Raw genomic sequence first — 55,860 nt, 5'->3', positions numbered from 1 at the left:
CTGCTCCATGAACTGCGGGCCGGTATCGGGGTGGCAGAACGCCATGGGGTCGATGTGCAGCTCGCCGTACGGGGCGCGTCCGCTCCGGTGCCCCGGCATCTGCGCCGCGCGCTGACCGAGCCCGTACTCGCCGCGCTCGCGACCGCCGAGCACAGCGCGCGGGCCACGGTCGTGCGCGGCGGCGGGCAGGTACGGGTCAGCGTGGTGACGGACGCGCCCGGGACGGACATCCCGGAACCGACCGAGCGCGGTGTCCGCGTACGTACGGTACACAGCGAGGGCCGGCTTCTCGTGGAGGCGTCGTACACCCTGCACACGCCGTCCCCGTCGGGCGACGTTCACGTCCCCGAAATCCGGAGCGCTCAGAGCTCGTCCAGCGAGGTCAGCCCGTCCTGAATGGCCCTCGCGACCAGATTCGCCTTGGTCGTCGCGGGCCGCCCCGCGTTGGCGTACTTGATCCGTACCCGCTCCAGATAGGTGTTCACCGTACGTACGGAGATGCCGAGGCTCTCCCCGACCATCGCCTTCGACTCCGACTGGAACCACTCCAGCAACACCTCCACCTCACGCGGGGTCAGCGCGGGGCGGCCCTTTCTGGCGTCGCTGCCGAAAGCACCGGCGAGAGCGGGCGGCGTGTAGGGCCGGCAGTCGGCGGCGGCCAGGGTGGCCGCCATGAGATGCCGCTCGCCCTCCGCCTTCGTCAGATACGTGAACGCGCCCAGATCCAGACAGGTCAGTGCCGTCTCCTGGCTTTCCTGCATGGTGTAGATGATCACCTGGCGCTCCCGCGCGACCAGTTGCTTCAGCTCGGGGTACGCGGGCACCCCGTGGGAGTGGGAGAGCTGGAGATCGAGCACCACCACATCCGCCGCCCGGCCGGGCCCGGTCATGGCGACGGAGAGGTCGGGGCCCTTGGCCGTGACGGTGATGGGCCGTTCCGACGCGGCGTACCAGGACTCGATCCCCGCGAGCACCACGGGATGGTCGTCGATCAGCGCCACGCTCACGGGCTCGTTTTCCGGCATGCCTCATCCTCCTCCCAACCGGCGCCGCCCCACCATGCCCCGCCGAACCCGTGTACGCCGTGAACACACGTCGTCTCGTACGCCTCCCAGGTCTGACCCGTCACCCGTCACGCCACCGCGCACCGCCCCCGCACCGGACCAACTCCGGCGCGGGGGCGGGGCGGGGGCGGGGGAGCGGGGATCAGCCCTTGGCGTACGGGGAGTCGGCCGCCAGGGTGCGGATCTCCGGGAGCGCGGAGTAGAGCGCCTTGCCCGGGCAGAGCGTCGCGTAGCCGTCGCGGTGTCCTGAGACCGTGTAGAGCGAGGCCTGCTGGCCCGTCTTGTACACGCCCGTGTCACCGGCGGCGGTGAGCGTCACCTTGGCCTTGGGGTCGACTCCGTCAAGTCCCAGCTTCCAGGCGGTGACGTCGGCGACGGCCTTCTTGGCGGCGGCGGTCGGGATGCCGCCGTTCTCGTAGTCGCCGAGCACGGAGACGCCCGAGGAGTCGCCGTTGAAGCCGTACGTGTGCGCGCCGCGCACGCGCTTGTCGGTGCCGCCCGCGCGGCCCTCGAAGACCGTGCCGCACTTGTCGACGAAGAAGTTGTAGCCGATGTCGTTCCAGCCGTTGGTCTTCACGTGGTACGTGAGGATCGCACGGATGATCGCGGGGGACTCGGCGCAGTCGTAGTCGTTGGTGCCGGCGGTGTGGTGTACGAAGACCGCGTCGACCTTGTCGATGTACTCGGCCGGGTCCTTCACCAGCGATTCGTCCGCGCCCCACTCGGCGCGGCTGACGATCGGCGGGGCTCCGGGGGCGGGGGAGCCGGTCGGGGACTGCGAGGCGGCCGGGTCCTCCTCGGTGGCGGTCGGGTCCGGCGCGGGGTCGGTGGACGGCTGCTCGGCCGGTTCGGTCGCAGGATCGGTGACGGGGTCGGTGGCCGGGGGTGTTTCCGGGTCGGTCGCCGGGTCGGTGGTCGGGGCCTGGGAGCCGCCGCTCGCGCCGCCGTCCGTGCCGCCGTCTACGCCGCCGTTCGCGCTGTCCGTGGGCGTGGCCGTCGGCTCTTCGGTGCCGCCGTCCCCGCCGTCCGTGGTTCCGCCGGAGCCGCCGTCCGTACCGCTGCCGCCGTCCGTACCACCGCTCGTGGAGTCCGAGGGGTCGGTGGTCGGTTCCTCGGCGGCCGGGGCCGAGGTGGTGCCGTCGCCCGGTTCGGCGGGGGCGGAGGGCTCCAGGCCCCCACCACCTCCGGTCGTACCGGTGCTCCCGGTCCCGCCCGTCGTACCGCCGTCAGTGGCGGCTCCGTCGCCCGGCGCGATGTCCGAGGGGGACGCGGCCGGCTCGCCCGACGGGGCGGGGTCGGTGGTCGCCGTCGTCTGCTTGCCCGGTGCCTTGGTGTGCGCGGGCTTCGCGCCGCCCTTGCCCTTGCCGTTCCCCTTGGCCGTCGTACCGGGGTCGATCATGTCGAGCCGTGCCCCGTCGGGCAGGGGCTTCTTCTTGCCGTTTGCGCCCCCGCGTACCTCGACCGCGTCCGAAGGGCCCACCCACAGCGGCTCGGAAGCACCGCGTACGCCCGCGCTGTCGCCTTCTGCCGTCTCGGGCGCCGAAACGCCGAAGTCGAGGTCACGCCAGTCCCGCCACTGACCGGACTCCGCGTCGCGGGTACGTATCTGGGCGGTGCCCTCGAAGTCGGACTTGCGGTCCTTCCATGAGACGCCGATCAGCGAGAAGGCCTCGGTGTTCGTGCGCGGCAGATCGATCGCGTACTTGTCGGCGCCGCCGAGCGCGAGGGTGTGCGCCGTGGCAGGCCGGGCCGAGCCGACGCTTTCCAGATCGTCGCCGCCCCCGCCGGTGCCAACAGCGACGACCGCCGCTCCCGTACCGCCGAGCACAACGGCGCCCACCGCCAGCCATACCGAACGCTTTCCGGCGATCTTTCTGGTGGATTCCGCGCGGGCTCTCTTCGAGCTCATATCCTTCTCCTGGTTTCGTCGCCGGCCGTGCCAGAAGGCGGGCGGTTCCGAATTCGGTGTCATGGGCCCGGCGGTTATACAACATTGGCCGGATCATGCACACGCGCGGCGACAAATCGGGCATTCATTGGGTTCGTTGAGATCGTCCGTAGGAGGATTCAGGGTGGAGCGCCGGTCGATGGATCTCACGGGGTACGAGGAACGGGCCAGGCGCGGCCCCTGCTTCGTCTGCGCGTTCCTCGCGGGGGACCCCGCGTTCCGGCACGAGACGGTGTACGAGGACGAGGAGCACGTGGCCTTCCTCGACCGCTATCCGACCCTGCCCGGCAAGCTCCTGGTCGCGCCGAAGGCCCATGTCGAGCAGGTCGTCGGGGACTTGGACGAGGCCGCGTACACCCGGATGATGCTGTTCGTACGGACGGTCGCGCTGGCGATGGAGGACGTACTGGCGCCCGAGCGCACGTACCTGCTCTCGCTGGGCAGTCAGCAGGGCAACGCGCATCTGCACTGGCACATCGCCGGGCTGCCGCCGGGGGTGCCGTACGAGCGGCAGCAGTATCACGCGCTCATGGCCGAGCACGGCGTACTGGCCGCGCCTCCCGAGGAGAACGCGGCCCTGGCCGAGAGGCTGCGCCGGACGGTGCGGGAAAGGCTGGGGCATGGACCTCGATGAACTCCAGCGCCGCGCCCTGCGCGTCCATGACCTCTATGACGAACTGAACCTGCGGGAGCGCGGCCGGGTCTGGACGCGCGAGGAGTTCATGCTCGGGTTCGTCGGGGACGTCGGCGATCTGGCGAAGCTCGTCATGGCGGAGGAGGGCGCACGCGAGATACCGGGCGGCGGGCGCGCCGCTCTGGAACACGAACTGGCCGACTGCCTCTGGTCGGTGCTGATCCTGGCGCACCGGTACGGCGTCGATCTGGACGCCGCGTTCCTGCGCACGATGGACGGACTCGACCGGTCGATCAGCGATCAACTGGTCGGCGATCAACTGGTCGGCGACCAGCCGGGAAGCGACCAGCCGGTCAGTGGCCAGCCGGTCACTGACCAGCCGGTCGGCGCGCCGGGAAAGCGCGGCGGCGGGCCAGTGTGACCGTGGCCAGGGCGCCCGCGATGAGTGGGAGCGCCGTCCAGGGCAGCGCGCCCGCGCCGGCTCCCGCCGACTCCAGGACCACCCCGCCCGCGAGCGACCCCGCCGCGATGCCCGCGTTGTAGACGGTGGTCTGCATGGCGGTCGCGACATCCGCCCTGTCGGGGCCCGAGATATGGACCAGCGCCGTCTGGATCAGCGTGGGCGCCCCGCCGAACGCGACGCCCCACGCGGCGACCGAGGCCAGCAGGACCACGGGGTGCCGCCCGGCCAGGCCCAGCGCGGCCATCGCGACCGCGATCAGCGCGAGCGCCCCGAGAAGGGCCGGGCGCGGGTGGCGGTCGATCAGGACACCCACCAGCCAGATCCCGCCGACCGTGGCGACGCCGAACACGAACAGGACCACTCCGGTACGGCCGAAGCCCGCGCGCTCGGTGAACGGCGCCAGATAGGTGTACAGCGCCTGGTGCCCGAGCAGCAGGAGCAGCGTGGTGGCCAGCACCGCGGGGATGCCGGGCACGGCCGCGATCCGGCGCACCGGCACGCGGTCGGCGGCCGGTTCGCCGGGGAAGTCGGGGACCTGCCGGTACACCCAGCCCACCAGGACGAGCGCCAGCACGGCCACCGTCGCGAAGGCCGCGCGCCAGCCGAGCTCGGCGGCCAGGGCCGTACCCGCCGGGATGCCCAGGGAGAGCGCGACGGTGATACCGGCCAGCACGATGGCGATGGCGCGGCCCCGGCGCTCGGCCGGGGCCATCCGGGCGGCGTACCCGGCGAGCATCGCCCACAGTGTGCCGCCCATGACCCCGGCCAGCAGCCGGGCCGCGAACGTCAGCGCGTATACGGACGAGAGCGCGGTGACGGCGTTGCAGAGCGCGAAACCGACGAGCGCGCCGATGAGCACCGGGCGGCGGCGCAGGCCGCGCAGCGCGGCGGTGAGAGGTATCGCGGCGAGGAAGGAGGCGGCGGCGTACCCGGTCACCAGGAACCCGACCCGTCCCTCGGACACCTGGAGGCTCCGGCTCATGCCCGGCAGCAGCCCGGCGGGCAGCAGTTCGGTCATCACGGCGGTGAACGCCGCCGTGAACAGCGCCAGCAGCCCCCACAGGGGCAGCTTCGCCGCCGTACCGGAAACGGGCACAGCTGTGCGCTTCGAAGTCGATGCGGTGGACATGCGACCATGGTGAAACCTTCACATCAGTGTGAAGGCAAGCGGCGGAGAAGCAGGCAGGCGGGGAGCGCCATGAAGATCGGTGAACTGTCCCGGCGCACCGGCGTCCCCACCCGGATGCTCCGCTACTACGAGGAGCAGGACCTGCTCCACCCCGAGCGCGCCGACAACGGCTACCGCTCCTACGACACCTCTGCTGTCCACCGCGTCCAGCAGATCCGCGGACTGCTCGACTCCGGGCTCACCACCGAGATCATCCGCCGGATCCTGCCCTTCCTCAGCGGGCCCGACCAGATCCATCTCCACCCGGAATGCCTGACCCCGGAGACCGCGGGGCTGCTGCGCGACGAGGCCGAGCGTATCCATCAGCGCGTCGAATGCCTGGCCCGCAACCGCGACGCCATCTACGCCTATCTCGCCGCCGTCCAGCCGTCGGAGGAGGCCGCCGACAACGCCCCCGCCGCTATACCGCGTCGTTCGGACGGGACATCCGCAGCGCCAGCTCGCGCAGCAGATCCTCCGAGGTGATGTCCGTACGGCCGCTGTCATGGACCTCGGCCAGCTGCGCGAAGACGTACGTGAACGCGCCGATCAGCTGCATCATCGGCGGCAGCGCGGCGGCGGTCACCGCGTGCGCCGCTTCGAGCGGGGTGGACTCCGGGGAGACCGTGAACGACGGGAAGACCTCGGCGAGCAGCGAGCCGATCTGCCCCTCGCCCGAGCCCCGCTCGCCGCCGACCGCGCCGCCCTCCACACCGATATCCCCGTCCGTGTCCCGGTTGGCGGTCCGGATCCACTCCGCGGACTGCGTGAGAATGCCGATGGCCCTGAGAACGACTTCGCTCTGCTCCATACACCAGAGCCTATGGGGGCGCGGCACAGAGGCGCCCGCTCGGGCACCGTGCCCGCGTCGCCCGCCCGAGGTGGAAGTGGGCAAAACCCGGACGCGGCACCGGGTTCGGACCTACTCTCAAGTGGTGTCGGGCGAGTCCGGCCGGGTGCTTGTTGTCGACGACAACAGGGTCATCAGGCAGCTGATCAGGGTCAATCTCGAACTTGAGGGGTTCGAGGTCGTGACCGCGGCCGATGGTGCCGAGTGCCTGGAAGTCGTCCACGACGTCATGCCCGATGCCATCACTCTCGATGTGGTGATGCCCCGCCTCGACGGTGTCCGTACCGCCCAGCGGCTGCGCGCCGATCCCCGTACCAGCGATCTGCCGGTCGCGATCATCAGCGCCTGTACGCAGTACGAGGTGGAGTCCGGCATAGCCGCCGGTGTGGACGCCTTTCTCGCCAAACCCTTCGAGCCGGCCGAGCTGATCCGTCTCGTACGTCGGCTGACGCTTCGGGAGGGCCCGCCGTCCCTGGATGGCAGACGGGACGGCAGACGCGGTGCCGGGCGGGCCGGAAGCGCCCGCGGCTGACCGCATCGCGAAACCGGTTCGCGAAGGGGCCCCCCTCCTCCCATACGCTTGTCCCGTGACCCCCGCCGAGCTCTCCCGAACCGTACGGCGCGCCGTGTGCCGCGCGGTCGAGGACGACGCCCTCCCGGGGCCCGTGCCCGAACGGGTCACGGTCGAGCGGCCCCGCCCCGGCGGCCGGGGGGACTACGCCAGCAATATCGCGCTGCGGCTGGCGGGCCCGGCCGGGCGCCCGCCCCGCGAGGTCGCCGAGATCGTGCGTGCGAGCATCCTGCGCTCCGCGGCCGACTCCCCGACGAGCCCCGGCGCGGCTCCCGGTATCGACCGCATCGAGATCACCGGCCCCGGCTTCCTGAACTTCACCCTGGCCCGCGACAGCCGCGCCGAGCTGGTCCGTACGGTCCTGCGCGCGGGGCCGCGCTACGGCTACGGCGACGCGCTCGCCGGTACGAGCGTGACCCTCGCCGCCTCCGACGAGCCCAGGGCCGCCCTCTGGACGGACACGGTCGTGGAGCTGCTCCGTAGCCAGGGCGCGCGGGCGGAGATCGTGCCCGGAGCCGGCGAGAGGCTGCGCCCGCTGCCCGCCTCCGTCGGCGACGCCCCCGCCGGCGACGACCTCTTCGCCCGGCTGGGCCCCGACGCGGCCCGCTGGGGGCTGCTGCGGCCCGCCGCCCACGACCGCCCGCAGACCGGCGCGGAGCTGCTCGTGCAGCGCGAGAGCAACCCGCTGTTCCAGGTGCGGTACGCGTACGCCCGTACGCGCGCCCTCGCGCGCAACGCGGCACAACTCGGCATCACCCCCGCTCCGACCCTCGACGAGACCCCCGAGGTCACCGGCCACGACAGCGCCACCGCGCTCCTCCTCACCGCCCTCGGCGACCACCCCGCCGTCCTCGAAGCCGCCGCCCGGCTGCGCGCGCCCGACCGGCTCGCCCGCCGGCTCGAACACACCGCGGACGCGTTCCTTCGCTTCCAGGAGACCTGCCGCCCGCTGCCCCTCGGCGACGAGAAACCCTCGGCCGCCCACCGCTCCCGGCTCGCGCTCGCCGACGCCGCCGGGGCCGTGCTGGCCGGCGGCCTGTCCCTGCTCGGCATCGATGCCCCCGCATACCTCTGAAGAGATCCAAGAGAGCCAAGAACATGAGCCGTTCCGCACACCCCGCAGGCCCCCGTCACGCGGATGTCCTCACCGAAGGCCACTACACCGCGCCCGCCGCCGACCTCAACGCCCTTGACGAGAAGGTCTGGTCGCGTACGGTCCGCAGGAACGAGGACGGGGTGGCGACCGTCGCGGGAATCGAAGTGACCAGGCTGGCCGAGGAGTTCGGCACCCCCGCGTACTTCCTCGACGAGGCGGACTTCCGCGCCCGCTGCCGCGCCTGGGCCGATGCCTTCGGCAAGGACGCCGATGTGTTCTACGCGGGCAAGGCGTTCCTGTCCCGGGCCGTCGTCCGCTGGCTCCACGAGGAGGGCCTCAACCTCGACGTCTGCTCCGGCGGTGAACTCGCCACCGCCCTGGCGGCCGGCATGCCCGCCGAGCGGATCGCCTTCCACGGCAACAACAAGTCCGCGCGGGAGATCGAGCGGGCGGTCTCCGCCGGCGTCGGCCGTATCGTCCTCGACTCCTTCCAGGAGATCGTCCAGGTCGCGCATATCGCGCAGCGCCTCGGCAGGCGCCAGCCGGTCCAGATCCGGGTGACGGTCGGCGTCGAGGCGCATACGCACGAGTTCATCGCCACCGCGCACGAGGACCAGAAGTTCGGGATCGCGCTTGCCGACGGGCAGGCCGCGGAGGCCGTCCGGCGGGCCCTCAAGCTCGACGGGATCGAACTGATCGGTATCCACTCGCACATCGGCTCGCAGATCTTCGACATGGCCGGCTTCGAGGTCTCCGCCCGCCGTGTCGTCCAGCTGCTCGCCGAGGTACGCGACGAGCACGGCGTGGAGCTGCCCGAGATCGACCTCGGTGGCGGCCTCGGTATCGCGTACACCTCCGAGGACGATCCTCGCGAGCCGCATGACATTGCGAAGGCCCTCAGCGACATCGTCACCCGCGAGTGCGAGTCCGCCGGGTTGCGCACCCCGCGGATCTCCGTCGAGCCGGGGCGCGCGATCGTGGGCCCCACGGCCTTCACCCTGTACGAGGTCGGCACGATCAAGCCGCTCGAAGGGCTGCGGACGTATGTCAGTGTGGACGGTGGCATGTCCGACAACATCCGTACGGCCCTGTACGACGCCGAGTACAGCGTGGCGCTCGTCTCCCGCCGCTCCGACGCCGAGGCGATGCTGACGCGCGTCGTCGGCAAGCACTGCGAGAGCGGCGACATCGTCGTACGTGACGCGTTCCTGCCCGCCGATCTGGCACCCGGTGATCTGATCGCCGTCCCCGCCACCGGCGCGTACTGCCGCTCGATGGCGAGCAACTACAACCACGCGCTCCGGCCGCCCGTCGTCGCCGTCAGGGACGGGGAGGCCCGGGTGCTCGTCCGGCGTGAGACGGAGGAAGATCTTCTGCGTCTCGATGTCGGTCACTGAAATACATGTCTCGCAATCTGGACGGGGCACAGAAACTCCCGTCCAGTGAGTGAGACTGGTTCGGATTCCTGCTTTGAACAGCTGTGATGGATGAAAGGCGTAGGTCGGATGATGCGTACGCGTCCGCTGAAGGTGGCGCTGCTGGGCTGTGGAGTGGTCGGCTCAGAGGTGGCGCGCATCATGACGACGCACGCCGGCGACCTCGCGGCGCGGATCGGGGCCCCGGTCGAGCTGGCCGGGGTGGCCGTCCGGCGCCCCTCCAAGGTGCGTGAGGGCATAGACCCCGCACTGATCACCACGGACGCGACCGCGCTGGTCAAGCGCGGCGACATCGATGTGGTCGTCGAGGTCATCGGCGGGATCGAGCCTGCCCGTACGCTGATCACCACCGCGTTCGAGCACGGCGCCTCGGTCGTCTCCGCGAACAAGGCGCTGCTCGCCGAGGACGGCGCGACGCTCTACGCGGCGGCCGAGCGGCACGGCCGGGATCTGTACTTCGAGGCGGCCGTCGCCGGCGCCATCCCGCTGATCAGGCCGCTGCGCGAGTCCCTCGCCGGGGACAAGGTGAACCGGGTCCTCGGCATCGTCAACGGCACCACCAACTTCATCCTCGACCGGATGGACACCGCCGGCGCCGGGTACTCCGAGGCGCTCGACGAGGCCACCGCCCTCGGCTACGCGGAGGCCGACCCGACCGCGGACGTCGAGGGCTTCGACGCCGCCGCGAAGGCCGCCATCCTCGCCGGGATCGCCTTCCACACCCGGGTGGGCCTCGACGACGTGCACCGCGAGGGCATCACGGAGGTCACCTCCGCCGATCTCGCCTCGGCGAAACGGATGGGCTGCACCGTCAAACTCCTCGCCATCTGCGAGCGCGCCGCCGACGGCCGGTCCGTCACCGCGCGGGTCCACCCGGCGATGATCCCGCTCAGCCATCCGCTCGCCTCCGTGCGCGAGGCGTACAACGCGGTCTTCGTCGAGGCCGAGGCGGCCGGACAGCTGATGTTCTACGGCCCCGGCGCGGGCGGCTCCCCGACGGCGTCCGCCGTGCTCGGCGATCTCGTCGCCGTCTGCCGCAACAAGCTCAACGAGGCCACGGGCCCCGGCGAGTCGGCGTACACCCAGCTGCCCGTGAGCCCCATGGGCGAGGTCGTGACGCGCTACCACATCAGCCTCGACGTGGCCGACAAACCGGGTGTACTCGCCCAGGTCGCCACGGTCTTCGCCGAGCATGGTGTATCGATCGATACGGTACGTCAGAAAGGCCGACAGGACGGCAACGGCGAGGCCGCCCTCGTCGTCGTCACCCACCGCGCGCCAGACGCCGCCCTCTCCGGGACCGTCGAAGCGCTGCGCAAGCTCGACACCGTGCGCGGTGTCGCCAGCATCATGCGTGTTGAAGGGGAGTAAGGGACCCATGACCAGCATTGGCGCCCGCGAGGGCACCCACCAGTGGCGCGGCATCATCGAGGAGTACCGGGACCGCCTCCCGGTGACGGACCGCACGCCGATCGTCACCCTCCGTGAGGGTGGTACGCCGCTCGTCCCCGCGCAGGTGTTGTCCGAGCGCACGGGGTGTGAGGTTCATCTCAAGGTCGAGGGCGCCAACCCCACCGGATCCTTCAAAGACCGTGGCATGACCATGGCCATCACCCGGGCCAAGGAGGAGGGCGCCCAGGCGGTCATCTGCGCCTCCACCGGCAACACCTCGGCCTCGGCCGCCGCCTACGCGGTACGCGCCGGAATGGTCTGCGCCGTGCTCGTACCCCAGGGGAAGATCGCGCTGGGCAAGATGGGCCAGGCGCTCGTCCACGGCGCGCGCATCCTCCAGGTCGAGGGCAACTTCGACGACTGTCTGACGCTGGCGCGCTCGCTGTCCGACAACTACCCGGTGGCGCTGGTCAATTCGGTCAATCCGGTCCGTATCGAGGGCCAGAAGACCGCCGCCTTCGAAATCGTGGACGCGCTGGGCGACGCCCCCGACATCCATGTGCTGCCCGTCGGGAACGCCGGCAACATCACGGCGTACTGGAAGGGCTACACCCAGTACGCCGCCGACGGCCCCGCCGCGAGCACCCCGCGCATGTGGGGCTACCAGGCGTCCGGCTCCGCGCCGATCGTGCGCGGCGAGATCGTCAAGGACCCGCACACCGTCGCGACCGCGATCCGGATCGGCAACCCGGCGTCATGGCAGTACGCGCTGGCCGCCCGTGACGAGTCCGGCGGCTTCATCGACGAGGTGACGGACCGGCAGATCCTGGCCGCCTACCGGCTGTTGGCCTCCCAGGAGGGCGTCTTCGTCGAGCCCGCCTCGGCCGCCTCCGTCGCCGGTCTGCTCAAGGCCGCGGAGGAGGGCAAGGTCGACCCCGGCCAGCGCATCGTCTGCACCGTCACCGGAAACGGTCTCAAGGACCCGGACTGGGCGGTCGCGGGGGCGCCGCAGCCGGTCACCGTACCGGTGGACGCGGTCGCGGCGGCCCAGCGCCTGGGCCTGGCGTAGGGCCGGTACGGGCACGGTCCGGCTCCTGCGCGCCGATGTCGGCGCACAGGAGCCATGCGACACGCATCGTGCGCCTCCTGTGCGCCCTATGTCGCCATGGAACCTTCCTTCGATAGGCTGTACTCAACCCGCCCCGCCGCATATGCCGCGGTGTTGCCCCTGTGGCCCTCGGGTGTTCCGTATGTCCATGGACATCTCGCAGCCGTCCCTGTCTCGCAGCCGAATCCCGTAGCCCCGCAGTCACCACCTCTGTAGTCCCGCAGTCACAAGGAGAGTCGTCAGAGCGATGGCCGGTCCCGCGTTCCGCGCCGCCGCCGTACGGGTGCGCACCCCCGCCACCAGCGCCAATCTCGGCCCGGGCTTCGATGCCTTCGGCCTGTCGCTGGGGCTCTACGACGACGTGGTCGTCCGCGTCGCCGACTCCGGCCTGCATGTCGACATCGCGGGCGAGGGCGCCGAGACGCTTCCCCGCGACGAGAACCACCTGCTCGTACGGTCCCTGCGCACGGCCTTCGAGCTGCTCGGCGGGCAGCCGCGCGGCCTGGAGCTCGTCTGCGCCAACCGCATCCCGCACGGCCGCGGTCTGGGCTCCTCGTCCGCCGCGATCTGCGCCGGGATCGTGGCGGCCCGCGCGGTGACCATAGGCGGCGACGCCCGGCTCGACGACGCGGCGCTGCTCGAACTGGCCACCGAGATCGAGGGCCACCCCGACAATGTCGCCGCCTGTCTGCTCGGCGGGTTCACGGTGGCCTGGATGGACGGCGGAGCGGCGCGCGCCATCAGGATGAAGCCCGCCGATTCCATCGTTCCGGTGGTTTTCGTGCCCGGCAGCCCGGTTCTCACCGAGACCGCGCGCGGCCTGCTGCCGCGCACCGTCCCCCATGTGGACGCGGCGGTCAACGCCGGTCGTGCGGCCCTGCTCGTCGAGGCCCTGACCAGGCGCCCTGAGCTGCTGCTGCCGGCCACCGAGGACCGGCTGCACCAGGATTACCGGACCCCGGCGATGCCGCAGAGCGTCGCGCTGGTCAACCGACTGCGCGCGGACGGCGTCCCCGCGGTCATCTCCGGCGCGGGCCCCACGGTCCTGGCGCTGGTCGAGGACGGTGCGGCCGACAAGGTCGCACGGCTGGCGGGCGAGGGGTGGGCGGCCAATCGGCTCTCCCTCGACGCCGCGGGGACGAGCGTTCTGCCGCTCGGCTCGTAGCCACAGGAGATTGCCGGTGAGTGAGAGGGGGAATGTTTGTTGGAGCCGGTAGTGTTAACCTCAAGTCTGCAACCGACGTCTTTGAGGCGCGGTGCTTCGTGTCCCGCTTCGGGACCACCCTTCTTCCGGGAGCCTCCCCAACTGCCTGAGCAGCCTGCCTGAGCAGTTTTGAGCACGCACCGGAACCGGCACGACACCCCCCGTTTTTCCCAGCGGTGGGCCGAGCAGGGGGACCTCGGGCCGGACCCATGGCACGTATGCACGTTTGCAGATCTCTCCGCCATACCCGGCGGGACCACCGCCCCGGCACGGTCCACAAGACAGGACCGCAGTCGGACAGCACAACCGGTCGCCGAGCCAGAAGGCCGACGTCCGCTCCAGGGAAGGACCCTTCGTGAGCGACACCACCGATCTGATGGGCGTGACTGCCGACAGCACTGTCGACACGACCGCGCCCGCCGAAGGTGCTGCCACTGGCACCACCGCACGGCGCCGCCGCTCCGGCACCGGCCTTGAGGGCATGGTCCTGGCCGAGCTGCAGCAGGTCGCGTCAGGCCTCGGCATCAGGGGCACCGCGCGGATGCGCAAGAGCCAGCTGATCGAGGTCATCAAGGAGGCGCAGGCCGGGGGCTCGTCCGCCGCCAAGAGCGCCGACTCCGGCAGCGCCGACGCCGAGACCAAGCCGAAGCGGCGCGCGACCTCCAAGGCCCGTACGGGCGAGGCCGCCGAGGAGAAGTCCGGCAAGGCCGAGAAGGCCGTGGCCCAGCAGCAGATCGACATCCCCGGCCAGCCCGCCAGTGACGATCAGCCGACGGGCGAGCGCCGCCGTCGCAGGGCCACCGCGCAGGCGGGCAGCCCCGAGACCGCCACGGCAGAGGCCCCGGCCGATGTCAAGGTCGAGGCCCAGCCCGACGCCAAGGCCGAGGCGGCCGTCTCCGCGTCCGCCACCGGCTCGGCGCAGGCCGAGGCCGACGGCCGGCGCGGCGAGCGCCAGGACCGCGGCCAGCGCGGCGACCGTGACCGCGGCGAGCGCGGCGAGCGCGGCGACCGCCGTGACCGCCAGCGCGACCGCCGGGGCAAGGGCGACGACCAGCAGGGCGGCCAGGGCGGTCAGCAGCAGGGCGGCGGCCGTCAGCAGCGCGACAACCGCGGCGGCGGCCAGAGCCAGGGCCAGAGCGGCGGCCAGAACGCCGGCCCGCAGGACGACTTCGACGACGAGGCGGGCGGCCGGCGCGGCCGGCGCGGGCGCTACCGCGACCGCCGTGGCCGTCGTGGCCGCGACGAGTTCGGGCCCGGCGAGCCGCAGGTCGCCGACGACGATGTGCTGATCCCCGTCGCGGGCATCCTCGACATCCTCGACAACTACGCGTTCATCAGGACCTCCGGCTACCTGCCCGGTCCGAACGACGTGTACGTCTCGCTCGCCCAGGTCCGCAAGAACGGTCTGCGCAAGGGTGACCATGTCACCGGCGCGGTCCGCCAGCCCAAGGAAGGCGAGCGCCGCGAGAAGTTCAACGCGCTGGTCCGCCTCGACTCCGTCAACGGCATGGCGCCCGAAACCGGCCGCGGCCGGCCGGAGTTCCAGAAGCTGACGCCGCTCTACCCGCAGGACCGGCTCCGGCTGGAGACCGACCCGGGTGTCCTGACGACGCGGATCATCGACCTGGTCGCCCCCATCGGCAAGGGCCAGCGCGGCCTGATCGTGGCCCCGCCGAAGACCGGTAAGACCATGATCCTCCAGGCCATCGCCAACGCGATCACGGTCAACAGCCCCGAGTGCCATCTGATGGTCGTCCTCGTCGACGAGCGTCCTGAAGAGGTCACCGACATGCAGCGGTCGGTCAAGGGCGAGGTCATCTCCTCGACCTTCGACCGCCCGGCCGAGGACCACACCACCGTCGCCGAGCTGGCCATCGAGCGAGCGAAGCGTCTGGTGGAGCTGGGGCACGACGTGGTCGTCCTGCTGGACTCGATCACCCGTCTGGGCCGTGCGTACAACCTCGCGGCTCCCGCCTCCGGACGCATCCTGTCCGGTGGTGTCGACTCGACCGCGCTCTACCCGCCGAAGCGCTTCTTCGGCGCGGCGCGCAACATCGAGGACGGCGGCTCGCTGACCATCCTGGCCACCGCGCTGGTCGAGACCGGCTCGCGCATGGACGAGGTGATCTTCGAGGAGTTCAAGGGCACCGGCAACATGGAGCTCAAGCTCGACCGGAAGCTCTCCGACAAGCGCATCTTCCCGGCGGTGGACGTGGACGCGTCCAGCACCCGTAAGGAAGAGATCCTGCTCGGCAGCGACGAGCTCGCCGTCGTCTGGAAGCTGCGCCGGGTGCTGCACGCGCTGGACCAGCAGCAGGCGATCGAGCTGCTGCTGGACAAGATGAAGCAGACGAAGTCGAACGCGGAGTTCCTGCTCCAGATCCAGAAGACGACGCCCGGCCCCGGAAACGGCAACGGCAACGACTGACGGAGACCGACTGACCTGGACCGACCAGGTCCGCCGGTCACGAAACCGCCCCTTCGCCACGGCGAGGGGGCGGTTTTCCGTGACCGGCCGCCCGGAGACCTTCGCCACACCCCCGGGACCGGCCCTGTCCGGCCCGTGGGCGGCTCCGTACGCCAAAGACGCAGGTGACCGCCGGTGCCCTCACCCGGGCGGCGCAGCGCCCCGGCAGGCTCCCTCGCCCTGTGAGCCCGGGGCGGCCACAGCGTGCTGTGCAACCCTTCTTGATGCTTCACTGTCTGTACAAGTGGTGATGAAACGTCCCACATCGCACGGCGGGAGGTAACGGAATCGGCGCGACGGACAGAGGGAAACCATGACCGACCGGAGCGACAGCCGAATACGTGGCGGCGGCAAGCGCCGCAAGACCTCGGGCAAGCGCCGGCGCGCGACCACCGTCGTGGCGTGGTCGGCCGCGGGTCTGGTTCTCCTCGGCGGATCCGGGATCGGTTACGTCTATTTCAAGCTCAACGGCAACCTCCTGGGCATCGACATCAACGCCCAGCTGGGCCGCGACCGCCCGGCCAACGCCGACAACGGCTCCGAGGACATCCTCGTCCTCGGCTCGGACTCCCGGTCCGGCGCGAACGCCGCGTACGGCAAGGACGGCGGCGGCGCCCGCTCCGACACTGCGGTGATCGTCCACGTCCACAAGGGCCACAAAACGGCCAGCGTCGTCTCGATACCGAGGGACACCCTGATCGACCGCCCCGAGTGCACCGACTCGAAGGGCGCCGCCGTGCCCGGCGCGCAGTTCGCCATGTTCAACACGGCGTACGAGGTCGGGGGGCCCGCCTGCGCCGTGAAGACCGTCGAGAAGATGTCCGGCATCCGCATGGATCACTACATCGAGGTCGACTTCACCGGTTTCAAGAAGCTCGTCGACCAGCTCGGAGGCGTGAAGATCACCACCACGCGGGCCATCGACGACCCCAAGAGCCATCTCACACTCGCGCCCGGCACCCACACCCTCGACGGTGAGCAGTCCCTCGGTCTCGTACGGACCCGCCACAGTGTCGGCGACGGCAGCGACCTGGGCCGGATAGAGCTCCAGCAGGCGTTCATCAAGGCGCTGATCGAGCAGGTCAAGAGCATCGGCGTGTTCAGCAACCCGAAGAAGCTGTACGACCTCGCCGACACCGCCACCCGCGCGATCACCCCGGATTCCCAGCTCGATTCGGTCGACAAACTGATCGGATTCGCCGGCGGACTCAAAGACCTCGGGGCCAAGGACGTCAAGATGATCACGCTCCCGGTCCGGTACGACCCCGCCGACCGGAACCGCGTGCTGCCCCTCCAGGCCCCCTCGCAGCAGGTCTGGAAGGCGCTCAGGGAGGACAAGCCCATCCCCGCCTCCGCGACCAAGGACTCCGCGGGCGACCGGGGCGACGCGAACGGCGTGGTCGAGAGCGGCTGACCGGCCCGCTTGCGGGCACCGGCTTTCCGTAGGTGTGGGGCGGAATCCGGAATACTTTCCGCCGCACCCCCGTTTTGGGAGATACGGCCGGTCCTGGCAGACTGGTACGTCGGTCCCGGTTCACGCACGCGCACTCCGTACGTGCGACCCGGTGCCCTCCCCGCCCCCGCGCGGGGATGTTCCCTAGGAGAACCCCTTGAAGCGCGACATCCACCCCGCGTACGTCGAGACCCAGGTCAGCTGCACCTGCGGTGCGTCGTTCACCACCCGGAGCACCATCGAGTCCGGCACCATCCGTGCCGACCTCTGCTCCGAGTGCCACCCGTTCTACACGGGCAAGCAGAAGATCCTCGACACCGGTGGCCGCGTGGCCCGCTTCGAGGCCCGCTTCGGCAAGGCCGCCGCCGCCAAGAAGTAGCGAGCACCCCGCGCCGGTTCTCGGTGCCCCGATGACCGGGGCGCCGAGACCGGCGCTTTGGCGTCCCGAAGCACCTTTCGTACGAAAACCAGGAGCCCCCGATGTTCGAGGCGGTCGAGGAACTGATCGGCGAGCACGCCGATCTGGAGAAGAAGCTCGCCGACCCGTCGGTCCACGCGGACCAGGCGAACGCGCGCAAGCTCAACAAGCGTTACGCCGAGCTCACCCCGATCATCGGCACCTACCGCTCCTGGAAGCAGACCGGCGAGGACATCGTGACCGCCCGCGAGTTCGCGGCCGACGATCCCGATTTCGCCGCCGAGGTCAAGGAGCTGGAGAAGCAGCGCGAAGAGCTGACCGAGAAGCTCCGCCTGCTGCTCGTACCGCGCGACCCCAGCGACGACAAGGACGTCATCCTGGAGGTCAAGGCCGGCGCGGGCGGCGACGAGTCCGCGCTCTTCGCCGGCGACCTGCTGCGCATGTATCTGCGGTACGCGGAGCGCGTCGGCTGGAAGACCGAGATCATCGACGCCACCGAATCCGAGCTGGGCGGCTACAAGGACGTCCAGGTCGCGGTGAAGACCAAGGGCGGCAACGGCGCCACCGAGCCCGGACAGGGCGTCTGGGCGCGGCTGAAGTACGAGGGCGGGGTGCACCGCGTACAGCGCGTGCCGTCCACCGAGTCGCAGGGCCGTATCCACACCTCCGCCGCCGGTGTGCTCGTCACGCCCGAGGCGGAGGAGGTCGACGTCGAGATCCACGCGAACGATCTGCGGATCGACGTCTACCGCTCCTCGGGACCCGGCGGCCAGTCCGTCAACACCACCGACTCCGCCGTACGGATCACCCATCTGCCGACCGGTGTCGTCGCCTCCTGCCAGAACGAGAAGAGCCAGCTCCAGAACAAGGAGCAGGCACTGCGTATCCTTCGCTCGCGGCTTCTCGCGGCCGCGCAGGAGGAGGCGGAGAAGAACGCGGCGGACGCCCGGCGCAGCCAGGTGCGGACGGTCGACAGGTCCGAGAAGATCCGGACGTACAACTTCCCGGAAAACCGGATCTCCGACCACCGCGTCGGTTTCAAGGCGTACAACTTGGACCAGGTGCTCGACGGAGACCTGGACGCGGTCATCCAGGCCTGTGTCGACGCCGACTCCGCAGCGAAGCTCGCCGCCGCCCAGTAACCACTCTCGCAGTCCGGAGGAACCAGCGTGCAGCCACTTTCCGGTGGGCACAGCGACCCTCAGCGGCTCCGTCGCGGGCCCGCCAGCCGCAGCAGCCTGCTGCTCGCCGAGGTGGCCCAGGCCACCCAGCGGCTGGCGGACGCGGGCGTGCCCTCGCCGCGCTTCGACGCGGAGGAGCTCGCCGCGTATGTGCACGGCGTCAAGCGGGGAGAGCTGCACAACGTCAAGGACTCGGACTTCGACGCCCGCTACTGGGAGGCCGTGGCCCGCCGCGAGGCCCGCGAGCCGCTCCAGCACATCACCGGACGCGCCTTCTTCCGCTATCTGGAACTCCAGGTGGGGCCCGGCGTGTTCGTGCCGCGCCCGGAGACCGAGTCGGTCGTCGGCTGGGCGATAGACGCCGTACGCGCCATGGACGTCGTGGAGCCGCTCATCGTCGACCTGTGCTCGGGCTCCGGCGCGATCGCGCTCGCCATGGCACAGGAGGTGCCGCGCTCGCGCGTACACGCCGTGGAGCTGTCCGAGCAGGCCCTCGCCTGGACGCGGAAGAACGCGGAGGGATCCAGGGTGACCGTCCACCAGGGAGACGCTCTGAGCGCCCTTCCCGAGTTCGACGGCCAGGTCGATCTGGTCATCTCCAACCCGCCGTACATCCCGCTGACCGAGTGGGAGTACGTGGCTCCCGAGGCCCGTGACCACGATCCGGAGATGGCCCTCTTCTCCGGCGAGGACGGCCTCGACACGATCCGCGGCATCGAACGCACCGCGCACCGGCTGCTGCGGCCCGGCGGTCTGGTCGTCGTCGAACACGCGGACACCCAGGGCGGTCAGGTGCCGTGGATCTTCAGTGAGGAATCCGGCTGGGCGGACGCCGCCGACCACCCCGATCTGAACAAGCGACCGCGCTTCGCGACGGCCCGTAAGGCCATGCCGTGACCGCGACGGCGCCAGTGACCGCGACGACCGCTACAGCCGCAGAGACCGCCGCACCGGCAGTGAACCGGGCATCAGACCACAGGAGGGCCGGCTAAATGGCACGGCGATACGACTGCAACGACGCGACCGACCGTACGACGGGTCTGCGCGAGGCCGCGTCGGCCGTCCGCCGTGGTGAGCTGGTCGTGCTGCCCACCGACACCGTCTACGGGATCGGTGCGGACGCCTTCAGCTCCGAGGCCGTCGCCGATCTGCTGGGGGCCAAGGGGCGCGGCCGCAATATGCCCACCCCTGTCCTGATCGGCTCCCCGAACACCCTGCACGGCCTCGTCACCGACTTCTCGGAGCAGGCCTGGGAGCTGGTCGACGCGTTCTGGCCCGGCGCGCTGACCCTCGTCGCCAAGCACCAGCCGTCCCTCCAGTGGGACCTCGGGGACACCCGAGGCACCGTCGCCATCCGGATGCCGCTGCACCCCGTCGCCATCGAACTGCTCACCGAGGTCGGCCCGATGGCCGTCTCCAGCGCCAACCTCACGGGACACCCGGCCCCCGAGGACTGCGACGCCGCGCAGGAGATGCTCGGGGACGCCGTCTCCGTCTATCTCGACGGCGGCCCGACGCCCGGCAACGTGCCCTCCTCGATCGTCGACGTCACCGGCAACGTTCCGGTGCTGCTGCGGGCCGGTGCCCTCGACGCGGAGGAGCTCCGCAAGGTGGTACCCGACCTTGAGGTGGCCAATTGACCGCCCCTGAGGGGCGTGGCATAGCGGAGACCGCATTCACCGGCAACACCTTCCGCATCCTCCACGTCAGCACCGGCAACGTCTGCCGCTCGCCCATCACCGAGCGGCTGAACCGGCATGCCCTGACCGTCCGCCTCGGCGAGCGGCTCACCGGCGGCCTGATCGTGGAGAGCGCGGGCACCTGGGGGCATGAGGGCGCGGCCATGGAGGCCAACGCGGAAGCCGTACTGGCCGACTTCGGCGCGGACGCCTCCGGCTTCGTCGGCCGCGAACTGCTCGACGAACACGTCATCCGCGCCGACCTGGTCCTCACCGCGACCCGCGACCACCGCGCCCAGGTGATCTCCATGGGCCACTCCGCAGGGCTGCGCACCTTCACGCTCAAGGAGTTCACCCGGCTGGTGCGGGCCATAGACCCGGCGACGCTGCCCGACCCCCTCGACGAGGGGGTGGTCGAGCGCGCCCGCGCCCTGGTCCGCGCGGCGGCGGCGCTGCGCGGCTGGCTGCTGGCGCCCACGGCGGAGGCGGACGAGGTCTACGACCCGTACGGCGCGCCCATCACGTTCTTCCGCTCCATCGGCGAGGAGATCCACCAGGCGCTGGACCCGGTTGTCACAGCGCTGACGGGGGTCCCGGCGCGGCCGGGGTTGCTTTAAAGCGGGCCGCCGGGGACAGGCGGCCTCGCCATCGCGCATCAGCGTTCCCACCGGCCTACATTGGAAGGCACGCAACCCCTCCGAGGTCCGGAGTCCGCCATGGCCGTCGTCACCGCCCCCCGAACGACCGCGCCGGACATCCTGCGCCGGCAGGATCCCGAGATGGCCGAGGTGATCCTCGGGGAGGCGCGTCGGCAGGCGGACAGTCTCCAGCTGATCGCCGCCGAGAACTTCACCTCGCCCGCCGTTCTCGCCGCGCTCGGCTCCCCGCTCGCCAACAAGTACGCCGAGGGCTATCCAGGCGCCCGCCACCACGGCGGGTGTGAGCTGGTCGACGCCGCCGAGCGGATCGCGATCGCGCGGGCGAAGGCGCTCTTCGGGGCCGAGCACGCCAACGTACAGCCGCACTCCGGGTCGTCCGCCGTCCTCGCCACGTACGCCGCCCTGCTGCGGCCAGGGGACACCGTGCTGGCCATGGGGCTGGCGTACGGGGGGCATCTCACCCATGGCGCGCCCGTCAACTTCTCCGGCCGCTGGTTCGACTTCGTCGGGTACGGGGTCGACGCCGAGAGCGGGATCATCGACTACGCGCAGGTGCACCAGCTGGCGCGGACGCACCGGCCCAAGGCCATCGTCTGCGGCTCGATCTCGTATCCCCGGCATATCGACTACGAGACGTTCCGCGAGATCGCCGACGACGTCGGCGCGTATCTGATCGCGGACGCAGCCCATCCGATCGGGCTCGTCGCCGGGGGAGCGGCGCCCAATCCCGTGCCGTACGCCGATGTCGTGTGCGCGACGACGCACAAGGTGCTGCGCGGGCCGCGCGGCGGGATGATCCTCTGCGGCGAGGAGTACGCGGAGCGCGTCGACCGGGCGGTGTTCCCGTTCACGCAGGGCGGCGCGCAGATGCACACGATCGCGGCCAAGGGGGTCGCCTTCGGGGAGGCGGCGGCGCCCGCGTTCACGGCGTACGCGCACCGGGTCGTGGCCAACGCCCGTGCGCTGGCCGAGGCGTTGGCCACGGAGGGTTTCCTCATCACTACGGGTGGTACCGACACGCATCTGATCACCGCCGACCCGTCGCCCCTGGGAGTGGAGGGCAGAACGGCCCGCGGCCGGCTGGCCGCCGCCGGGATGGTGCTGGACACCTGCGCGCTGCCCTACGCGGACGGGCGCGGCATCCGGCTGGGTACCGCCGCCGTGACCACCCAGGGCATGGGAGAGGCGGAAATGCGCCGGATCGCGGCCCTCTTCGCCGCGGCGCTGCGTGAGGATGTTGCGGAGGCGCGGGGGGTCCGCGGTGAAGTACGGAGCCTGACCGGGCGTTTTCCGCCGTATGGGACCCTTTCCTGAATGAAACATCCGGGGGCGGGAAGCCGTGCAACCATCTCGCTCATTGTGTAGTCCTCGCTCATAACGCGACTCGGTTTCCATCGGTGGATCCGGAGCGGGCTAGTGTGTGGGGCTGAGATGGCCAGCGATTCCTGTGGGGCAGCCCGTGCGTGATTACCTGCTGACGCTCTGTGTGACGGCTGCGGTGACCTATCTGCTGACCGGCCCGGTGCGGAAGTTCGCCATCGCGACCGGAGCGATGCCGGAGATCCGCGCCCGCGACGTGCACCGCGAACCGACGCCGAGGCTCGGCGGCATCGCCATGTTCTTCGGCCTGTGCGCCGGACTGCTCGTCGCCGACAACCTGCAGAACCTCAACGGGGTCTTCGAGCTCTCCAACGAACCGCGCGCGCTGCTCTCCGGCGCCGCGCTGATCTGGCTGATCGGTGTCCTCGACGACAAGTTCGAGATCGACGCGCTGATCAAGCTCGGCGCCCAGATGATCGCCGCGGGCGTGATGGTGATGCAGGGTCTGACGATCCTGTGGATCCCGGTGCCCGGTATCGGCATGGTCTCGCTGACCTCCTGGCAGGGCACACTGCTCACCGTCGCGCTGGTGGTGATCACCATCAACGCGGTCAACTTCGTGGACGGTCTCGACGGCCTCGCGGCCGGCATGGTCTGCATCGCCGCCACGGCCTTCTTCCTGTACACCTACCGGCTCTGGTACGGGTACGGCATCGAGGCCGCCGCCCCCGCCACGCTCTTCGCCGTCATCCTCATGGGCATGTGTGTGGGCTTCCTGCCGCACAACATGCATCCGGCGCGCATCTTCATGGGCGACTCGGGATCGATGCTGATCGGTCTGGTGCTCTCGGCGGGCGCGATCTCCGTGACGGGTCAGGTCGACCTGGACGTCCTGAAGGTCTTCGAGGGGTCAGGGCGCGCGGCCACACACGCCGCCCTGCCGGTCTTCATCCCGCTGCTGCTGCCGCTGACGATCATCGCGATCCCGTTCGCGGACCTGGTGCTGGCCGTCGTACGCCGCGCCTGGAACGGCCAGTCGCCGTTCGCCGCCGACCGGGGCCATCTCCACCACCGGCTGCTGGAGATCGGTCACTCGCACAGCAGGTCCGTCCTGATCATGTACTTCTGGTCGGCGCTGATCGCGTTCGGTGTGGTCCTGTACTCGGTGCACTCGGCGTCGATGTGGATCCTGCCGGTCGTCGTCGTCCTGAGCGCGGTGGGGCTGGTGCTCCTGCTGCTGCCGCGCTTCACACCGCGGGCCCCGCTCTGGGCCCAGGCCTTCGTACCGCCGCGCTACCGGCGCCGCAAGCGGGCGGCGGCCGAGCCGGACGGCTCGCACGAGGAGATCGTTCCCGAGCCGGTCCCCGAGCCGCTGGGGGCGCAGGGAATGGCGGCGGAGCGTACGCCTGTTCCCGCCGGCGTCAACGGGGCGACCGCCCTCGGCGCTCGTTCGCGTTTTTCCGACAGAAGAAAGGCCGATTCCAGGCGTTGAGCCTGGGGCCATTACACTCGTCGGAGCCCAATACCAGACACAACGCACCGCTGTCCTGCACACACGCGCGGGTTAACTCTCATGTGTGACAGTCAGCACACCACCATGGTAAAGACCTCATCAAATAGTTTGTGATACTGTTCACGAGACCCGGCGACAGAGCCGAAGGACCGTAGTGCGACGGTCCGTTGGCCCGAGAAACCCTCTCTCGGACCGGGCCTACGCTCGTCCATGACGACACCATCTGCCCCACCCATTCAGCGGAGCTGCCGCCATGCCGTCCAACGACGTCCGGAACCTCCTTCACGCCGCCGTGCCCACTGCTGCCGCCGGCGTTGTCGCCGCTGTGGTCAGCGGTGTGGTCGCGGGGGGCAAGGGAGCTCTGGGGGCCGCCGTCGGCGCGCTGTTGGTGATCTTCTTCATGGGGATGGGGCTCACGGTTCTCCAGCGCACGGCCAAGTCGCTGCCGCAGTTGTTCCAGGCGATGGGGCTGATGCTCTACACCGCCCAGCTGTTGCTCGTTTTCATTTTCGTGGCCGCCTTCAAGGACACCACGTTGTTCAACCCGAAGGCGTTCGCTCTCACGCTCGTTGTGACGACCCTCGTCTGGGTCGCCGCTCAGGCTCGCGCGCACATGAAGGCCAAGATCCTCTACGTCGACCCCGAACCCTCGTCCGCAGGAAAGGCCGAGAAGACGGGGTCGTCGGCGTGAGAGGTAGGGCCGGGATAAGTGCCCGTTCGGGATCCTGCTATCGTCCGGTGCCAACTGCGGCATTGCGGGCGCGGGCATCCGAGCTGACGCCTGTTCTCACGCGAGGCTCAACGCCCGACCGCCGTCCCCACATCCGTTACACCAGTCCAGTGCCGAACCGCGGCTGCGCGCCGCGCCGACACAACGAGGTTGCCGTACCTATGCGCCATGCTGAAGGAGCCCGCGGTGAGTGCTGACCCGACGCAGGTGCTCGCCTTCGAGACCGACTGCCACATCTTCGCTGACTGTGGCTTCCCGGCACCCGGCCTGCACTCGTTCCTGTTCAAGCCGATCTTCGGCAACGCGGACAGCAACCTGTACTTCAACAAGCCGATGCTGCTGGCGCTGCTCGGCTCCATCATCATCGTGGGCTTCTTCTGGGCCGCTTTCCGTAAGCCGAAAGTTGTCCCGGGCAAGCTTCAGATGGTGGCCGAGGCCGGCTACGACTTCGTTCGCCGCGGGGTCGTCTACGAGATCATCGGCAAGAAGGAGGGTGAGAAGTATGTACCGCTCATCGTCTCGCTCTTCTTCTTCGTCTGGATGATGAACCTCTGGTCGATCGTTCCGGTCGCCCAGTTCCCGGTGACATCGATCATCGCGTACCCGATCGGTCTCGCACTGATCGTTTACGTCCTCTGGGTGTCACTGACCTTCAAGCGGCACGGATTCGTCGGCGCCTTCAAGAACTTCACGGGCTACGACAAGTCGCTCGGCGCGGTGCTGCCGATGTCCATGACGATCGAGCTCTTCTCGAACCTGCTGGTCCGGCCGTTCACGCACGCGGTGCGACTCTTCGCCAACATGTTCGCGGGCCACACGCTGCTGCTGCTCTTCACCATCGCGAGCTGGTACCTGCTCAACGGCATCGGCATCGCGTACGCCGGCGTCTCGTTCGTGATGGTCATCGTGATGACCGCCTTCGAGCTCTTCATCCAGGCCCTTCAGGCGTATGTCTTCGTGCTCCTGACCTGCAGCTACATTCAGGGCGCGCTCGCCGAGCAACACTGAGCCCGTCCTCACTCCAGACCCCACAGCCGTCCGGTGGCCAACCCCCACCGGTCCGTGAAAGAGAAGGAAGAACTGGCATGTCCTCGACTCTTGCCGCCGTATCCGGTTCGCTCGGCTCCATCGGCTACGGCCTGGCCGCCATCGGCCCCGGCGTCGGCGTCGGCATCATCTTCGGTAACGGCACCCAGGCCCTCGCCCGTCAGCCCGAGGCCGCTGGTCTGATCCGTACCAACCAGATCCTCGGTTTCGCATTCTGTGAGGCGCTCGCCCTCATCGGTCTGGTCATGCCGTTCGTCTACGGCACGTGATCTCACCATCACGACCAGTCCACTAGACGAAAGGCACTGATATGAGCCCGCTGCTCACTATCGCGGCTGCGGAGGGTGAAAACCCCCTCGTTCCGCCGATTCCCGAGCTCGTCATCGGCCTGCTCGCCTTCGTCATCGTCTTCGGCCTCCTCGCCAAGAAGCTCCTTCCGAACATCAACAAGGTTCTGGAAGAGCGTCGCGAGGCCATCGAGGGCGGTATCGAGAAGGCCGACGCCGCCAAGACCGAGGCGGAGAGCGTCCTTGAGCAGTACAAGGCGCAGCTCGCCGAAGCCCGGCACGAGGCCGCCAGGCTCCGCCAGGAGGCGACCGAGCAGGGCACCGCGATCATCCAGGAGATGAGGGCGGAAGGTCAGCGGCAGCGTGAGGAGATCGTCGCCGCCGGTCACGCCCAGATCGAGGCCGACCGCAAGTCCGCGGCCAGCGCGCTGCGCCAGGACGTGGGCAAGCTCGCCACCGAACTGGCCGGCAAGCTCGTCGGGGAGTCCCTTGAGGACCACGCCCGGCAGAGCCGCACCATCGACCGCTTCCTCGATGAGCTTGAGGACGGCGCTTCGAAGGCCGAGGCCACGCGATGAACGGAGCGAGCCGCGAGGCGCTGGCCGCCGCGCGTGAGCGTCTCGACGCGCTGACCGACAGCACGTCGGTCGACGCGGCGAAGCTCGCCGAAGAGCTGGCCGCCGTGACCGCGCTGCTCGACCGTGAGGTCTCGCTGCGTCGGGTCCTGACCGACCCGGCGCAGGCCGGCGAGGCCAAGGCCGAGCTGGCCGGACGGCTGCTGAGCGGTCAGGTGGGCGGTCCGGCCGCCGATCTGGTCTCCGGCATGGTCCGCTCCCGCTGGTCGCAGCCGCGTGACCTGGTCGACTCGGTGGAGGAGCTCTCGGCGACCGCCGAGCTCACCGCCGCGCAGCAGGCCGGTTCGCTGGACAACGTGGAGGACGAGCTGTTCCGGTTCGGCCGGATCGTCGAGTCCAGCCCCGCGCTGCGGGCCGCGCTGACCGACCGGTCGGCGACGACCACCGCCAAGACCGGGCTCCTCAACGGTCTGCTGGGCGGCCGGGCCAATCCGGCCACCGAGCGTCTGGTAGTGCGTCTCGTGACCCGGCCCCGGGGACGTAGCCTGGAAGCGGGTCTCCAGACCCTGTCCCGGCTCGCCGCGGCGCGCCGGGACCGGTTGGTCGCCGTCGTCACCTCGGCCGTGCCGCTCAGCGACGGACAGAAGCAGCGTCTCGGCGCCGCTCTGGCCAGGCTGTACGGCCACCCGATGCATCTGAACCTGGACGTGGACCCCGAGGTCCTCGGCGGGATCTCGGTGCGGGTCGGCGACGAGGTCATCAACGGCACCGTCGCGGACCGTCTCGAAGAGGCGGAACGGCGACTCGCGGGCTGACGACGGACGGCGGAGCCGTCCGCGGACGCAGGCAGACGCAGGCAACAGAACAGAGCAACACCAGCGGCCCGGTTGGGCCGTGCAGAAATTGCAGAAGATTCCTGGGGGTCGCCCCCAGACCCGCAGACCCCCAAAGAAACTTCGGGCCCAACAAGGAGAGCAGGGAACCCAGATGGCGGAGCTCACGATCCGGCCGGAGGAGATCCGGGACGCGCTGGAGAACTTTGTCCAGTCGTACAAGCCGGACGCGGCCTCGCGCGAGGAGGTCGGTACGGTCAGCGTGGCCGGTGACGGCATCGCGAAGGTCGAGGGTCTTCCCTCGGCCATGGCGAACGAGCTGCTGAAGTTCGAGGACGGCACCCTTGGTCTCGCCCTCAACCTTGAGGAGCGCGAGATCGGTTCGATCATCCTCGGCGAGTTCAGCGGTATCGAGGAGGGTCAGTCGGTCACCCGTACCGGCGAGGTCCTCTCCGTCGCTGTCGGCGAGGGCTACCTGGGTCGCGTGGTCGACCCGCTCGGCAACCCGATCGACGGCCTCGGCGAGATCGAGACCGAAGGCCGCCGCGCCCTGGAGCTGCAGGCCCCGGGCGTCATGGTCCGTAAGTCGGTCCACGAGCCGATGCAGACCGGCTACAAGGCTGTCGACGCCATGGTGCCGATCGGCCGTGGCCAGCGTCAGCTGATCATCGGCGACCGGCAGACCGGCAAGACCGCTCTGGCCGTCGACACGATCATCAACCAGCGCGACAACTGGCGCTCGGGCGACACCAACAAGCAGGTCCGCTGCATCTACGTCGCCATCGGCCAGAAGGGCTCCACCATCGCGGGTGTCCGCGGTGCGCTGGAGGAGGCGGGCGCCCTTGAGTACACGACGATCGTCGCCGCCCCCGCGTCCGACCCGGCCGGCTTCAAGTACCTGGCGCCGTACACCGGTTCGGCCATCGGCCAGCACTGGATGTACCAGGGCAAGCACGTCCTGATCATCTTCGACGACCTCTCGAAGCAGGCCGACGCCTACCGCGCCGTGTCCCTGCTGCTGCGCCGTCCGCCGGGCCGTGAGGCCTACCCGGGCGACGTCTTCTACCTGCACTCGCGTCTGCTGGAGCGCTGCGCCAAGCTCTCCGACGACATGGGCGCCGGTTCGATGACGGGTCTCCCGATCGTCGAGACGAAGGCCAACGACGTGTCGGCGTTCATTCCGACCAACGTCATCTCCATCACCGACGGACAGTGCTTCCTGGAGTCCGACCTGTTCAACGCCGGCCAGCGGCCCGCGCTGAACGTCGGTATCTCGGTCTCCCGAGTCGGTGGCTCCGCCCAGCACAAGGCCATGCGGCAGGTCTCCGGCCGACTGCGTGTGGACCTCGCCCAGTACCGTGAGCTGGAGGCGTTCGCGTCCTTCGGTTCCGACCTGGACGCGGCGTCCAAGGCGTCCCTGGAGCGCGGTAAGCGCATGGTCGAGCTGCTGAAGCAGCCGCAGTACGCGCCGTTCCCGGTGGAGGAGCAGGTCGTCTCCGTCTGGGCCGGCACCAACGGCAAGATGGACGACGTACCGGTCGCCGACATCCGTCGCTTCGAGAGCGAGCTGCTGGAGTACCTGCGCCGTGAGCGCAAGGACCTGCTGACCAGCATCGCCGAGGGCGCCAAGATGTCCGACGACACGATCCAGTCGATCGCGGACGCCATCACCGCCTTCAAGCGGCAGTTCGAGACCTCGGACGGCAAGCTCCTCGGCGACGACGCGCCGGCCGTCAGCGTCTCCAAGTGACGACGGAAGGGACCTGACTCATGGGAGCCCAGCTCCGGGTCTACAAGCGTCGCATCAAATCCGTCACCGCGACCAAGAAGATCACCAAGGCGATGGAGATGATCGCCGCCTCGCGCATCGTCAAGGCGCAGCGCCAGGTGGCGGCCTCCACTCCGTACGCGACCGAGCTGACCCGCGCGGTCACCGCGGTGGCGACGGGGTCGACGACCAAGCACCCCCTGACCACCGAGGCGGAGACGCCGACCCGCGCCGCGATCCTGCTCATCACGAGCGACCGCGGACTGGCCGGCGGCTACTCCTCGAACGCCATCAAGGCGGCGGAGCGGCTCACCGAGCGGCTCCGCGGTGAGGGCAAGGAGGTCGACACGTACATCGTCGGCCGCAAGGGTGTCGCCTACTACGGCTTCCGTGAGCGCAAGGTCACGGACTCGTGGAGCGGCTTCACCGACAGCCCGACGTACGCGGACGCCAAGCAGGTCGCGGCTCCGCTGATCGCGGCCGTCCAGCAGGACACGGCCGAGGGCGGCGTGGACGAGCTCCACATCGTCTTCACCGAGTTCGTCTCGATGCTGACGCAGACGCCGGTGCAGCACCGGCTGCTGCCGCTCAGCCTGGACAAGGCGGCCGAGTCAGTAACATCAGCGGCTGCCGCCGCGGGGGTTACCAAGGGCGAGATCCGTCCGCTCTTCGACTTCGAGCCGTCGGCGGAGGACGTCCTCGACGCCCTGCTGCCGCGCTACGTCGAGAGCCGTATCTACAACGCGCTGCTCCAGGCCGCCGCTTCCAAGCACGCTGCCACCCGCCGCGCGATGAAGTCGGCGACCGACAACGCCGGGGACCTCATCAAGAGCCTCTCCCGGCTTGCCAACGCGGCCCGCCAGGCCGAAATCACCCAGGAAATCAGCGAGATCGTCGGTGGCGCGAGCGCACTGGCCGACGCGACCGCGGGGAGTGAAAATTAATGACGACCACTGTTGAGACGGCCGCACCCACGGGCCGCGTCGCCCGGGTCATCGGCCCGGTCGTCGACGTGGAGTTCCCCGTCGACGCGATGCCGGAGATCTACAACGCGCTGCACGTCGAGGTCGCGGACCCGGCCGAGGAGGGCAAGCTCAAGACGCTGACCCTCGAAGTAGCCCAGCACCTGGGCGACGGTGTGGTCCGCGCGGTCTCGATGCAGCCCACCGACGGTCTGGTTCGCCAGGCCCCGGTGACCGACACGGGCAACGGCATCACCGTCCCGGTCGGCGATGTGACCAAGGGCAAGGTGTTCAACACCCTCGGTCAGATCCTGAACGAGCCCGAGGCCGAGTCCCAGATCACGGAGCGCTGGCCGATCCACCGCAAGGCCCCGGCCTTCGACCAGCTTGAGTCCAAGACCGAGATGTTCGAGACCGGCCTGAAGGTCGTCGACCTGCTGACCCCGTACGTCAAGGGCGGCAAGATCGGTCTGTTCGGTGGTGCGGGCGTCGGCAAGACCGTCCTCATCCAGGAAATGATCATGCGTGTGGCCAAGCTGCACGACGGTGTTTCCGTGTTCGCCGGTGTCGGTGAGCGCACCCGTGAGGGCAACGACCTCATCGACGAGATGACCGACTCGGGCGTGCTGGACAAGACCGCGCTGGTCTTCGGCCAGATGGACGAGCCGCCGGGCACGCGTCTGCGGGTGGCGCTCTCCGCGCTGACCATGGCGGAGTACTTCCGCGATGTGCAGAAGCAGGACGTGCTGCTCTTCATCGACAACATCTTCCGCTTCACCCAGGCCGGTTCCGAGGTCTCCACGCTGCTCGGCCGTATGCCGTCCGCGGTGGGTTACCAGCCGACCCTGGCGGACGAGATGGGTGTGCTCCAGGAGCGCATCACGTCGACCCGCGGTCACTCGATCACCTCGATGCAGGCGATCTACGTCCCCGCGGACGACCTGACCGACCCGGCCCCGGCCACGACCTTCGCGCACCTCGACGCGACGACCGTGCTGTCGCGTCCGATCTCGGAGAAGGGCATCTACCCGGCGGTGGACCCGCTGGACTCGACGTCCCGCATCCTGGACCCGCGCTACATCTCGCAGGCGCACTACGACGCGGCCAGCCGCGTCAAGGGAATCCTGCAGAAGTACAAGGACCTCCAGGACATCATCGCGATCCTCGGTATCGACGAGCTGGGCGAGGAGGACAAGCTCGTTGTCCACCGGGCCCGTCGCGTCGAGCGCTTCCTGTCGCAGAACACCCACGCCGCCAAGCAGTTCACCGGCCTGGACGGTTCGGACGTGCCGCTCGACGAGTCGATCGCCGCGTTCAACGCGATCTGTGACGGGGAGTACGACCACTTCCCCGAGCAGGCGTTCTTCATGTGCGGTGGCATCGAGGACCTGAAGGCCAAGGCCAAGGAACTCGGCGTCTCCTGACCCGTCGGCGCACGGAGGGGGGCGGGTACCTCCCGCCCCCCTCCGTCGCTCTCTTATCGACACCCCATAGAATTGAAGCCAACACCCGGCGATACGGCCGGGTGGTGACCCGAGGAGCCACCCTTGGCTGCTGAGCTGCATGTCGAGCTGGTCGCCGCTGACCGCAGTATCTGGTCCGGCGAGGCCACCCTGGTCGTCGCGCGCACCACGTCCGGCGACATCGGCGTCATGCCCGGTCACCAGCCGCTGCTCGGTGTGCTGGAGTCGGGCCCGGTGACCATTCGTACGAGTGAGGGCGAAACGATCGTGGCCGCTGTCCACGGCGGTTTCCTCTCGTTCGCCGACAACAAGCTTTCGCTGCTGGCGGAGATCGCCGAGCTTGCGGATGAGATCGACACCCAGCGCGCCGAGCGTGCGCTGGAACGCGCGAAGTCGGATGCCGACGACGCCGCCGAACGGCGCGCCGACGTCCGACTGCGTGCGGTGGCGGTGCGCTGAGCGCTGTCACCACTGATTTATCCTCAGCCGCGGCTCGTTCCGGATCCCTCCGGACCGGGTCGCGGCTGAGGCGATGCGGGTGCGGTTCCTGTTCCGGTACTGAATGAGGCGAGGAGGTCGGTGTTTGATGGTCCTCGCTCTGCTCATTTGCGGACTGGTCGTCGTACTGGTTGCGGTGGGGCTCTTCGTCTTCGGTCTGCGCCGGCGGCTGATCCAGCGCTCCGGCGGGACGTTCGACTGCAGTCTGCGCTGGAACGTGCCGGCGGAGCCCGATCTCTCCGGCAAGGGCTGGGTGTACGGCGTCGCCCGCTACAACGGCGACCGCATCAACTGGTTCCGGGTCTTCTCCTACGCCCCGCGTCCGCGCCGTACGCTGGAGCGCTCCGCGATCGAGGTGCTGTCGCGCCGCGCGCCCGAGGGCGAGGAGGAGCTGGCGCTGCTCTCCGACGCGGTCATCCTGGGCTGTGCGCACAGCGGGGTCCGGCTGGAGCTGGCGATGAGTGATGACGCCCTCACCGGCTTTCTCGCCTGGCTGGAGGCGGCTCCGCCCGGACAACGGGTGAATGTGGCCTGAGCCCCGCTCAGGGCCCTGGCAAACACACTGAAGGGGGCGGCGCTCGGGCGCCGCCCCCTTCCTATGTGCCGTTCCGGCTATCCGAGACCGCTCTTGATCGCGGTCACCAGCTCGCCGTTGGCGGTGTCACCCGTGAAGTCCCAGAAGAAGGCGCCTCCCAGGCTCTGCTGGTTCGCCCAGGCCATCTTGGACGTGATGGTGGCCGGGGTGTCGTAACTCCACCAGTTGCTGCCGCACTTGGCGTACGAGGTGCCCGCGATGGTGCCGGTGGGCGGGCAGGTGTTCTTGAGGACCTTGTAGTCCTCGATCCCCGCCTCGTACGTACCGGGAGCGGCGCCGGTCGCGGTGCCGCCCGGTGCGTCCTGGGTCACGCCCGTCCAGCCGCGTCCGTAGAAGCCGATACCGAGCAGCAGTTTGTTGGCCGGCACGCCCTGCGCCTTGAACTTGGCTATCGCCTCGGCGGAGTTGAAGCCCGCCTGCGGGATGCCCGGGTACGAGGTGAGCGGGGAGTGCGGGGCCGTCGGGCCCTGCGCGGCGAAGGCGCCGAAGAAGTCGTACGTCATGACGTTGAACCAGTCCATGTACTGGGCCGCGCCCGCGTAGTCGACCTTGTCGATCTTGCCGCCGGCCGAGGCGTCCGCCGTGGTGGCGGCCGTGACCAGGTTGTTGGGGCCGAACTTGGCGCGCATGGCCTGCATCATGTTCTTGAACGACGCGGGGCCGCTGGTGTCACAGGTCAGACCGCAGGCGTTGGGGTACTCCCAGTCCAGGTCGATGCCGTCGAAGACATCGGCCCAGCGCGGGTCCTCCACCAGGTCGTAGCAGGACTGCGCGAAGGCGGCCGGGTTCTGTACGGCCTGGCCGAAGCCGCCGGACCAGGTCCAGCCGCCGAACGACCAGAGGACCTTGATGTGCGGGTACTTCGCCTTGAGCTTGCGCAGCTGGTTGAAGCTGCCGCGCAGCGGCTGGTCCCAGGTGTCGGCGACGCCGTCGACGGACTGGTCGGCGGTGTACGCCTTCTCGTAGTCGGCGTAGGAGTCACCGATGGTGCACTTGCCGCCGGTGACATTGCCGAAGGCGTAGTTGATGTGGGTGATCTTGGCCGCGGAACCGGACGTGTCCAGGTTCTTGACGTGGTAGTTCCGGCCGTAGACGCCCCACTCGGTGAAGTAGCCGAGCTTGACCTTGCCGCCGGGCCCTGGACCCGGGCCCGGGTCGCCACCGGTCGTACGGACCGCGCGGGCGCCGCTGAGCGGGCCCGTCTGGTCGGCCGTGTCACGGGCCTGGACGGTGTACGAGTAGTCGGTGCCCGCGGTCAGACCGGTGTTGGTGTACGTCGTACCGGTGACCGTGGCGACCTTCGTGCCGTCCCGCAGGACGTCGTAGTTCTTGATGCCGTTGTCGTCCGTGGCCGCGGTCCAGCTCAGCTTGACCGAGGTGTTGGTGATCTCGCTCGCGGTCGGGGTGCCGGGGGCCGAGGGCGGGTTGTCGCCCGGGACGCCGGGGCCGCCGTCGCACGAGCCGCCGTTGAGCTTGCAGCCGGCCGGGGCGCCCGCCCCGGTGCCGTTGAAGCCGAAGGTGACGGTCGCGCCGGGGGCGAGCGTGCCGTTCCAGGTCTTGTTCTTGGCGGTCCAGTGGTTGGCCGCTCCGGTGATGTCGGCGTCCCAGCCGGAGGTGACCGCCGTACCGGCCGGGAAGTCCCACTCGACGGTCCAGGAGCTGAGGCTCGTGGTGCCGGTGTTCTTCACCGTCCACTTGCCCTCGAAGCCCGTGCCCCAGTCGGAGACCTTGGTGTACGAGGCGGTGGCCGAGGCGGCGGCCTGTGCGGGGGTGGCCAGCCCGACGAGGGCGGCCAGAGGCAGCAGCAGCGCGGTGAGGCCCGCGACGGCTCTGGATCTGAATCGGGGTCTGTGGAGGGCGGGTTGGGAGTTCAAGCGTGCTCCTCAGGTGAGTACAGGACAAAACGGGGTGGTCCGTGCACTGCTCACCCTGCGACGGCTCACCGCAGTGTGTGCGGTGAGAGTAGGAAGGTCTGGACCACTCGTCAATAGGTCCAGACCAAAGGTGAGGAGTTGCTGGTCAGATTCCCAGTTCCTGGGCGAGGACGGCGGCCTGCACCCGGCTGCGCAGCTCCAACTTGCCCAGCAATCTGCTCACATGGGTCTTCACGGTCGCCTCGGCCATGGTGAGGCGACCCGCGATCTCGGCGTTCGACAGCCCCTGGCCCAGGCACGAGAGAACCTCGCGCTCCCGGCGCGTGAGGACGTCCAGGATCGCCGGATCGGGCGCGCCGGCGGGGCGTACGGGCGTCGGCGCCGCGAATTCCGCGATGAGCCGGCGGGTGACGGCCGGGGCGATCAGGCCCTCGCCGCGCGCCACCGTCCGTACGGCCGCGAGCAGTTCACCGGCCTCCGCGTTCTTCAGCAGAAAGCCCGAGGCCCCGGCCCGCAGCGCCCCGAAAACGTACTCGTCCAGATCGAAGGTGGTCAGCACCAGCACATCGGCGAGCCGCTCCGCGACCACCTTCCGGGTCGCCGACACCCCGTCGAGCCGGGGCATCTGCACATCCATCAGCACCAGATCGGGCCGCAGCTCCCGGGCCCGCGTGACCGCCTCCTCGCCGTCCGACGCCTCCCCGACGACCTCGATGTCCGGCGCGCTGCGCAGGATGAGCACCAGCCCCGCGCGTACCGCCGACTGGTCCTCCGCGACCAGCACCCGGATCGTCATGCTCTCTCCCGCCCTTCCACGACCGGCAGTTCGGCCCGTACCAGCCAGATCTTTCCCCCGTCGGCCGCGGTGACGGGACCCGCCTCGAAGTCTCCGTCCAGCAGCTCGACCCGCTCGCGCATCCCGACCAGACCGGCGCCCGACCCCGGCGCGCGCGGCCCCGGCCGGTCACCGAACGGGCTGCGGACCCGTACCGTCAGCGCGCGCTCCGCCCCGTCCAGCTCGACGGTGATCGTGCCGGGAACCGCGTGCTTGAGGGCGTTGGTCAGCGACTCCTGGATGATGCGGTACGCGGCCAGATCGATGGGCGTGGGCAGCCCGGCGCCCTCGTCGCGCCGGTCGTCCAGGGTGAAGCGCAGCCCGCTGGAGGCACCGTTCGTACGGGCCTGCTCCAGCAGCGTGTCCAGCGCCCGCAGCGTCGGCGCGGCGGACACCGTACCGGTGTCGTCGCTCTCGCGCAGCAGCCCGATCAGCCGTCGCATCTCGGCCAGCCCCTCGACGCTGTTCTCCCGGATGACGCCGAGCGCGTCCCGGGACGTGCGCTCGTCGTCCAGCGAGAGCGCGGCCGTCGAGTGGATGGCGATCGCCGAGAGATGGTTGGCGACCATGTCATGCAGCTCACGGGCCATCCGCGCGCGCTCGGCGGCCACCGCCTGGGTCCGGTCCATCTCGGCCAGCAGCGCCGTCTGCTCGGCCCGTAGCCGCGCCGACTCGGCGGCGTCCCGGTGGTTGCGTACGAGAACGCCGGTACTGGCCGGAAAGAAGCTGATCAGCGCGGTGACCACCCCGATCAGCAGCGCCTCGGGCGTGCGCAGCCAGGTGACGAAGCCGATCGTCACCGCGACCGTGATCAGCCCGGTGGTCCAGGGGATACGGCGGGCGGCGGCGGGTGTCCCGTACAGCACGGCCGCGTACATCACGTCCGTGAACATCACCACCGTCGCCAGACTGCCGATGGTGAACTGATCGGCCACCAGCGCGAGCGTGCCGATGACCAGCGCGGTCTGCGGCGCCGACCTGCGCAGCAGCTCCAACGCCGCCATGACGGTCAGCGGCAGCAGCACCCAGGCCCCGGGCAGCGGTCGGCCGCCCTGGGTGTGCAGCCCCACGGCCCACAGGGCGATGCCGCCGACCAGACCGGCGAGGGCGATCAGCGCGTCGACGCGGTGCGGCCGGTGGGACCGGTGGGGCCGGTGCGGGGGTACGGACGCGGCAGATCGGGGAGAGGCGATCATCCCTCCATCCAACACCGCCCGCCGGGGACCGGCGTCCCCATCCTGGCCGAGGCCCGGGTACATCGAAGGATGCAGTCGCGGTTCGTCACTGACGACGACGTGCCGTGGCCCCGCGGACGCGAGGCTGGAGCCGACAGAGAGGAGAGGCGCCGTGATCGTCACACTGATCGTCGCCTGCGAGGTCGGCTTCTGGGTGCTGCTGGCCGCCGGGCTGTTCCTGCGCTACGTGGCCAGGATGCCGCGGCTCGGCGGGGCGGTCCTGCTGCTGGAACCGCTGCTGGAGGTCGTGCTGCTGGTGGTCACGACCATCGACCTCAGGAACGGCGCGGAGCCGGACTGGAAGCACGGTCTGGCCGCGATGTACATCGGCTTCACCGTCGGCTACGGCCACTACACGATCAAGCGGATCGACGGCTGGGTCGCCCATCGTTTCGCCGGCGGCCCCCCGCCGGTCAAACCGCCGCGGTACGGCATGGCCCGCGCCCGGTACGAGGGCATGCTGTGGCTCCGTACGGCCCTGGCCGCCGCGGTCGCGGTCGTCCTGCTCCAGATCGCGATCTGGTACGTGGGCGACGCGGGCAGCACGGAGTCGCTGACCGCGTGGCAGCTCAACGCGGCGCGCGTCGCCGGTATTCACGGCGTGATCGCCCTGACGTACACGCTCTGGCCGAAGAAGCCCCCGGCGGACGCGGAATCCGTCCGCGTGGAACGGCCGTCGTCGATGGGGCAGCGCTGAGCCGGGGGTGCCCGGTGGGTGTCCCGATGGGTGCCGCGGTGGGCCCACTGGTGGGCCTCCTCACCGGGTTCGTGGCTGAGGAGGCCCGGCATTCCAGGTCGGTGCCCCTCAGCCGATGGCGATCCTGGGGTGATGGGCGGGCTTGATCCAGGACATGATCCGGTCCATGGTCGCCCGGGGGACCGCCATGCGCTACGTCGGCGCCGCCCACCCGGAGCGAACAGCCAAGCTACCTCGGCAGGCGTCACATGGAACGGCGGCCCGGCCCCGCGCGTGTGCGCGGGGCGGGCCTCTGGCGTCAGTGCGCGTCACCTTGCCTGCTGTTGGTCACTTCGCCTGGGCGAGCCAGACCGCGTCGGGACCGGCCGGGAATCGCAGCTGGCCGGTCGTGTCGTGCACGGCTCGCCACACCGCCTCGGCGACATCGGTCTCCTTGGTGAACAGGTCCTGGCCCGTGAAGGAGTCCATGGCCTTCTTCGCCCACGGTGCGTAGGGCGCCGGCACCAACTCGTCCGGTGAAGCGCCGTTCGTCGCCCTGGTGGCGAAGTTCGTCGTCAGGCAGGCGCCCGGCTCGACCGTCTTCGCCTGCACACCGAACGGCGCGAGTTCGAGCGCGAGGGACGAGGTGAACCCCTCGACGGCCATCTTGCTCGCCTTGTAGACGGCTGAGAGCGGCATGTGGCCCAGCACCACGCTGGAGGTCACGTTGACCACCACGCCGGAGCCGCGCTCGCGGAACTGGGGCAGCACCGCCTGCGTGGTCGCCATCACACCGAAGGTGTTGGTCTCGAAGACCTCCCGTACCTGGGCCATGGGGGTGCCCTCGAACACGCTGATCGAGGGGACGCCCGCATTGTTGACCAAGACGTCGATGGGTCCCGCCGCCTTGAGCGCGGCGGCGATGCTCGCGGGCTTGGTCACGTCGAGTTCGACGATGCGGAGCCGGTCCGACTCGGGCAGGACGCCCGCACGAGGGGTGCGCATCGTGGCGATGACGTTCCACCCCTGCGCGTGGAAGTGGAGGGCGATCTCCCGGCCGTATCCGGACGACGTACCCGTGATCAGAACTGTCTTCATGCTGTGCCCCTCGGCGATGTGATGGGATCCGCGGAGCACAGGCATTTTCCTGCTCCGCAGAAGAACTGGCAATCCCATTGAATCGCTCTGGCCTGCGGGAATAGTAGAACTATCCTCGCTCCCCCTTGCGTAATCCTCTCAGGGCAGGACACCAGTGGGGGCGCGAACGGCATCGCGCAGGCGGGCGGCGTCCCGGCTGGGCGGCGCGCCGAACTGGCGGCGGTACTCCCGGCTGAACTGTGACGGGTTGTCATAGCCGACGCGGTGGCCGACTCCGGTGACATCGCCCGGGTGGGTGGCGAGCAGCAGGCGGGCTTCCTGGAGCCGGATCTGTTTCTGGAACTGGATGGGGCTCATCGCGGTCACCGCCTGGAAGTTGCGGTAGAAGGCGGAGGCGCTCATGCCGGACATCCGTGCCACGTCCTCGACACGGAAGGGCTGCGCGTAGTGCTCGCGGATCCAGCGCACGGCCCGGGAGACGTGGCTGAGGCTGCTGTCGGCGAGGCCGAGCTGGCGGACCGTTGTCCCCTGCTCGCTGGTGATCAGGCGCCACAGGATCTCGCGTTTGACCAGCGGGGCGAGTACGGCCCGGTCGCGGGGCTCGTCGAGCAGCCGCAGCAGCCGGACCACCGCGTCGAGCAGCGCGGGCGGGACATCGCTGACGGCGATTGCCGAGGGCGTGCCGCCGCCGGCGCGGGGGGCGTCTCCGGGGCCGGCCTGGAGGAGCAGCTCGGCGACGGCGGACGGTTCCAGCGTGAGCCCGAAGCCGAGCGCCGGCTGTTCGGGGTCGGCCTGGGTGAATTGTCCTGTGACGGGCAGGTCGACGGATGCGACCAGGTACTGCCCGGGACCGTACTCGTAGACCCGGTCGCCGAGAGCAAGCCGTTTGGCGCCCTGGGCGATGACCGCCAGCACTGTGCCGGACATGGACGGGGCCGGCGGGTCCGGGCGGTCGACCTTCGAGACGAGGACGCCGTCGATGGCGGTGGTCCAGTCGGGCCCGGCGTGCCGGGCCAGCAGGGTGCGGAGCTCTTCGAGGTGCATGCGTCCATTGCAGCACCGTTGCGGGCCATGGCTCCCGTACTCGCGAGGATCGTGCAAGTGCGGGCGAGCATCGTTCTAACGTTTCCGCAGGTCAGCTCGTTTGAATGGAGTCACCGAACTCCAACACCGACCGAGAGGGCAAGCATGATCGCCAACTATGGCTTCAGCGCCACCCTGACCGCCAGGCCCGGCATGGGCGACCGGCTGGTCGACCTCCTGCTGACCGGTCTGAACGAGGGCAGCCCCGGCGCGAGCGAACACTGCGTCGTCTACCTGGTCTCCCGCTCCGCGTCCGATCCCGGCGTCGTCCACGTCACCGAGGGTTGGACCAGCGAGGGCGACCATCACCGGATCTTCGCCGGTGAGGCCGCCCAGGCCATCGTGGCGCAGATCGACCCGCTGCTGGCCAAGGAGCCCGAGTACACCGACTACGTCCCGGTCCGCGGCAAGGCCGCCTTCTGAAGCCCCGATCAATCCCCCCCGGCCTGCCGCCTCGGCGCCCGCCGAGGCGGCACCCTCCTTGCCCGGCCGTCCGGCACCACCACGAAAGGCAAACGACCATGACCATGGCACGACCCGCCCTGGACCCCGAACTGCGTGAGCTCCTGGCCGACATGCCCCTCATGTCCCGGCTCAACCCGGAAGTCCTCGCGCAACTGCGCCAACTCCCCTCGACACCCATCGAATCCCTCCTCGAACACCGACAGGTCGACCGGCGCGAGATCACCGTGCCCGCCAAGGACGGTGCCCCGATTCCTCTTTCGGTCCTCAGCCCTGCGAACACCGATCGGACCACTGCCGCACCCTGCGTCTACTGGATCCACGGCGGAGGGATGGTCATGGGAGACCGCTTCTCCCAGATCGACATCCCGCTGGAGTGGCTCGACCAGTTCGGCGCGGTCGTGGTCTCCGTGGACTACCGGCTCGCGCCGGAGGCCACCGGCGCCGTCCTGGTCGAAGACTGCTATCAGGGATTGCTCTGGGTCGCTGAACACACCGCCGAACTGGGCATCGACCCCGCCCGGATCGTCGTCGCGGGCACCAGCGCGGGAGGCGGCCTCGCCGCCGGCGTCACCCTGCTGGCCCGCGACCTCGGCAGCCCGGCGATCGCCGCGCAGATGCTGATCTGCCCCATGCTCGACCACCGCAACACCACCATCTCCAGCCGCCAGTACTCCGGCGTGCCCGGCGTCTGGACCGGTGAGATGAACGCGTTCGGATGGGGCGCGGTCCTCGGCGACCTCACCGACGCCGAGGTGTCCGAATACGTCTCGCCGGCGTTGGCCGAAGATCTCTCGGGCCTGCCGACCACCTACATCGACACCGGCTCCGCCGAGGTCTTCCGTGACGAGGACACCGACTACGCCACCCGCATCTGGGCGGTGGGCGGCCAGGCCGAACTCCACGTCTGGGCGGGTGGCTTCCACGGCTTCGACGCCCTGTACCCGCAGGCACACATCTCGACCACAGCCCGCCGAACCCGCACCGACTGGCTCGCCCGACTCCTCGAACTGCGCCGCATAGCGCCGCTGACTCCAGTCGACGGTGATCGACCATAGCTTTCACGGATACGCGGTCAGACCCATTTCCAAGAATCGCCATCAACATGCAGAACCCGCGCGTCAGGGCTCCCCAATCGGATGACCGGCGCGCGGGTTCTCGCTCGCTCCCCTCCAGGAATCTGCGAACCTGCGCGCTTCCTACCGGTACAACTCCAAGTGCTGGGACGCACAGTCCGGTACGTACGACATGGGCTTCCGCGACTACAGTCCGGGTCTGAACCGCTTCACCACCCGGGACATGTACACCGGCGCCCCCGCCGACATGAACCTCGGCGTGGACCCGTACACCGGTAACAGGTATGCCTTCACCGGTGGCAATCCGACCAGCTTCGTCGAACTGGACGGCCATCTGGTCTGGTTCGCCGTTCTGGTGCCCGTGGCCGCGGTCGCGGTCGTCGCGGTGGCCGCTGTGGTTGTGGTGGCAGCCGCAACCGTCGCCATCGAGGCGGCCATCGACACGATCGACGAAGCCATCGACGAGGCCATGGAGGAAGCCGACGACGAGTCGGCGCCGGCTCCGACCACGCAACCGAGACCCGGGCCCCCGGCCGGGTGACGGCTCGGGCACGGACACGGACAGAACCGCGTGGAGCCCGGCGTCAGCGTTCGCCGCCCGGGACCCAGAGCACGTCTCCGACCTCCTTGTTCGCCACGCGGGCCAGGATGAACAGGAGGTCGGAGAGGCGGTTCAGGTACGTCGCCGTCAGGGCGTTCATGGTCTCGCCGTGTACGTCGAGCGCCGCCCAGGTGGAGCGCTCCGTGCGACGTACGACCGTGCATGCCTGGTGCAGCAGGGCCGCGCCCGGGGTGCCGCCGGGAAGGATGAAGCTGCGCAGCTTCTCCAGCTGCTCCAGGAAGTGGTCGCAGTCCGCCTCCAGCTTGTCGATGTACGGCTGCTCGACGCGCAGCGGCGGAAACTTCGGCTTCTCCACCACCGGGGTGGACAGGTCCGCGCCCACGTCGAACAGATCGTTCTGGACGCGGACGAGGACCTTCACGAGTTCGGGGGGCAGCTGCCCCAGGGCGATCGCCGTACCGATGACCGCGTTGGCCTCATTGGCGTCGGCGTACGCGGCGATCCTCAGATCGGTTTTGGCGGTACGGCTCATGTCGCCGAGCGCCGTCGTGCCCTTGTCGCCGGTGCGGGTGTAGATGCGCGTCAGATTGACCATATGGCCAGCGTAGTTAGGCGCCCGCTTTCCGGAAGACCCGTGTACCGACGGTGACGGATATGAGCGTGAGCGCGACCGCCATCAGGACCCCGTACAGCATGGCCGTACCGGCGTAGTCGCCCACGTAGCCGGCCCGGACCGCGTCCACCAGGTAGCGGAACGGGACGAAGTGCGACAGCACGTCCAGCCAGCCCGGTGCGAGCGCCATCGGCAGCATCAGTCCGGAGAGCAGCATCGAGGGCATGCTCACGGCGTTGATGGTGGGACCGAACTCCTGCGGTGTGGCGACCTTCAGGGCGAGGGCGTACGAGAGCGAGGCGAGCGCGATCGTCAGTACCGCCACGAACGCGAAGCCGATGACGACGCCGGCGAGCGGCGCGCGCAGCCCCATCAGCAGGGCGGCCAAAACCAGCAGCACCGCCTGGAGGACGAGGAGCGCGGCGTCCCGCAGCACCCGTCCCAGCAGCAGGGCCGGCCTGCTGACGGGTGTGACCCGCATCCGCTCCACCACACCGAGCTGCTTCTCGACGATGACCGAGAAGCCGGCGAAGAGCGCGCCGAACAGGGCGAGCTGGAGCAGCAGGCCGGGCACGAGGACCTGCCAGGAGTCACCCGCGCCACCGAGCGGCAGCCCGGTCAGCAGTGGACCGAAGAAGAGCAGATAGAGCAGCGGCATCAGCACGCCGAAGAGGATCTGGAACCGGGAGCGCAGGGTCTGGCGGGCGTAGCGCCCGAAGATCAGCGCGGTGTCGGACAGCAGCGCGGTCATCACGTATCTCCTGTGGCGGGGAGCCGAAAAGTGCTCACACGGCTACGGGTGTGGCGTCCCCCGGGGCGATCCCGCGCCCGGTGATCGCGAGGAAGGTGTCCTGGAGGGTGGCGTCGGGGGAACCGGCGTACGCGCGCTTGAGCGCGCTCGGGGTGCCCTCGGCCACCACCACGCCCCGGTCGACCACGATCAGCCGGTCGGAGAGCTCGTCCGCCTCGTCCAGATAGTGCGTGGTCAGAAAGACGGTCGTGCCATGCCGCTCGCGGATGGAGCGGATCAGATCCCACAGGTCGGCCCGGCTGCCCGGGTCGAGTCCGGTGGTCGGTTCGTCGAGGAAGAGCACTTTGGGACGGTGGATGAGCCCCAGCGCGATGTCGAGCCGGCGCCGCTGGCCGCCGGAGAGCGCGCCGCACGGGCGGTCGAGCAGTTCCACGAGGCCGAGATCGCGCGCCAGTTCCCCGGCCCGGTCGAGGGCGGCGGTCCTGCCGAGGCCGTAGAGCCGTCCCTGCGTGACCAGTTCCTCGCGTACGGAGATCTGCGGATCGACGCCGCCGGCCTGGGCGACGTACCCGATCTTCCGCCGGACCGCCTCCGGCTCGCGCTCCAGGTCGAAGCCCGCGACGGTCGCCGCGCCCCCGGTGGGCGGCAGCAGGGTGGTGAGCATCCGCAGGGTCGTGGTCTTGCCGGCGCCGTTGGGGCCGAGGAAGCCGATGATCTCGCCGGGGCGGACGGTCAGATCGATGCCGCGAACGGCCTCGACGGGTCCGTTCTTGGTCTGGAAGGTCCGGGCGAGCCCGGCCGTACTGATGATGGGCATGGCCCCAGAAAAACAGAACCTCTTAAAGTTTGCAATGACTCCAAGTTTTCACTCATGACGGCGGAGCCTAGGATGGGGCCATGTCCGAGGGCCTCAGGGAACGGAAGAAGCGGCAGACCAGGCAGCACATCTCGGATGTGGCCACGGGCCTCTTCCTGGAGCGCGGCTTCGACGCGGTGACGATCGCGGAGGTGGCCGAGGCGGCGGACGTCTCCGTCAACACGGTGTACAACTACTTCGAGGCGAAGGAAGATCTCTTCCTCGACCGCAGCAAGTCCGTCGTGGACCGGCTCTCCCGCTTCGTACGGGCCCGCGGCAAGGGTGAGTCGGCCTCGGACGCCGTCTTCCGCGAGTTGCGCGAGCTGGTCGAGGCCGTGTCGCCCGCCATCGGTCTCTTCGAGGGGTACGCACGCTTCATGGAGGTCGTGCACGGCTCGCACACCCTCGGCTCCCGGCTCGGGTTCCTCCAGCACGAAGTCCTCGTCGACCTCGACAGGACGCTGCGCGAGGAGACCGGCGCCGACGAGGACGACACGCTCCCCACGCTCGTGGCCGGCCAGCTCTCCTGGGTGCACGGGACGCTCATGGGGCGGATCGCCCAGCGGATGCTGGAGGGCGCCGAGCCTGGCCCGGCCTCGCGCGAAGCGCTCGTTCTGCTGGACGACATGGAAGCGGTACTGGGGGAGAAGGTGCTCAAGTACGCGGTGCGCGACGCCTGATGGGCCCCGCCGGTGTGATGTCCGTCATGTGAGACGTGACGCGCATCTCTTCGGCGTCACTTGGCCGTCCGCGACCGCTAACCTCCGGCAGAGAGCGCAAAGTAAACAGGCGTTAAGGCTGAACAGAAGCCGAACAAGAAACGTGGGGTGCGTCGTGGCACGGAAGCTCGCCGTCATCGGGGCCGGACTCATGGGGTCCGGTATCGCGCAGGTCTCGGCGCAGGCGGGCTGGGACGTCGTCCTGCGGGATGTCACCGACGCGGCGCTGGCCCGGGGCATCGACACGATCAGGGCCTCGTACGGCAAGTTCGTCGCCAAGGGCAAGCTCGAAGAGGCCGACGCCGACGCGGCGCTCGCCCGGATCACCACGACCACCGATCTGGACGCCGCCGCCGACGCGGACATCGTCGTCGAGGCCGTCTTCGAGAAGCTCGACGTCAAGCACGAGATCTTCCGTACGCTCGACAAGCTCGTACGGGACGACGCCGTCCTCGCCTCCAACACCTCGGCGATCCCGATCACCAAGATCGCGGCCGCGACCCGGCGCCCGGAACGCGTGGTCGGTACGCACTTCTTCTCGCCGGTGCCCATGATGCGCCTCTGCGAGCTGGTGCGCGGCTACAAGACGAGCGACGAAACCCTCGCCACCGCTCGGGAGTTCGCCGAGTCGGTGGGCAAGACCTGCATCGTCGTCAACCGCGATGTGGCGGGCTTCGTGACCACGCGGCTGATCTCCGCCCTCGTCGTCGAGGCCGCCAAGCTCTACGAGTCGGGCGTCGCGTCCGCCGAGGACATCGACATCGCCTGCAAGCTGGGGTTCGGCCACGCCATGGGCCCGCTCGCCACCGCCGACCTGACGGGCGTCGACATCCTGCTCCACGCGACCGACAACATCTACACCGAGTCGCAGGACGAGAAGTTCGCACCGCCGGAGCTGATGCGCCGGATGGTGGACGCGGGTGACATCGGGCGCAAGAGCGGGCAGGGGTTCTACAAGCACTGAGCCGCGTCACCGGTACGCACATATCACCCCACAGGGTGAATTCGATATCGGTTCGCTTACAGACGGCAACTTCTTGGGCCGCGCGGCAGTCAGTTGTTGGAAGACAGAACAGACTACGGAGCACGGAAAGTACTCTCGGGGAGCGCATATGCACATCAGGGGCGACCACGCCGAGCTGGTCGTCGGGGGCCGCCTCGACGTACGCAGCGCGGCGGACGCCCGTACGGTCCTGCACTCGGCGGTCGACGACGGCGTCGGCGATCTGGTGCTCGACCTGACCGCACTGGACTCCTGGGACGCCACGGGACTCGGCGTCATCATGGGAGCCCACCGACGCGCGGGGCGGTGCGGCCGTAGGCTTGTGCTGCGCGGTGTCCCGCCGCAGATGCAGCGACTGCTGGTGGCGACCCGATTGCACCGCATTCTCGCCATCGAAGGCGGAATCGCCGCAGAATCGCTCCCTCGGGTCTGACCGTCCCACATCGCGCAATTCTCATGAGAACGTGATGTCTTGGACGGCGTGGCACCCCGGCATACGCGGATACCCTGCGGAGGTCTAGGGTTCGGCCCGTCTGCCGATTGACCGACCCGTGGACGCAGACACCGGCACCAGAAGCGACAGATGGGCGTGTGAGGCCGGGGGGCATCGCACGCCACGATCTGGGGAGCTTTTCACCATGGACCCGATAGACCGGGGACCGGAAGAGTACGGTCACGACGAACGCGCGGGTGAGAGCGCGGACTCGGCACGTCCGGCGCGCGCCGAGATCGTGCCCGCGGTCACGCCCGCCACGTCTTCCCATGTCACCCCCGCCCATGTCACGCCGGCCGTGGCGCATCTCAAGGGCGCCGGGCCGGTCACCACCCCGCCGCCCGCCCGCACGGTCCAGCTGATCTCCGGCGAGTACCTGCTCACCGTCAACCCCATCGACGGCAGCGAGATCGAGCTCTGCCCGCCCGGCCGACAGCCCCACGCCCCCGCGCGGCGCGCCGCCGCCGAACGCGCCGATCTCCAGCGCGCGGGCCGGCCCTCCGTACCGCCGGGACCCGCCGCACCACCCCTCCCGTTGCTGGAGCGTGGCGCGGAACGCGAGCGGCTGGCGGGGCTGCTGGGGCGCGGCCGGTCCGTACGTCTCACCGGCGCGCCGGGCTCCGGCCGTACCACACTGCTCGATGTCGTCGCCGCGGACTGCGCGGACCTCGCGCCCGACGGTGTCGTACGCCTCTCCGGCCACCGCCGCACCACCACCGAGCTGCTGTACGAGCTGTACGCGGCCGTCCACCACTCCGCGCTCTGCCGCCCCGACCGCGCCGGACTGCTCGAACTGGTCCATGACATCGGCGCGGTCGTCGTCCTGGACGATCTGGAACTGGGCGGGGAGGCGCTGGACGAACTCCTCGCCGCGACCCCCGAATGCGCCTATCTGCTGGCCGCGACCCCCGACACCGAACCGCCCTCCGCGGACGCGGGCCTGGAGGAGGTCGCCCTCGGCGGTCTCGGCCGCGGCTCCTCGCTGGAGCTGCTTGAGGGCGTCGTCGAACGGGCCCTCACCGACGAGGAGGCGAACTGGGCGGGTGACCTCTGGTTCGAGTCCGAGGGCCTCCCCGTGCGCTTCGTCCAGGCGGGCGCGCTGCTGCGCCAGCGCGACCAACTGCGCGGCAGCTCCGAGGCGTCCGACGAGTTCGAGCCCTTTGTGCGGCCCTTCGAGCGGATCTCCGACGACGCGCCGCCGCATACCCCCGACGGCTACGACATTCCGCTGCCCACCCTCGGCGAGGGCGCCGCGCCCGCGGTCCTGCTCGCCTCCCGGCTGAGCGAGGCCGCCCGCGCCACGCTGCGCTTCGCGGTCGCGCTCGGCGGTGAAGTCCCGCACCAGGCGCATCTGCCGGCCCTGGTGGGCGACACCCACGCGGACGCCGCGCTCGGCGAACTGATGAGCTGCGGCCTCCTCACCCCGGTCGGCCCGCGCTACCGGCTCGCCCCGGGCGTCGCCGCGCAGTTGGAGGCGAAGGGGTACGCGGACGACGCCGTGGCCCACGCGCACACCGCCGCCCAGCACTACGCCTGGTGGGCGGGGCACCCCTCGGTCACCCCGGAGCGCGTCACCGCCGAGGCGGACGCCATCCTCGCGGCGATGGGCCCGTTGGTCCCGGGACAGGAGTCGGGACACCCGAGCGCGGCCGTCCTGCTGGCCCGCAGCGCGGCGCCCGCCTTCCTGGCCGGTCTGCACTGGGGAGCCTGGGAGCGCGTCCTGCGGTCCGGCTCCGAGGCCGCCAGGATCGCCGGTGAGGTCGCGGAAGAGGCGTACTTCCACCACGAGTTGGGCGTCCTCGCGCTCTGCGTAGGAAATCTGGACAGGGCCCGCGCGGAGCTGGAGGCGTCGATCGGGATGCGCGGGGCCGTCGCCGACAAGGTCGGCACGGTCGCGGGACGCAGGGCGCTGGCGCTGGTCACGGACCGCGAGGGCGGACGGCCGGGTACGTCGGCGAGGGCGGCGTTGCCGCCGGGTGCGGGCGAGGCGGTGCCGTTGGGCTCGGGGCCGGGGTTCGTCCCCGAGGTGGCCCTGCCTTCGGTCCCGGAAGAGAGCGTGACGCTGGTCACCCGGCGCGAGCCCCCGGCGCTCGGACCCGGCACCGCCCCGGTGTCCGTACCCCTCCGCCGCCGCCCGGCGCTCGGTGCCCGCCGCAACCTGGTCGCGGCGGGAGCGGGCGCGGTGCTCGCGGCCGTGCTGGGCACGGTGGTGACGCTGGGCGCGACCTCAGGAAGCGACAACACCCAGACGGACAAAGTCCGTACGGAACAGTCCCCGGACGCGGACAACGGCGAAGGCGACCTGCCGGCCGACCAGCCCGTCGACGAGGCGCCCCCGAACCCGGACGCCCAACTCCCCGCGCCGAGCACCTCGGGAAGCGCCGTCCCCTCGGACAGCGCGAGCCCGTCCGACTCGGCGTCCCCCTCGGGCACGCCGTCGGACAGCGCCTCGTCGCCCGGTGACACCCCGTCAGAGCCGGGCAGCCCCTCAAAGCCTCCGTCGAAGCCCCCGACCTCCCCGAGCAAGCCACCGAGCAGCCCGCCGACCCCGCCGTCGTCCCCGCCGCCGAGCCCGAGCGACGAGCCGACGGAGGAGCCCTCGGACACGGCGCCGCCGCCGTCGTCACCTCAAACGACGGTGAGCGGCCCGAACCCGGCGCTGTCGGAGGCGTCGCCGGAGCCGGGTCCGGCGTAGCAGGCGGGTCCGGAGGGCGTCGTCGTCGTTGGCCGACGCCGCTCTCCGGGTGCGGGTTGTCGCCGGGTGGCGCTCCGGGGCTCGCGCCCGGGACGGCATGCTGTGCTTTCCCGGGGGACAACCCCCAGAACCCCGTACGGCGCGCAGCTGCCCACAGTCAGAAGACGGGCGGTCGGGCGCCACGCATCACGCTTCAGTGTCCCGGACACGACCCCTGCGCGCCCCCTTCACCGCCCGCACAAGCGGCCCGTGGCCGGCTGGACATGCGCTACGGGTTCAGCACGACCTTTCCGGCGACGGTGCCGGACTCGGCCAGCCGCAGGGCGTCCGCGACGCGGGTGAGCGGCAGTTGGGCGGCGATCTGGGCGGTGACGTCACCGCGCTGGAGGGCGGCGAAGACCTGGGTGAGGTCGGAGCGCAGCCGGGCCCGGAACCGAGCTTTGGCCAGGGCGCGCCCGGCCCAGACGTTGAAGAAGTACGCGCGGCGGCGGTTGGGCAGCGCGTTCCACAGCCACACCCGGCCGAGCAGCTTGAGCACGGGCCACTGCTTGGAGCCCTCGTCGTCCCGGGTGGAGGCGCTGCCGTACGAGACGAGCGTGCCGCCGGGCGCGAGGAGGCTCCAGGAATCGACGATGCCCCGGCCGCCGACGTGGTCGAAGACGGCGTCCACCCCAGCGGGGGCCAGCTCGCGGACCCGCGCGGCGACGTCCTCGGTGCGGTAGTCGATCGGAGTGACGCCCCGTTCCCGCAGGGCGTCGTGGTGGCGGGCTGACGCCGTACCGATCACCTTCACGCCTGCGGCGTGGGCGAGTTGGATCAGGACCGAGCCGACGCCGCCGTTGGCGCCGTGCACCACGATGGTCTGCCCCGCGCGGATCCGTGCCTTGCGGTGCAGCATCTGCCAGGCGGTGATGCCGTTGACCACCAGGGTCTCCGCCTCCGCCGCGCCGATTCCGGCGGGAACCTCGACCGCGTCCGCCGCGTCGACGAGCACATGGCTGGCCCAGCCGCCGACCTTGACCAGCGCGGCCACCCGGGTGCCTGCCAGGTCCGGTTCGACGCCCTCGCCGGTCGCCACCACCGTGCCGACCAGGTCGTACCCGGGCACGAAGGGGAACGCCGGCTGGTCGTAGTACTTGCCGCGGCGCATCTGCTGCTCGGCGAAGGAGATCCCGGTCGCCTCCATCCGGATCACGACCTGCCCCGGGCCCGCGGCGGGGACGGCTCCGCGCCGGATCTGCAGCCCTTCCGGCTCCACCTTGCCCGGCAGGACGACCTCGACGAGTCCTTCAGCGTTCATGACGACCTCCGTTACTTGATCTCGCGTTCGTTATAAGTTGTAACGCCACGACAGGGGAGTGTCAATAGGTCGCGTGATAGCCTCTAACTAAATCTTGATGATGTAGTCGCGCAGGTGTGGAAGGTGGCAGGTCATGGCAGAACCGGGCACGAAGACCCCACGCGAGCGCTACCGCGGTCAGGTGCGCGCGGAGGTCAAGGAACGCGCGTGGGAGCAGATCGCCACGGCGGGGGCGTCAGCGCTCTCCCTCAACGCGATCGCCAAGCAGATGGGCATGAGCGGCCCCGCGCTCTACCGGTACTTCGCCGGCCGCGACGAGCTGATCACCGAGCTCATCAGGGACGCGTACCGAAGCCTCGCGGACACCATCCGCGCGGCCCACGACTCCGGCGCCGACGTGGCCGGGCTGGCGCACGCCCTGCGGGCATGGGCGCTGGCCGACCCCCACCGGTACTTCCTCATCTACGGCACACCCGTCCCGGGCTACCACGCGCCCGACGACATCACCGCCATCTCCTCCGAGATCATGGCGACCCTGCTCGACGCCTACACCGCCCAACCCTCGGACCGTCCCACGACGCCGTTCGCCACGCACCTCGAAGACCACCGCCAGTGGGCGGGCGACCACCCGGCCTCACCGGCGACCCTCCACCGGGCCCTGACCTTCTGGACCCGGCTCCACGGCGCGCTGTCCCTCGAACTCACCGCCGGGGGGAGGGGGTCGGGGTCGGAGGAGGTGCGTGTCCGGACGTAAAGCGTCGCAGCTCGCGCGGAGCGCGGTGAGGAAAGCAGTCCGGACACGCACCTCCGGAGACCCCGGCACCCGGCACCACCCACCGCGCCCCGCACCACAACGCACCCCGCACCCCGTACCCCCGCCGGACGGCGCACCGCCCCGGCACCCGGCACCACGACGACGCACCCGTACCCCCGCCGGACGGCGCACCGCCCCGGCACCCGGCACGAGACACCGCGACCCGCACCACGACCCCCCGCCGGGAGGCGCACCGCGCCCACGCCCCCCCCGCCGGGAAGCGCACCGCCAGACGGCGACCCGTCAGAACAACCGCAACTTGTCGTCCTCGATGCCCCTCAGCCCGTTGTAGTCCAGCACCACACACCCAATACCCCGGTCCGTCGCCAGCACCCGCGCCTGCGGTTTGATCTCCTGCGCCGCGAACACCCCCCGCACCGGCGCCAGATGAGGATCCCGGTTCAGCAGCTCCAGGTAGCGCGTCAGCTGTTCCACGCCGTCGATCTCACCGCGCCGCTTGATCTCCACCGCCACCGTCACGCCGTCCGCGTCCCGGCACAGGATGTCCACCGGCCCGATCGCCGTCGGGTACTCGCGGCGGATCAGCGTGTAGCCCTCGCCGAGCGTCTCGATCCGGTCGGCCAGCAGCTCCTGAAGGTGTGCTTCTACGCCGTCTTTGATGAGGCCGGGATCGACGCCCAGTTCGTGCGAGGAATCGTGGAGGACCTCCTCCATGGTGATGATCAATTTTTCGCCCGCCTTGTTCACGACGGTCCACACACCGGCGTCCGCGTCGGCGCCTTCCTTCAGCGTGCAGGGCGGTGACATCCAGTTGAGGGGTTTGTACGCCCGGTCATCGGCGTGGATCGACACACTTCCGTCGGCCTTGACCAGGATGAGGCGGGGTGCGGAGGGCAGGTGGGCGGTGAGCCGGCCCGCGTAGTCGACGGAGCAGCGGGCAATGACGAGGCGCATGGTCGGCAACGCTACTCGACTGCCGCCACCGCGCGCGATTCGCCCCGGAAGCCCCGTTCGTTGTTGGCCGGTTGTGTTCCCATTCTGCTGGTGTGGTCCGGACAGCGCGCCTAACGTGGATGCAGGAGGTCGCCGGTCGTGCACGCTGCGTCGTCGTCGCCTCCTTCCCTGCCCGTAAGACCCCGCCTCCCGGGGTCGCGAGAGGAGAACCCATGTCGCTCGACGTCTCACCGGCGCTGTTGGATCAGGCCGAGCGAGGCGAGGTCGACGAAGCGGCTTTCGTCGACTGCGTCCGGACCTCCCTGCCCTACGCATGGGAGATGATCAGTTCTCTGGTGGCACAGCTGAAGGTGGACGGTGGACAGTTCGCCGACAACCAGACGCCCCCGCCGGACGAGCAAGCACGTGGTCAGCTGTTGCGCGCGCTCGCGAGTGATGCCATTCGCGGCGCGCTGCAGCGGCACTTCGGGGTGCGTCTCGCATTCCAGAACTGCCACCGTGTCGCGGTGTTCCCGCTGGACTCCTCGGTCGACGAGCGGCTGGCCCGCTTCACCTCGGTGAGGGCCCAGTTGCTCAACCAGTCACCCGAACTCCGGGACTGCTGACGCCTCTTGCTGCCGCTCCGCACCGTGTCCGGTGGCCATGGTGTCGGAGCGGCAGCGTCGCTCAGGCGAGTTGGGGCAGTACGTCCGCGCCCAGCCGCCGTACGTTCTCCTCCGTCGTCGCCAGATCGCCCGAGCCTTCCACGAGCAGGGCGAAGCGGGTGATGCCGGTGCGCTCCGCGGTGGCCGCCAGCCGGTCCGCGGCCAGCCGGGGCGGGCCCACCGGGTGGAGGCCGCAGAGCAGTTCGGTGTACTCCACAGGGTCCCGCATCGCGCGGATTCTTCCGTCGACCGTGACATGGGCGCCCAGGCCCTGGCGCAGCCAGCCGGGCATCGCCTTGACGAGCGTCTCGGTCGCCTCCGCGCGGCCTTCGGCGATCTGCGCCACCCCGGCCGACACATGCGCGGCGCCGGCGATCTCGTCCGCCGCACGGCCCGCCGCGCGCGCGTGCGTACGCCACAGGGCGACCATCTCCGCCTTCTCCTCGTCGCCGCAGTGCATGCCGAGCAGCATCGGCAGGCCGTGTTCGGCGGCGAGTCTGACGCTCTTGGGGGAGGTGCAGGCCATGACGGTCTCGGGGCCCGTGCTCGGTTCGATCAGCTCGTCGGGGCGCGGTACGACGGGGACCTCGCGGAAGCGGAACCGTTCCCCCGACGCCTCCACGCGCGGCTCGCGCAGCCAGCGCAGCAACAGGGCGAGGGATTCCGGGAAGTCCTCCTCGTAGGCCCGCAGGCCGGTGCCGAAGACCTCCAGATCGACCCAGGGGCCGCCGCGCCCCACACCGAGCGTGAACCGGCCGCCGGAGACGAGATGCAGCAGCGCCGCCTGCTCGCCCAGCGCCACCGGATGTACGTTCGGCAACACGCTGACCGCCGTCCCCACCCGGATGTGGCGGGTACGGCCGAGGAGCACGCCGGCCAGGGTCACGGCCGACGGACAGACGCCGTACGGCACGAAATGGTGCTCGGCGAGCCAGACCGAGTCGAGCCCGGATTCCTCCGCCAGCTCCGTGGTGCGCACCGCACGGTGCAGCGCCTCCCCCTGTCCCTGGCCCGGGAACTGGGCGGCCAGTACAAAAGCTCCAACACGCATCGCCTTCTGCCTCCTTGCGGCCGACGCGACTCCCCCTACTGGCAACAACGTCTGACACGTGCCAAAGGCACGGCCCGCTTTGGAAATTCTTGCGATTGTCCGGTCAGTGCCGTCCGTACGCATGGCGGACTCACGCCGCGAGGGACGTGTACCCCATGTCGCGGGCCGTAGGCTGGAGCGGAACCGTGCTGTCTGCCCCGTGAGGTGTCCTGTGTCCCCGCGCCGCAACCGCCCCCGAGGCGGCGAGAACCCGACCGAGCGAGCAGGCGAGGCGGGGGACCGGTACGGCGGCTTCCAGCGGTCGGAGTTCTGGGAGGGCGAGAACTGGTCGGTGCGCCATGTCGCCGGGGCGAGCGCCGCGGGCAAACGCTACCGCTGCCCCGGCTGCGACCAGGAGATCCCCGGCGCGGTGCCGCATGTGGTGGCCTGGCCGGAGTACGGCGGTGTCGACGACCGTCGGCACTGGCACCAGGCGTGCTGGAACGCGAAGGACCGCCGCACCACGCGGGTGCAGCGGTCCCGTAACGCGCCGAAGTACTGACCGGACGCCGGTCACCGGCAGAACGCGGGACGGATCAGACGTCGCGCTTGTCGAGCGAGAAGAACGCCGCCACCATCGCGACCGCCGTCACGCCCAGCAGGATCCACAGCGGCTCCCAGCCCGACGGCCCGGAGACGCGGATACTGTCGCTGTAGAACGCCGCCATCTGGTTCGGGATCGAGTAGTCGAACATGAACTCGCGCAGCGCCGTGAGCGAGTCCGAGAACATGAACATCGCCAGCACCAGCGGCAGCAGCACCACACCGATCATGATGGTGATCGCCCCGGCGGAGTGCCGGATCAGCGTGCCGATCGCCAGCGAGAGCAGCCCGAGCGTCGCCAGATAGAGGCTGACCCCGGCCGTCGCCCGCAGCCAGGCTCCGCCGTCGGGCGACTGCGCGCCCAGGATCGAGAGCTGGAGCGCCGACACGGTCATCGTGATCACCATCGAGATCACGAAGACCAGCAGGAAGAAGACCAGCGACTTGGCCACCAGCACCCGGCCCCGGCTCGGGCAGGCGGTGAGGGTCGTACGGATCATGCCCGTGCCGTACTCCGAGGCGATCGTCAGCACGCCCAGCGTGATCACGCACATCGAGCCGAGCAGCACACCGAAGAACCCGAGGGAGAGCACTTCCTGGCCGCTGGGAATCTCCGGCTCGCTGGAGACGGTGGAGATCACCAGGGCGGTGAGCAGGCCGATGCCCAGCATCAGCACGATCATGACGCCGAGGGTCCACATCGTGGACCGTACGGAACGGAGCTTCGTCCACTCGGAGGCCAGGGCGTCGCCGAGATGGGCCCGGCGGACCGGGATCGGCGAGGTGTAGCCGGCCGAGGGGCCGCCCTGCCACTGCGGGGACTGCTGCGGCGTCTGGGGCTGCGGAGGCTGCTGGTACGGGGTCGTCATCGGGCGTCCTCGTTGCTGTCGCTCTTCGTCATGTCTGCGGCGGGCGCCGCCGCGGGAGCGGCCGGCGGTGCGGACGCGGGTGCCGACGCGGGTGCCGACGTCGGTGCCGAGGCCGGGGGAGCGCCCGCGTACGGGTTGGCACCGGGCGGCGGCGGGGCGTACCAGCCCTGCTGCGGCACCTCAGGGACGACGGGCGCCACCGAGCCCTGCGGGGGCCCGTAGCCGGGCTGGTACGGCGGCTCGAAGCCGGCCAGCGCGTCGGCCGTCGAGCGGTAGTCCACGGCGCTCTGGGTCATCCGCATGTACGCCTCCTCCAGCGAGGCCTGGTGCGGCGAGAGCTCCCAGAGGCGTACCTCCGCCTCGTGCGCCAGATCGCTGATCCTCGGCAGCGGCAGCCCCGTGACCCGCAGAGCCCCGTCCGGCTCGGACAGCACCTGGCCGCCCGCCTCGGCGAGCGCCGTGGTCAGCTTCTCGCGCCGCTGCGGATCGGTCTCCGGGGTGCGTACGCGAGCGAAGTCCGCGGAGTTGGCCGAGATGAAATCCTTGATCGTCATATCGGCGAGCAGCTGACCGCGCCCGATCACTATCAGATGGTCGGCGGTCACCGCCATCTCGCTCATCAGATGCGACGAGACGAAGACGGTACGGCCCTCGGAGGCCAGCTGCTTCATCAGATTCCGGACCCAGAGGATGCCCTCGGGGTCCAGCCCGTTCACCGGCTCGTCGAACAGCAGCACCTGCGGATCGCCGAGCAGCGCCGCCGCGATCCCGAGCCGCTGGCCCATACCGAGCGAGAAGCCCTTGGAACGCTTCTTGGCCACATCCTGGAGGCCGACGACCCCGAGCACCTCGTCGACCCGCGCGGCCGGGATCCCGGAGAGCTGGGCCAGCGACAGCAGATGATTGCGCGCGCTGCGCCCGCCGTGCACCGCCTTCGCGTCGAGCAGCGCGCCCACCTGGCGCGGAGCGTTCGGCAGCTGCCGGAAGGGATGTCCGCCGACCCGTACCTCGCCGGCGGTCGGCCGGTCCAGCCCGAGGATCATCCGCATCGTCGTCGACTTGCCGGAACCGTTGGGGCCCAGGAACCCGGTGACGTATCCGGGCCGTACCTGGAAGGAAAGGTTGTACACGGCCGTCTTGGCGCCGTAGCGCTTCGTCAGGCCGACTGCCTCGATCATTCTCCAGCCCCATCGACAGGTCAGGTCGTCGGGGCAGTGGCCGTTCCTGACCTAAAGCCCCCGTAAGAGTTACGAGGATATCTATGCCTTGACG

56 protein-coding genes and 1 pseudogene (1 of these 57 only partly in view) are annotated in these 55,860 nt (G+C 70.1%); 40 read left to right on the top strand and 17 right to left on the bottom strand.

Going from position 1 to position 55,860, the window contains the following annotated elements:
* Window positions 1-396: the 3' portion of a hypothetical protein gene (locus tag IF11_RS0114700; RefSeq protein ID WP_051745893.1), read on the top strand. Its footprint begins 756 nt before the window's first position; the window shows 396 of its 1,152 coding nt (coding positions 757-1,152); its start codon lies beyond the left edge, outside the window; its stop codon occupies window positions 394-396.
* Here the strand turns inward: IF11_RS0114700 and IF11_RS0114695 are convergent.
* Both IF11_RS0114695 and IF11_RS0114690 read right to left on the bottom strand, forming a co-directional pair.
* Window positions 363-1,025, bottom strand: a complete 663-nt coding sequence (locus IF11_RS0114695; RefSeq protein ID WP_030352022.1) for a DNA-binding response regulator — start codon at window positions 1,023-1,025, stop codon at window positions 363-365. The genes IF11_RS0114700 and IF11_RS0114695 overlap by 34 nt on opposite strands.
* Window positions 1,026-1,206: 181 nt before the next feature.
* Window positions 1,207-2,973 (bottom strand): peptidoglycan recognition protein family protein, encoded by a 1,767-nt coding sequence (locus IF11_RS0114690; protein ID WP_078490682.1) that lies wholly within the window; start codon window positions 2,971-2,973, stop codon window positions 1,207-1,209.
* Window positions 2,974-3,151: 178 nt separating this feature from the next.
* Between IF11_RS0114690 and IF11_RS0114685 the strand changes: the two genes are divergently transcribed.
* Window positions 3,152-3,646 carry an HIT family protein gene (locus IF11_RS0114685; protein ID WP_030352020.1) on the top strand — a complete coding sequence of 165 codons (495 nt, stop codon included), beginning with the start codon at window positions 3,152-3,154 and terminating at the stop codon, window positions 3,644-3,646.
* Window positions 3,633-4,067 (top strand): MazG nucleotide pyrophosphohydrolase domain-containing protein, encoded by a 435-nt coding sequence (locus IF11_RS0114680; RefSeq protein ID WP_078490681.1) that lies wholly within the window; start codon window positions 3,633-3,635, stop codon window positions 4,065-4,067. Before IF11_RS0114685 ends, IF11_RS0114680 begins: the two co-directional genes overlap by 14 nt.
* On the opposite strand, the gene IF11_RS0114675 is transcribed toward IF11_RS0114680, so the two are convergent.
* Window positions 4,015-5,238, bottom strand: coding sequence for an MFS transporter (locus IF11_RS0114675; RefSeq protein WP_037727709.1), 1,224 nt, complete (start codon window positions 5,236-5,238; stop codon window positions 4,015-4,017). The two genes, IF11_RS0114680 and IF11_RS0114675, sit on opposite strands and share 53 nt — an antisense overlap.
* 69 nt (window positions 5,239-5,307) lie before the next feature.
* On the opposite strand from IF11_RS0114675, the gene IF11_RS0114670 reads away from it, so the two are divergent.
* Complete coding sequence (locus tag IF11_RS0114670; RefSeq protein ID WP_051745892.1) at window positions 5,308-5,763, top strand: MerR family transcriptional regulator; 456 nt, start codon at window positions 5,308-5,310, stop codon at window positions 5,761-5,763.
* On the opposite strand, the gene IF11_RS0114665 is transcribed toward IF11_RS0114670, so the two are convergent.
* Window positions 5,699-6,088, bottom strand: coding sequence for a hypothetical protein (locus tag IF11_RS0114665; protein ID WP_030352016.1), 390 nt, complete (start codon window positions 6,086-6,088; stop codon window positions 5,699-5,701). The two genes, IF11_RS0114670 and IF11_RS0114665, sit on opposite strands and share 65 nt — an antisense overlap.
* Before the next feature lie 76 nt (window positions 6,089-6,164).
* On the opposite strand from IF11_RS0114665, the gene IF11_RS0114660 reads away from it, so the two are divergent.
* From IF11_RS0114660 to IF11_RS0114540, 25 genes are all read left to right on the top strand, one after another.
* The gene (locus IF11_RS0114660; protein ID WP_240627573.1) at window positions 6,165-6,659 is read left to right on the top strand and encodes a response regulator; all 495 of its coding nucleotides are present in this window, start codon (window positions 6,165-6,167) and stop codon (window positions 6,657-6,659) included.
* 55 nt (window positions 6,660-6,714) lie between these two features.
* Window positions 6,715-7,773 carry an ArgS-related anticodon-binding protein NrtL gene (gene nrtL, locus IF11_RS0114655; RefSeq protein WP_030352014.1) on the top strand — a complete coding sequence of 353 codons (1,059 nt, stop codon included), beginning with the start codon at window positions 6,715-6,717 and terminating at the stop codon, window positions 7,771-7,773.
* Between the two features lie 23 nt (window positions 7,774-7,796).
* The gene (gene lysA / locus IF11_RS0114650) at window positions 7,797-9,191 is read left to right on the top strand and encodes a diaminopimelate decarboxylase (RefSeq protein ID WP_030352013.1); all 1,395 of its coding nucleotides are present in this window, start codon (window positions 7,797-7,799) and stop codon (window positions 9,189-9,191) included.
* 108 nt (window positions 9,192-9,299) lie between these two features.
* Window positions 9,300-10,601 (top strand): homoserine dehydrogenase, encoded by a 1,302-nt coding sequence (locus IF11_RS0114645; RefSeq protein ID WP_030352012.1) that lies wholly within the window; start codon window positions 9,300-9,302, stop codon window positions 10,599-10,601.
* 7 nt (window positions 10,602-10,608) lie between these two features.
* A complete protein-coding gene (gene thrC / locus IF11_RS0114640) occupies window positions 10,609-11,691 on the top strand; it encodes a threonine synthase (protein WP_030352011.1) in 1,083 nt (360 codons plus the stop codon).
* A 286-nt stretch (window positions 11,692-11,977) separates the two neighbouring features.
* Window positions 11,978-12,895, top strand: coding sequence for a homoserine kinase (thrB, locus tag IF11_RS0114635; protein WP_030352010.1), 918 nt, complete (start codon window positions 11,978-11,980; stop codon window positions 12,893-12,895).
* Window positions 12,896-13,289: 394 nt separating this feature from the next.
* On the top strand, window positions 13,290-15,362 hold the full coding sequence (gene rho / locus IF11_RS0114630; protein WP_030352009.1) for a transcription termination factor Rho: 2,073 nt from the start codon (window positions 13,290-13,292) through the stop codon (window positions 15,360-15,362).
* Window positions 15,363-15,714: 352 nt separating this feature from the next.
* Entirely contained in the window at window positions 15,715-16,815 is a 1,101-nt protein-coding gene (locus IF11_RS0114625; protein WP_030352008.1) for an LCP family protein, read from the top strand.
* 196 nt (window positions 16,816-17,011) lie between these two features.
* Window positions 17,012-17,233 carry a 50S ribosomal protein L31 gene (rpmE, locus tag IF11_RS0114620; protein ID WP_030352007.1) on the top strand — a complete coding sequence of 74 codons (222 nt, stop codon included), beginning with the start codon at window positions 17,012-17,014 and terminating at the stop codon, window positions 17,231-17,233.
* A gap of 101 nt (window positions 17,234-17,334) precedes the next feature.
* A complete protein-coding gene (prfA, locus tag IF11_RS0114615) occupies window positions 17,335-18,414 on the top strand; it encodes a peptide chain release factor 1 (RefSeq protein WP_030352006.1) in 1,080 nt (359 codons plus the stop codon).
* 96 nt (window positions 18,415-18,510) lie between these two features.
* Window positions 18,511-19,350, top strand: a complete 840-nt coding sequence (prmC, locus tag IF11_RS0114610; RefSeq protein ID WP_206300696.1) for a peptide chain release factor N(5)-glutamine methyltransferase — start codon at window positions 18,511-18,513, stop codon at window positions 19,348-19,350.
* A gap of 95 nt (window positions 19,351-19,445) precedes the next feature.
* On the top strand, window positions 19,446-20,093 hold the full coding sequence (locus tag IF11_RS0114605) for an L-threonylcarbamoyladenylate synthase (protein WP_030352004.1): 648 nt from the start codon (window positions 19,446-19,448) through the stop codon (window positions 20,091-20,093).
* Complete coding sequence (locus tag IF11_RS0114600; RefSeq protein WP_030352003.1) at window positions 20,090-20,749, top strand: arsenate reductase/protein-tyrosine-phosphatase family protein; 660 nt, start codon at window positions 20,090-20,092, stop codon at window positions 20,747-20,749. Before IF11_RS0114605 ends, IF11_RS0114600 begins: the two co-directional genes overlap by 4 nt.
* Before the next feature lie 99 nt (window positions 20,750-20,848).
* Window positions 20,849-22,105, top strand: coding sequence for a serine hydroxymethyltransferase (locus IF11_RS0114595; RefSeq protein WP_030352002.1), 1,257 nt, complete (start codon window positions 20,849-20,851; stop codon window positions 22,103-22,105).
* 145 nt (window positions 22,106-22,250) lie between these two features.
* Entirely contained in the window at window positions 22,251-23,603 is a 1,353-nt protein-coding gene (locus tag IF11_RS0114590) for an MraY family glycosyltransferase (RefSeq protein WP_030352001.1), read from the top strand.
* Between the two features lie 274 nt (window positions 23,604-23,877).
* Window positions 23,878-24,315 carry a Cg1360 family ATP-synthase-associated protein gene (locus IF11_RS0114585; RefSeq protein ID WP_030352000.1) on the top strand — a complete coding sequence of 146 codons (438 nt, stop codon included), beginning with the start codon at window positions 23,878-23,880 and terminating at the stop codon, window positions 24,313-24,315.
* Window positions 24,316-24,525: 210 nt separating this feature from the next.
* The gene (gene atpB / locus IF11_RS0114580; protein WP_030351999.1) at window positions 24,526-25,362 is read left to right on the top strand and encodes a F0F1 ATP synthase subunit A; all 837 of its coding nucleotides are present in this window, start codon (window positions 24,526-24,528) and stop codon (window positions 25,360-25,362) included.
* Between the two features lie 77 nt (window positions 25,363-25,439).
* Window positions 25,440-25,670, top strand: coding sequence for an ATP synthase F0 subunit C (gene atpE / locus IF11_RS0114575; RefSeq protein WP_030351998.1), 231 nt, complete (start codon window positions 25,440-25,442; stop codon window positions 25,668-25,670).
* Window positions 25,671-25,711: 41 nt separating this feature from the next.
* Complete coding sequence (locus IF11_RS0114570) at window positions 25,712-26,266, top strand: F0F1 ATP synthase subunit B (protein ID WP_030351997.1); 555 nt, start codon at window positions 25,712-25,714, stop codon at window positions 26,264-26,266.
* Entirely contained in the window at window positions 26,263-27,078 is an 816-nt protein-coding gene (locus IF11_RS0114565) for a F0F1 ATP synthase subunit delta (RefSeq protein WP_030351996.1), read from the top strand. Before IF11_RS0114570 ends, IF11_RS0114565 begins: the two co-directional genes overlap by 4 nt.
* Before the next feature lie 172 nt (window positions 27,079-27,250).
* Window positions 27,251-28,846 (top strand): F0F1 ATP synthase subunit alpha, encoded by a 1,596-nt coding sequence (atpA, locus tag IF11_RS0114560; protein WP_030351995.1) that lies wholly within the window; start codon window positions 27,251-27,253, stop codon window positions 28,844-28,846.
* 20 nt (window positions 28,847-28,866) lie between these two features.
* Window positions 28,867-29,808 carry a F0F1 ATP synthase subunit gamma gene (locus tag IF11_RS0114555; protein WP_030351994.1) on the top strand — a complete coding sequence of 314 codons (942 nt, stop codon included), beginning with the start codon at window positions 28,867-28,869 and terminating at the stop codon, window positions 29,806-29,808.
* The gene (gene atpD, locus IF11_RS0114550) at window positions 29,808-31,250 is read left to right on the top strand and encodes a F0F1 ATP synthase subunit beta (RefSeq protein ID WP_030351993.1); all 1,443 of its coding nucleotides are present in this window, start codon (window positions 29,808-29,810) and stop codon (window positions 31,248-31,250) included. Before IF11_RS0114555 ends, atpD begins: the two co-directional genes overlap by 1 nt.
* Before the next feature lie 123 nt (window positions 31,251-31,373).
* Complete coding sequence (locus tag IF11_RS0114545) at window positions 31,374-31,748, top strand: F0F1 ATP synthase subunit epsilon (RefSeq protein WP_030351992.1); 375 nt, start codon at window positions 31,374-31,376, stop codon at window positions 31,746-31,748.
* Between the two features lie 127 nt (window positions 31,749-31,875).
* Window positions 31,876-32,322, top strand: coding sequence for a DUF2550 domain-containing protein (locus tag IF11_RS0114540; RefSeq protein ID WP_030351991.1), 447 nt, complete (start codon window positions 31,876-31,878; stop codon window positions 32,320-32,322).
* Window positions 32,323-32,399: 77 nt separating this feature from the next.
* Here IF11_RS0114540 and IF11_RS0114535 read toward each other — a convergent pair whose 3' ends face one another.
* The 3 genes from IF11_RS0114535 to IF11_RS0114525 all read right to left on the bottom strand — a co-directional run bounded on the left by IF11_RS0114535 (window position 32,400) and on the right by IF11_RS0114525 (window position 36,287).
* Window positions 32,400-34,256, bottom strand: coding sequence for a glycoside hydrolase family 18 chitinase (locus IF11_RS0114535; RefSeq protein ID WP_030351990.1), 1,857 nt, complete (start codon window positions 34,254-34,256; stop codon window positions 32,400-32,402).
* Between the two features lie 145 nt (window positions 34,257-34,401).
* Window positions 34,402-35,052, bottom strand: a complete 651-nt coding sequence (locus IF11_RS0114530) for a response regulator (protein ID WP_030351989.1) — start codon at window positions 35,050-35,052, stop codon at window positions 34,402-34,404.
* Window positions 35,049-36,287: a sensor histidine kinase gene (locus tag IF11_RS0114525; protein WP_051745891.1), complete on the bottom strand. Its 1,239-nt coding sequence runs from the start codon at window positions 36,285-36,287 to the stop codon at window positions 35,049-35,051. Before IF11_RS0114525 ends, IF11_RS0114530 begins: the two co-directional genes overlap by 4 nt.
* A gap of 151 nt (window positions 36,288-36,438) precedes the next feature.
* Here IF11_RS0114525 and IF11_RS0114520 point away from each other — a divergent pair, with 151 nt between their 5' ends.
* Window positions 36,439-37,023: a hypothetical protein gene (locus IF11_RS0114520; RefSeq protein WP_030351987.1), complete on the top strand. Its 585-nt coding sequence runs from the start codon at window positions 36,439-36,441 to the stop codon at window positions 37,021-37,023.
* 327 nt (window positions 37,024-37,350) lie between these two features.
* Here the strand turns inward: IF11_RS0114520 and IF11_RS0114510 are convergent, their stop codons facing one another.
* Together IF11_RS0114510 and IF11_RS0114505 are read right to left on the bottom strand one after the other, a co-directional pair.
* Window positions 37,351-38,100, bottom strand: a complete 750-nt coding sequence (locus IF11_RS0114510; RefSeq protein WP_030351986.1) for an SDR family oxidoreductase — start codon at window positions 38,098-38,100, stop codon at window positions 37,351-37,353.
* 138 nt (window positions 38,101-38,238) lie between these two features.
* On the bottom strand, window positions 38,239-39,144 hold the full coding sequence (locus tag IF11_RS0114505; protein ID WP_030351985.1) for an AraC family transcriptional regulator: 906 nt from the start codon (window positions 39,142-39,144) through the stop codon (window positions 38,239-38,241).
* Between the two features lie 144 nt (window positions 39,145-39,288).
* Between IF11_RS0114505 and IF11_RS0114500 the strand changes: the two genes are divergently transcribed.
* The 3 genes and pseudogenes from IF11_RS0114500 to IF11_RS43190 form a co-directional block, all read left to right on the top strand.
* Window positions 39,289-39,606, top strand: coding sequence for a putative quinol monooxygenase (locus IF11_RS0114500; RefSeq protein WP_030351984.1), 318 nt, complete (start codon window positions 39,289-39,291; stop codon window positions 39,604-39,606).
* A 98-nt stretch (window positions 39,607-39,704) separates the two neighbouring features.
* Window positions 39,705-40,703 (top strand): alpha/beta hydrolase, encoded by a 999-nt coding sequence (locus IF11_RS0114495; RefSeq protein ID WP_030351983.1) that lies wholly within the window; start codon window positions 39,705-39,707, stop codon window positions 40,701-40,703.
* A gap of 139 nt (window positions 40,704-40,842) precedes the next feature.
* A pseudogene (locus IF11_RS43190) lies at window positions 40,843-41,055 on the top strand (RHS repeat-associated core domain-containing protein); the annotation flags it as partial.
* A 250-nt stretch (window positions 41,056-41,305) separates the two neighbouring features.
* Here IF11_RS43190 and IF11_RS0114485 read toward each other — a convergent pair.
* Genes IF11_RS0114485 through IF11_RS0114475 form a run of 3 tightly spaced genes read right to left on the bottom strand, consistent with a single transcriptional unit; the run spans window position 41,306 to window position 43,464 of the window.
* Window positions 41,306-41,878, bottom strand: a complete 573-nt coding sequence (locus tag IF11_RS0114485) for a cob(I)yrinic acid a,c-diamide adenosyltransferase (protein WP_030351981.1) — start codon at window positions 41,876-41,878, stop codon at window positions 41,306-41,308.
* A 13-nt stretch (window positions 41,879-41,891) separates the two neighbouring features.
* The gene (locus IF11_RS0114480) at window positions 41,892-42,647 is read right to left on the bottom strand and encodes an ABC transporter permease (RefSeq protein ID WP_030351980.1); all 756 of its coding nucleotides are present in this window, start codon (window positions 42,645-42,647) and stop codon (window positions 41,892-41,894) included.
* 34 nt (window positions 42,648-42,681) lie between these two features.
* Entirely contained in the window at window positions 42,682-43,464 is a 783-nt protein-coding gene (locus tag IF11_RS0114475) for an ABC transporter ATP-binding protein (RefSeq protein ID WP_030351979.1), read from the bottom strand.
* Between the two features lie 80 nt (window positions 43,465-43,544).
* Between IF11_RS0114475 and IF11_RS0114470 the strand changes: the two genes are divergently transcribed.
* From IF11_RS0114470 to IF11_RS0114455, 4 genes are all read left to right on the top strand, one after another.
* Window positions 43,545-44,183, top strand: coding sequence for a TetR/AcrR family transcriptional regulator (locus IF11_RS0114470; RefSeq protein WP_030351978.1), 639 nt, complete (start codon window positions 43,545-43,547; stop codon window positions 44,181-44,183).
* A 154-nt stretch (window positions 44,184-44,337) separates the two neighbouring features.
* Window positions 44,338-45,186 (top strand): 3-hydroxyacyl-CoA dehydrogenase family protein, encoded by an 849-nt coding sequence (locus IF11_RS0114465; RefSeq protein ID WP_030351977.1) that lies wholly within the window; start codon window positions 44,338-44,340, stop codon window positions 45,184-45,186.
* A gap of 148 nt (window positions 45,187-45,334) precedes the next feature.
* On the top strand, window positions 45,335-45,658 hold the full coding sequence (locus tag IF11_RS0114460) for an STAS domain-containing protein (protein WP_030351976.1): 324 nt from the start codon (window positions 45,335-45,337) through the stop codon (window positions 45,656-45,658).
* Between the two features lie 205 nt (window positions 45,659-45,863).
* Entirely contained in the window at window positions 45,864-48,413 is a 2,550-nt protein-coding gene (locus IF11_RS0114455; RefSeq protein WP_030351975.1) for an ATP-binding protein, read from the top strand.
* Between the two features lie 268 nt (window positions 48,414-48,681).
* Here the strand turns inward: IF11_RS0114455 and IF11_RS0114450 are convergent, their stop codons facing one another.
* Window positions 48,682-49,713, bottom strand: a complete 1,032-nt coding sequence (locus tag IF11_RS0114450; protein WP_030351974.1) for a medium chain dehydrogenase/reductase family protein — start codon at window positions 49,711-49,713, stop codon at window positions 48,682-48,684.
* A gap of 133 nt (window positions 49,714-49,846) precedes the next feature.
* Between IF11_RS0114450 and IF11_RS0114445 the strand changes: the two genes are divergently transcribed.
* A complete protein-coding gene (locus tag IF11_RS0114445) occupies window positions 49,847-50,467 on the top strand; it encodes a TetR/AcrR family transcriptional regulator (protein ID WP_051745889.1) in 621 nt (206 codons plus the stop codon).
* 303 nt (window positions 50,468-50,770) lie between these two features.
* Here IF11_RS0114445 and nucS read toward each other — a convergent pair whose 3' ends face one another.
* A complete protein-coding gene (gene nucS / locus IF11_RS0114440; protein ID WP_030351972.1) occupies window positions 50,771-51,442 on the bottom strand; it encodes an endonuclease NucS in 672 nt (223 codons plus the stop codon).
* 212 nt (window positions 51,443-51,654) lie between these two features.
* On the opposite strand from nucS, the gene IF11_RS0114435 reads away from it, so the two are divergent.
* Window positions 51,655-52,047, top strand: a complete 393-nt coding sequence (locus tag IF11_RS0114435) for an SCO5389 family protein (RefSeq protein WP_030351971.1) — start codon at window positions 51,655-51,657, stop codon at window positions 52,045-52,047.
* A gap of 61 nt (window positions 52,048-52,108) precedes the next feature.
* On the opposite strand, the gene IF11_RS0114430 is transcribed toward IF11_RS0114435, so the two are convergent.
* Complete coding sequence (locus IF11_RS0114430; protein ID WP_030351970.1) at window positions 52,109-53,137, bottom strand: LLM class flavin-dependent oxidoreductase; 1,029 nt, start codon at window positions 53,135-53,137, stop codon at window positions 52,109-52,111.
* 211 nt (window positions 53,138-53,348) lie between these two features.
* Here IF11_RS0114430 and IF11_RS0114425 point away from each other — a divergent pair, with 211 nt between their 5' ends.
* Window positions 53,349-53,678 carry a hypothetical protein gene (locus tag IF11_RS0114425; RefSeq protein ID WP_030351969.1) on the top strand — a complete coding sequence of 110 codons (330 nt, stop codon included), beginning with the start codon at window positions 53,349-53,351 and terminating at the stop codon, window positions 53,676-53,678.
* 34 nt (window positions 53,679-53,712) lie between these two features.
* Here the strand turns inward: IF11_RS0114425 and IF11_RS0114420 are convergent, their stop codons facing one another.
* Together IF11_RS0114420 and IF11_RS0114415 are read right to left on the bottom strand one after the other, a co-directional pair.
* Complete coding sequence (locus IF11_RS0114420; RefSeq protein WP_030351968.1) at window positions 53,713-54,588, bottom strand: ABC transporter permease subunit; 876 nt, start codon at window positions 54,586-54,588, stop codon at window positions 53,713-53,715.
* Window positions 54,585-55,766: an ABC transporter ATP-binding protein gene (locus tag IF11_RS0114415; protein ID WP_030351967.1), complete on the bottom strand. Its 1,182-nt coding sequence runs from the start codon at window positions 55,764-55,766 to the stop codon at window positions 54,585-54,587. The genes IF11_RS0114420 and IF11_RS0114415 overlap by 4 nt, the downstream gene beginning before the upstream one ends.
* Window positions 55,767-55,860: the final 94 nt, after the last annotated feature.

It is taken from the genome of Streptomyces scopuliridis RB72, assembly GCF_000718095.1.
Classification (GTDB): domain Bacteria; phylum Actinomycetota; class Actinomycetes; order Streptomycetales; family Streptomycetaceae; genus Streptomyces; species Streptomyces scopuliridis.
Note: the sequence above shows the minus strand (reverse complement) of the source record. Positions and strands in the feature narration are given on the sequence as shown.

Bases quoted from the DNA above. Each gene is read 5' to 3' on its own strand.
- IF11_RS0114500 (WP_030351984.1), top strand. From the start codon at position 39,289: ATGATCGCCAACTATGGCTTCAGCGCCACCCTGACCGCCAGGCCCGGC.
- IF11_RS0114470 (WP_030351978.1), top strand. From the start codon at position 43,545: ATGTCCGAGGGCCTCAGGGAACGGAAGAAGCGGCAGACCAGGCAGCAC.
- IF11_RS0114625 (WP_030352008.1), top strand. From the start codon at position 15,715: ATGACCGACCGGAGCGACAGCCGAATACGTGGCGGCGGCAAGCGCCGC.
- atpA (WP_030351995.1), top strand. From the start codon at position 27,251: ATGGCGGAGCTCACGATCCGGCCGGAGGAGATCCGGGACGCGCTGGAG.
- atpE (WP_030351998.1), top strand. From the start codon at position 25,440: ATGTCCTCGACTCTTGCCGCCGTATCCGGTTCGCTCGGCTCCATCGGC.
- IF11_RS0114430 (WP_030351970.1), bottom strand. From the start codon at position 53,137: ATGCGTGTTGGAGCTTTTGTACTGGCCGCCCAGTTCCCGGGCCAGGGA.
- IF11_RS0114485 (WP_030351981.1), bottom strand. From the start codon at position 41,878: ATGGTCAATCTGACGCGCATCTACACCCGCACCGGCGACAAGGGCACG.
- IF11_RS0114680 (WP_078490681.1), top strand. From the start codon at position 3,633: ATGGACCTCGATGAACTCCAGCGCCGCGCCCTGCGCGTCCATGACCTC.
- IF11_RS0114525 (WP_051745891.1), bottom strand. From the start codon at position 36,287: ATGATCGCCTCTCCCCGATCTGCCGCGTCCGTACCCCCGCACCGGCCC.
- IF11_RS0114480 (WP_030351980.1), bottom strand. From the start codon at position 42,647: ATGACCGCGCTGCTGTCCGACACCGCGCTGATCTTCGGGCGCTACGCC.
- IF11_RS0114670 (WP_051745892.1), top strand. From the start codon at position 5,308: ATGAAGATCGGTGAACTGTCCCGGCGCACCGGCGTCCCCACCCGGATG.
- IF11_RS0114505 (WP_030351985.1), bottom strand. From the start codon at position 39,144: ATGCACCTCGAAGAGCTCCGCACCCTGCTGGCCCGGCACGCCGGGCCC.
- thrC (WP_030352011.1), top strand. From the start codon at position 10,609: ATGACCAGCATTGGCGCCCGCGAGGGCACCCACCAGTGGCGCGGCATC.
- IF11_RS0114475 (WP_030351979.1), bottom strand. From the start codon at position 43,464: ATGCCCATCATCAGTACGGCCGGGCTCGCCCGGACCTTCCAGACCAAG.
- IF11_RS0114565 (WP_030351996.1), top strand. From the start codon at position 26,263: ATGAACGGAGCGAGCCGCGAGGCGCTGGCCGCCGCGCGTGAGCGTCTC.
- IF11_RS0114510 (WP_030351986.1), bottom strand. From the start codon at position 38,100: ATGAAGACAGTTCTGATCACGGGTACGTCGTCCGGATACGGCCGGGAG.
- IF11_RS0114555 (WP_030351994.1), top strand. From the start codon at position 28,867: ATGGGAGCCCAGCTCCGGGTCTACAAGCGTCGCATCAAATCCGTCACC.
- IF11_RS0114530 (WP_030351989.1), bottom strand. From the start codon at position 35,052: ATGACGATCCGGGTGCTGGTCGCGGAGGACCAGTCGGCGGTACGCGCG.
- IF11_RS0114460 (WP_030351976.1), top strand. From the start codon at position 45,335: ATGCACATCAGGGGCGACCACGCCGAGCTGGTCGTCGGGGGCCGCCTC.
- IF11_RS0114455 (WP_030351975.1), top strand. From the start codon at position 45,864: ATGGACCCGATAGACCGGGGACCGGAAGAGTACGGTCACGACGAACGC.
- IF11_RS0114450 (WP_030351974.1), bottom strand. From the start codon at position 49,713: ATGAACGCTGAAGGACTCGTCGAGGTCGTCCTGCCGGGCAAGGTGGAG.
- IF11_RS0114420 (WP_030351968.1), bottom strand. From the start codon at position 54,588: ATGACGACCCCGTACCAGCAGCCTCCGCAGCCCCAGACGCCGCAGCAG.
- thrB (WP_030352010.1), top strand. From the start codon at position 11,978: ATGGCCGGTCCCGCGTTCCGCGCCGCCGCCGTACGGGTGCGCACCCCC.
- prfA (WP_030352006.1), top strand. From the start codon at position 17,335: ATGTTCGAGGCGGTCGAGGAACTGATCGGCGAGCACGCCGATCTGGAG.
- IF11_RS0114605 (WP_030352004.1), top strand. From the start codon at position 19,446: ATGGCACGGCGATACGACTGCAACGACGCGACCGACCGTACGACGGGT.
- nucS (WP_030351972.1), bottom strand. From the start codon at position 51,442: ATGCGCCTCGTCATTGCCCGCTGCTCCGTCGACTACGCGGGCCGGCTC.
- IF11_RS0114435 (WP_030351971.1), top strand. From the start codon at position 51,655: ATGTCGCTCGACGTCTCACCGGCGCTGTTGGATCAGGCCGAGCGAGGC.
- lysA (WP_030352013.1), top strand. From the start codon at position 7,797: ATGAGCCGTTCCGCACACCCCGCAGGCCCCCGTCACGCGGATGTCCTC.
- IF11_RS0114695 (WP_030352022.1), bottom strand. From the start codon at position 1,025: ATGCCGGAAAACGAGCCCGTGAGCGTGGCGCTGATCGACGACCATCCC.
- IF11_RS0114690 (WP_078490682.1), bottom strand. From the start codon at position 2,973: ATGAGCTCGAAGAGAGCCCGCGCGGAATCCACCAGAAAGATCGCCGGA.
- IF11_RS0114595 (WP_030352002.1), top strand. From the start codon at position 20,849: ATGGCCGTCGTCACCGCCCCCCGAACGACCGCGCCGGACATCCTGCGC.
- IF11_RS0114675 (WP_037727709.1), bottom strand. From the start codon at position 5,238: ATGTCCACCGCATCGACTTCGAAGCGCACAGCTGTGCCCGTTTCCGGT.
- IF11_RS0114570 (WP_030351997.1), top strand. From the start codon at position 25,712: ATGAGCCCGCTGCTCACTATCGCGGCTGCGGAGGGTGAAAACCCCCTC.
- IF11_RS0114665 (WP_030352016.1), bottom strand. From the start codon at position 6,088: ATGGAGCAGAGCGAAGTCGTTCTCAGGGCCATCGGCATTCTCACGCAG.
- IF11_RS0114495 (WP_030351983.1), top strand. From the start codon at position 39,705: ATGACCATGGCACGACCCGCCCTGGACCCCGAACTGCGTGAGCTCCTG.
- IF11_RS0114415 (WP_030351967.1), bottom strand. From the start codon at position 55,766: ATGATCGAGGCAGTCGGCCTGACGAAGCGCTACGGCGCCAAGACGGCC.
- atpD (WP_030351993.1), top strand. From the start codon at position 29,808: ATGACGACCACTGTTGAGACGGCCGCACCCACGGGCCGCGTCGCCCGG.
- IF11_RS0114540 (WP_030351991.1), top strand. From the start codon at position 31,876: ATGGTCCTCGCTCTGCTCATTTGCGGACTGGTCGTCGTACTGGTTGCG.
- IF11_RS0114645 (WP_030352012.1), top strand. From the start codon at position 9,300: ATGATGCGTACGCGTCCGCTGAAGGTGGCGCTGCTGGGCTGTGGAGTG.
- IF11_RS0114685 (WP_030352020.1), top strand. From the start codon at position 3,152: ATGGATCTCACGGGGTACGAGGAACGGGCCAGGCGCGGCCCCTGCTTC.
- IF11_RS0114585 (WP_030352000.1), top strand. From the start codon at position 23,878: ATGCCGTCCAACGACGTCCGGAACCTCCTTCACGCCGCCGTGCCCACT.
- IF11_RS0114445 (WP_051745889.1), top strand. From the start codon at position 49,847: ATGGCAGAACCGGGCACGAAGACCCCACGCGAGCGCTACCGCGGTCAG.